This is a genomic window from Chthoniobacter sp. (assembly GCF_040003245.1).
Taxonomy (GTDB): Bacteria; Verrucomicrobiota; Verrucomicrobiia; order Chthoniobacterales; family Chthoniobacteraceae; genus Chthoniobacter.
In genome coordinates, this window is record NZ_JBDUCX010000010.1 from 1 (window position 1) to 45,368 (window position 45,368).

The window sequence follows — 45,368 nt, forward strand, 5'->3', positions numbered from 1 at the left end:
GGTCACAGACCGCCGCTACAGCAGACGATTCTGGCTCTCACGTCGCAGCGCGCAAAAGATTTCCCCCTCGCAGAAGGCTCTCTGCTTTGGTGGAGTCTAGTTTTTTGCTGCCGGTGCGGCACCGACGGCCATCTCCTCTCCCCCTGCGAAACTATGAAATCGACTCTGCTCTTCGCCCTTGTGGCTCTGGTCATGGTGCCCTGGTCTTGTCAGGCGGCGGATCAGGATGTGGCGTCGTTGCAGGGGACGTGGCGGGCGATTGAGGCGACCTCCAACGGCGAACCCCCGCCGCCGGGGATGCTGGAAAAGATCACGCTGATCTTCACCGGGGACACCGTGTCGATCATGGGCGCGCCGCTCATTCGTTTTCGCGTCGACCCGACCGCGAAGCCGGCCCAGATCGACTTCCTGAACAGCCACAATCAGGTCGGCATTTACGTGCTCACCGGCGACACCCTGAAGCTCTGCACCGGCGAGCGCGGAGATCGTCCGGCGGCCTTCAAGACCGAGAAGAACACGGATCACACCTACCTGCTGCTCCAGCGCGCCAGGCCATAAGCGCCCCGGCGCCGGTCGATGTTGGTGCTAGACGGGCGATGGCAAATTCCGCTTCCAAGAACATTATCATGAAATCCCCTCTAGCTCTTCTTTTTGTCTTTTACTGCATCAGGTTGGTTCGCTTGCCGGCGGCGGAGGTGGCTCCGCGGCCGAACATTGTTTTTGTGCTCGTGGATGATCTGGGGTGGGGGGATCTCGGGGTGTTTTATCAAAACCAGCGGCGGGCGGCGAATGACCGCAGCCAGCCTTGGCATTCCACGCCGCATCTGGATGCGATGGCGGCGCAGGGGTTGCAGTTGCGCGACCATTATTGCTCGGCGCCGGTGTGTGCGCCGTCGCGGGCGTCGTTGCTGCTCGGGGTGCACCAGGGGCATGCCAACGTGCGGGACAATCAATTCGACAAAGCGCTGGAGAATAATCACACGCTGGCCACGGTACTGAAAGGCGCGGGCTATGCGACGGCGGCGATCGGCAAGTGGGGTTTGCAAGGTGGGCCGGCGGAAAAGGATCCGGCGGCGGCGAAAGCCGGGCCGGCGCAATGGGCGGGATTTCCGACGAAGCGCGGTTTCGACTATTACTACGGCTATATCCGACATGGGGATGGCCATGCGCATTATCCGAAAGAGGATGGCAAACAGGTCTGGGACATGGAACGCGAAGTCTCCGCGGATCTTGCGGGCTGTTACACGGCGGATCTCTTCACGGCGCGGGCCAAGAAATGGATTACGGACCAGCACGCGACGCATCCCGGGCAGCCTTTCATGTGCTATCTCGCGCTCGATACGCCGCACGCGAAGATCCAGTATCCGCCGGGCCCCTATCCGGCGGGGGGCGGGGTGAAGGGCGGCGTGCAGTGGCTCGGCACGGCGGGGCGGATGATCAACACGGCGGACGGCAAGCCCGATTCGTGGTGCCATCCCGAGTACGCGAATGCTACCTGGGACGACGATCACGACGCGGCGACGCCGGAGAAACCGTGGCCCGATGTGGATCGCCGCTACGCGACCGCCGTGCGGCGGATCGACGACTGCGTGGGCGATGTCCTGCAACTGCTCAAGGACCTCGGCATCGATGACCACACGCTCGTCGTCTTCACCTCGGACAATGGGGTGAGCATGGAGTCGTATTTGCCCGAGCCCTTCACGCCGCAATTCTTTCGCAGCTTCGGGCCGTTCGATGGGATCAAGCGCGATTGCTGGGAGGGCGGCGTGCACGTGGGTGCGCTCGCCCGTTGGCCCGGCTTCATACCCGCGGGCAGCCTGAGTCGCGAGCCTTCGGCGCATTATGACTGGCTGGCGACTTTCGCCGAGCTGGCGGGCGTGCCGATTCCGGCGCGAGCGGATGGGGTTTCGCTCGTCCCGACGCTCCGAGGGCAGGAGCAAAAGCGGACGGCGCCGATCTATGTCGAATACTTCGTGAAGGGCAAGACGCCGGGTTACCCCGAGTTTTTGCCCGGCCATCGCAGCCGCCAGCGCAATCAAATGCAGGCGATCCGCGTGGGCGATTTCATGGGCGTACGTTATGACATCCGCACGGCGGCTGATCCCTTTGAAATCTATAACGTGGTGACCGACCCGCAGGAGGCCACGAACCTCGCCGACAGCAGCAGCGAATACGCCGCGCTCCAGCGGCAGTTGCACGACATCGTGCCTTCGATCCGCCGCCCGAACGCGTCCGCCGCGCGACCGTACGACTCGGAGTTGCAGCCGGCGGTGAAGCCGGCTTCGACCACGCCCGGCGTCGAATGGCGGGCCTTCGCGCAAGCCTCACCGTGGGTGCCGCGAGTCGATGGGATGACGCCCACCGCGCAGGGCACCAGCCCGCGGCCCGATCTCGACGTGAGCCCGCGCGCCAATGATGTCGCGCTGCTCTTCACCGGCTACATCGAAGTGCCGGAGGATGGCGAATACCGCTTTCACGTGACGGCCGACACCGGTGCGCTCCTGCGCATCCACGACGCCACGGTGATCGACGCGGACTTCGGCTATCCGCCGGGAGCGGAAGTCACCGGAGCCGTGCGCCTGCAAGCGGGCCGGCACCCATTCCGGTTCTACTACGCGCGCCGGCAGGCGGGTGTGCCGGGCCTCACTTGGCAATGGAGCCGCAATGACGGGCCGAAGCAGGACGTGCCGGCGACGGCGTTTTCCCACGCCACAAATTGAACTGCGGCCTTGCGGTTGAGAGCGGCACCATCACCTGGCGACGTCCTCATTCTGACTACGGTTTTGCGTGCAACTTCAGCCACTCGGAAACGAGCGTGGTGAAATCGTTGAAAATCAACTCGCTCTTCTTCATCCCGAGTTTTCGGCAAAGCAAAGGCAACGCGTTTTGAAAGGCGATGTAACGACGGAAGATTTTTGCTCCACCGGGAATCATGACACCGCGCCGGCTGCTGCGCAGAAAGTCGCGTACTTCGGAAATGGCCCGCTCAATTTTCCCGCCGTGCGCACCAATGTCCTGTCCGGCGATGTCTGAGCAAAACTTTTGATATCGATATGGCTCGCGGTCGAGAATCAGGCACAACTTCTCACGCTGCTTTTCGCTCCCAGAAATATCCCGAGTTCCAGCGGCATGTTGAAACGCGGCAGGCGGGACTTTCTGTCGAGTTGGGTCCGGGAAATATCGTGAATGCCGATGCGGCATTCCGAAATGATCTGGTAGATCTTGCTGACCCGAATTTGGCTGGCATCGTTGATTTCCCGGGCGCAACGAGCGATGAATCCGCAATCGTGAACGGTGAACACGATGGCATTGAACAGCTTCAAGTACTGCCGATCAAATGGGCAGTTGATGAAGACGCTCAAGTCATATTCGCCGGGAGGGAGCGCCATGGCCCACTCCGCTTATCGCTTTGTCCCGGTGCGAACGCCATGGCGGTCGCGCTTGACGGTGATTTCTCCCGTTTTCGCATTCCGGCTGATCGTACGCACGGCATCCGCCACCGTGCGGCGAGGCAGCGTCCCCACATGTTTTGAATCCTGGATTACGCGGAAAGCAGCTTTGCTCATGACCGGGAGAATCCTACTTCAAATCATTCCTTTTGTCACGCCTTCAATCGGGCTCGCTGTGTTGCGCGGACTGATTTCACAACCTACCCCGCGGGCGACCAACTGAACATGCTGGTGATGGCCTGCTCGCGGATGTGCTCGAAGTTTTTCTCCAGCGCGCGGACGCGGATGACCAGAAGCTCCTTGGCGCTAAGATCGACGGCGGAGATGGAGATCGTGGCGCGCACGCCGCTCATCGTGAAATTGAAAATGCATTCGGTGCTTTGGCTCGCGCCGATGGTCCAGGGCGCGGGTACCATCCTGACGAACTCTACGTTCCCCACGCCGGGCGGGAGGAATTTCGCTGCCCAGGCTTGCATATTCTCCGCTGGCAGGGAGGCGTCACCGGACGATAACGGGCCGGACTTGGCGACGATTTCCAGTTTCATCCAGGAGGTGGGATCGGCGGTGAAGAAAGTGACGAGTTTACCGCTCCCGCTGGGTCTCCAGTCGGGAGGTGGCACGTAGGAGACCAGACCATTGCCGTCGGCGAATTGGATGACGGGGGTGGATGGCCCTTCGTTTCCCTGGCGAAAGCCGTGTCGCGGGGTGAGGTCGAGCGCGTACGTCGTGGAGAGTGCGAAGCCGAGAATGGAGAGGCTGCAGGCGACAAGGCGGAGGGTGGAGGAAGGAGAGAGATTCATTTGAGGGTCCAGGCGGCCATGCTGTAGGCGTAAGCCACGGGAAAGCCGGGTGGGTTTTTGTCCTGCAACGTGGTGTCGAAGAACCAACGGCGGCTGGGCGCGTTGTAGTAGTTGCCAGTGTTCTGCCACACGCCGGTGGCCTGCTCGCTGTCGTAGAGCAGGCTGAAGGAGCCGTGGATGGTGAGGTAAAGACTGGAGGTCCAGTTCTCGAGGAGGCGTGGAAAATTCTCGAGGCCGCCGCTATAGGCGCTGGTGGTGGTGGGCACATTGCCGGCGACGATGGCGGTGTTGACGGTGGTGTTGGAGGGGTTGCGGGAACCGGAAGTAAGGCCGGCGGTGGAATTGCCGTCGCTCCATTTGTTGGAAAGAATGGTTACGGCGTCGGCCGCGATCGCGGCCACTTTCTTGACGTAGGTGCCGGAGGTTTCGTCGGGCGCGGAGGTGCCGGAGGGATAGGCGCCGCTGGCATCGGAGGCGGGCAGGTTGGTGACGGTGAGGGCGCTGGCGGTGGAAGTGCCACCGGTGGTGGAGGAATAGTTCGTCGTGGCCCCGCTGTTGTACTCGCCCTGGATGTAAACCGGGTTGGGAGTGGCGACGGCGAAGCCCACGGTGGGCAGCGAACCTCCATTGACGAGTCGAATGGCGCGTTTGCTGGTGCTGGTCCGGGCGGTCCCGCCGGTGGTGGTGAGATTGCCATTGCCCGTGGCAGTCGTCGTGTAGCCCGAATAGCCGCGGGTCGTCACACTCGTGCCGGCGCTGGTGTCATCGATATAGAGCAGCAGGCCATCGTTGTTGCCCACCGTATCGTAGGTGTCGGAGGCGGCGTTGACGGCGTTGGTGATCCGGCCGACGTCGACGTTCACGAGGCGGACGTTATCGTTCTCACGGCCATCGCTGAGGGTGGTGTTGGTAGTGATCGCGCCCATAATGGCCGTGTAGTCCGCGCCGCTGGTCATCGCGGTGGCGGAAGCACCCTTGTAGATGGTGACGTCGTTGCTGGCATCGATGTAGATGCGGTAGTCGGCATTGCTGGAGAGGCGTTCGCTGCTGCCGGAAGAGTCGATTTGCAATGGGTCCGTGCCGGAGCCCGATTTGAGATCCTCGATCATTTCGTGATAGCCGTCGTTATTCAGGTTGGAGTCGGAATCGGCGTCGTTGCTGCTGATGCCATCGATGAAGTTGGGATCGAGGCTGGAGAGCGGGGTATCGAGGAGCTTCTGCTGCGCACCCGCATGCGGAGCGTCGCCGGAAGGCCATTTAGGCGTGCTCGGCGAGCTGGCGTGAGGGTCGCCAGGGGCGTATCCGATGGTCCAATTGCCGGTGTAGGACACATCCTGCTGCAGGTTGAGACTGTTCGTGCCGGTATAAAGATCCCCACCGGCGTAGATCGTGCCGTTAATGTACATCGACGCACCGGGATTGATCTCGGTGACGGGCTGCGTGCTGAAGAGAAAGTTATCGAAGATATTGCGACCCGAACGGACGAAGGGTCGCTCCACCGTGACCTTGCCTCCTCGAAAACTCACCGTGGCGCTGGCGATATAAAAGGTCCGGACGCGCATGCGGGAATTGGTACCGTTCTCCGGCGTCGGCCGGGTGGCGGAGTCGGCGATGAGGTTCAAGTAAGGATCGGCCGGCCGCACGCTCCAGGCGGTGAGAGCCAGGCCCGCAGGAATGGGAATCTGGCTCGAGGTGGGTGCCTTCAAGGGCAAAGGCGAGGGGACAGACGTGGCGGGAGAGGTCGCGGTGCCGCTCATCAACTCGTTGTAAGTGAGGCCGCTGGCGTGCTGGGTGGGATCCTGGGTGTTGGACAAGGCCAGGCGCCATTGGTCGAACAGGTTTTGAATGACTCCATCCCCATAGGCGATGGCTCGCGTGCGGTCGACGGTCCGTTTCATGAGGCGGCCCTCCGCGGTCGTGACCGTGTAAATCACCGCGACCGCCGACGCCATGATCGCAATGACGAACAGGACCGCCAGGAGAGCGGCGGCAGATTCGGAATGGGTATTTGGGACAGGCCCCGGTTTCATGATGGCTAGTTCCCGCTCACGACGGGGGGCTGGTTGCGGGAGGGGATGGTGACCTGCAAAGTGGTGGTGGCGTTCTGGTAAAGGCGCGCGCTGTAGGCCAGGTCGTAGGCCTCGAGAGAAACGCGCAGATTCGTGGCGTCGGTGAGCGTGGAGGTCGAAGTCGGAAAGAGCAGGCCGAACGGCTTCGGAGAAGTGATGTTGCTCTTGATGACGACGGGCACGTCGTTCGCTGCGGCAGTCGCGGGATAGGGGGGATCGGTGAGATTCGGGTGAAACCGCAACTGATTGTTCACGACCGTGTAGCCGCAACGCTGATAGAAATACCCGCTGGAGATGGGATTCGTGAGGGTGAGTCCGGAGGTCGTGGTGCCGCTGGCGGTGAGGATCGAAAAACCGATGGCGCTGCTGAGGGTGACTTTCCACTTGTTACCCGATGTTTTCACCGGCGCGGGCGCGATGATATTGAACTCGTGGGAGATGAGCGGAATCTGCAACTTATCGCCCACACTCGGCGTGTAGGTGCCGCCGGTGACATCGAGTTCCAGGGTGGTGTCGGTCGCGGCGACGGTGGAGGCGGAGCCGTTGCCGGTGATCTTGCAAGGTCCGGCGGCCAGTCGCATGAACCGTACGCCGTTGGCGCGATTGCTGACGTACTGCTGGGTGTAGGCGTCCTTGTCACTGGAGGCCACGGCGGCGACGTCGGTGTAAGTGATGCCATTGAAGTTGATCAACTGAAACCGGCTCGCCGAATTGTGCACCTCGGAGAACAGCCTCTCCAGTGATCCCCGCGCGGATTCGTGGCTGTGATTGGTCGCCAGATTGCGCGTGACCATGCGAATGGCCGAGGACGAGTAGATCATGACTCCCGCGCTGAGGATGCCGGTGATGGCGCCGGCGACGATCATCTCGACGAGGGTAAAGGCGTGGGCCTGCAGGCGGGAGTTCTTCATGGCCTAGAAGTCATCGGTGCCGCGCAGGGTGTTGAGAGTCACGGTGTGCGGCTTGCCGCGATAGGTGAAGGCCACGACGACGTCTGCACGGAGCAGGCGGGAACTGGTCCCCGAGTTTCCCGAGCAGTCCGTGAGCTTCGTGATGGTCGTGGTGCGGGAATCGAGGACCTGGGTGTCGTAACTGGTGAAGGCACTGCTCAGGCCAGTCCCGGCATTGAGAGCATCGTTGTTCAGCGGGAGGTTATTCTCGGTGGTGGTGACGGGGGTGGAGTTGGCCGCGAGCACCGCGGGAGCTGTGCTCCCCACGCTCCAGGGCGTGGTCATGATCTGATCGATCTTCTGCTGCGCAGCCGCGAGGGCCAGCGTCTCGTAGCGCGAGGTGCTGGCAAACTGGTTGGCGAGGGTCAGTGCATAAATGGAGCTGACGGCGAACAGGGAGAAGACCGCGACCGCGAAGCTGACCTCAATCAAGGTGAAGGCCTGTCGATGTGAGTTTGTGAACACGACCTATGGTCAGCACTAAGCGAGCCGGTGAAGGGGTTTCGGCCGGGGGAAAACCCTGAGGACAGGGAGGGTATTTACCACGAAGACACGAAGGGCAATGAGGTGATGCCTGCCGCGTCGTACTGACCTTCGTGCCTTGGTGTCTTCGTGGTTCACCTTAGCCCGCGATGCGTGACCGCCATCTGCGCCTCCCGCCACTTCCCCGGTGTCGTGCCATGGGTTTCCTTGAAGGCGGCCTGCAGGTAATGGCTGTGGGAGAAGCCGGTTTGCGTGGCGATCGTGTCGATGGTGAGATCGGTCTCGCGGAGGAGGCGTTCGACCTCGCGGAAGCGCACCCGAAGGATCTCCTCTTTCGGCGTGCGATGGAGCGCGGCTTTCATGCGGCGATCGAGGGTGCTGCGGGAGGCGTTCAGTTTGCGGCAAAGTTGGTCGACGTTCAGGCCGGTGAGCGCGTCTTCGCGGATGAGGCGGGCCGCGTGGGCGACGAAAGGATCGTTGATCACCAGGCTATCGGAGGAATTCCGCACCACGATGCCGCGCGGCGGCACGAGCACGGACCGGCGTCGCAGGCGTTGCCCGCGCATGAGGCGATCGAGCATCTCGGCGGCGACGTAGCCGACGGCTTGTCCATCGTAGCGTACGCTGGACAGCGGCGGCGTGGCGAAGGTGCAGAGCGTTTCTTCATTTTCGGCACCGACGACGGCGACTTCCTCGGGCACCGCGATGCCGGCGCGCTGGCAGGCTTCGAGCAGGCGCACGCCGAGTTGGTCATTGGCGGCGAAGATGCCGACGGGCTTGGGCAGTTCTTTCAGCCAGGCAACGAGTCGGGCCTGGCTCTTTTCCCAATCGGCGGCGCTGTCGGAGGTGGTCTCCGGCAAGAGCGAACAGCGACCGCCGAACGCTTCGACAGTGCTGACGAAATTTCGCATACGCTCGATGAAGAAGCTCTCGGTGTGCAGGCTGTAAGCGGCAAATTGCCGGTAGCCGCGCTCGTGGAAATGCGCCGCGACGGAGGCGCCGATGAGGCGGTTGTCCATGCCGACGTAGGGGCGGTCGCCGCCGAAGGTGGTGGTGCGCAACTCCACGGCGGGCAGGCCGGTGGCCTCGATGAGACGTCCCATCTGCGGGGTGAAAGTGCGGGTGAGAATGCCGTCGCCATCCCAGTCGCGCAGCCACGAGGGCGGCGAGGAATCGAGCGCGCGCAACTCGAGAAAAGTGGACCAAGGCCCGTGCGCGGCGAGGTAGCGGCGCACGCCGGCGAGGAGTTCGCGGGTGTAGGTGCGCGTGGTCTCGACGAGCAGGGCGACGCGGGGAATACGGCGGCGTTTGGTCATGAAAGGGGTGAAATCGGGGTGACGAAAAACCTGAGGACGCCTGCACCATAGTTGCAGTGACATCGGCGGCCAAGCCGTTAGAGTGCGCGTCATGAACCCCAGAGTCCTTGTCATTGTCGGCGACGCCACGGAAACCGTAGACACGCTTTACCCCTACTACCGCTTGATCGAGGGTGGCTATCAGCCGGTGGTCGCCGCGCCGGAGAAACGCAAATACCAGATGGTGCTGCACGAGGTCAAACCGGGCTGGACGATCACCAAGGAATGGGAAGGCTACAGCATCGATGCGGAAATCGCCTTCAAGGATATCAAGCCCGAGGAATACGCGGGCATCTTCTTCAGCGGCGGCCGGGCGCCGGAATACATTCGCGAGGACGAGGACCTGCTCCGCATCACGCGCTGGTTCTGGGAAAACAAGAAGCCGATGGCCAGCGTGTGTCACGGCGTGGAAATTCCGGCGCGGGCCGGCATCGTGAAAGGCCTGCGCATGGCGACGGTGGCCAAGTGCAAATTCGATCTCGAGGTCTGCGGCGGCATTTACGTGAACGAACCGTGTGTCATCGACCGGCACATGTTCAGCGGGCGCACCTATCACGACAGCGGCCACTTTGTGGCGCCGTGGATCAAGATGATGGATGCGCAGCGCGGCGCTTAAGCGATCGCCACCGTTCTTCCCCATGATCACGCGCAGGACGTTCCTTCACACGCTTGGTGCTGCCGCCGCTGGCTCCGCTTTGGCCGCACCCGAACCATTTCGGCTTCGCTACGTTCTTTCGTCCGCGCTGTATGGCGAGACGCCGCTCGACGTCATTCTGCCGGAAGTCTCGAAGGCCGGATGTGAGTCGATCGACATCTGGTGCAAGGCGCATGGTAACCAGCGCGAACAGATCGCCGAAATGGGCGACGACGCGTTTGCCGCTTTGCTGGAGAAAAATCACACGAAGCTGGGTGTGAGCACACGCTATCCGCTCGGGCCGATGAAGCTGCAGGACGAGATGGCGTGGTTGAAAAAGCTCGGCGGGAAGATCGTGCTTTGCGGCAGTTCCGGGCCGAAGAATCCCGAGGGCGCGGAGGCCAAGGCGGCGCTGCAAAAATTCATGGAAGACATGAAGCCGCACGTCGCGAAGGCGGAGGAGTTGGGCGTGACGATCGCTATCGAGAATCACGCCAACACCGCGCTCTATCATCCGGATTCGTTGCGCTATTTCGCGGAGTTTAATCGCTCGCCGGCGCTGGGCGTCGCTTTCGCGTTTCATCATCTGCACGAGTGGCAGGACCAGATCCCGGCGCTCATTCGCGATCTCGGCGCGGCGCAATTGCCGTTTGTCTATTTCCAGGAATACTCCGAGGGCATCAGCAAAAAGGTCTCCAAGGAAATCGAGATGCAGCAGATGCCCGGCTTCGGCGGCCCGCTCGACTATCGGCTGGTGGTGGAGGCGCTGCGGGGCATCCGCTTTGCGGGCGTGGTTTCGTGCTTCATGCACCCAACTCCACGCGGGGTGCCCATTCTGCCGACGACCGCAGAAGTCACGGCGGCGGTGAATAAATCGCGGGCCTACGTGGAAAACTGCTTGAAAGAAACCGCGTGATGAAGCGCCCGGTGGCGATTCTTTTGGCGTCGTTGCTGACGGCGCTGACGCTGCACGCGGAGCCGCTGGTGGTGGGTTTCGAGCGTTTCCATAAAGACGCGCCGACCGCGGAGGGTGGGCGACTGCTCTTTAACGAACTCGGCTGTGCGAACTGCCACGGTGGGGACACCGGCTTGCCCGCGCGACGCGGCCCGGAACTGAGTGGCGTCACGCGACGGGTGCAGGCCGCGTGGCTGCGCAAATTTCTCGCGAGTCCTTCCGCTGCGCACACCGGCTCGGCGATGCCGCAATTGCTCGCGACGGACAAGCCGGGTGACATCGATGCGGTGTTGAATTACCTCGGCTCGCTCAAGCCGGAGTCGACCGCGAAAGCGAAGGCGATGGGGGACGTGAATGCGCCCCGTGGCGGCGAACTTTTTCACAGCCTCGGCTGTGTGGCTTGTCATGCACCGCAAGCGGATTTCACCCCGCCGGAAGGGGGGGCGCCCAAGGATTCGGATTTCACCTATCGCGCGGCAGGCTTTCCGAACCTCGGAGAAAAATGGGTGCTTTCTTCGCTGGCGGCGTTCATTGCCGATCCGCTCAAGGTGCGTCCCGACGGGCGCATGCCGCGCACGGCGATGGAGGTGGCGGATGCGGTGGATATTGCCGCTTACCTCCTGCATTACGAATCGAGCGTGGGGAAAGCCGCTCCGGGCGTCGAAGTATTTCAGGCGGACAAAGCGCAGGCGGAACGCGGACGGACCATCGTCGCGGCGGCGCGCTGCAGTGCATGTCATCAGTTGCCGTCGGAAGTAGCGGCGCAGCCCGTAGCCTTGAAACGCCAGGAGGGCGGCTGCCTGGATGCGAAGACGACAGCGGGCGTGCCGCATTATGAACTGGCCGAAAACCAGCGAGCCGCGTTGAAACTTTTCCTCGCGCAGCGAGAGAAGGCGGCGACGCCCGCACAACTCACGATGCTCACGCTGGAAGCGCTCAACTGTGTTGCCTGTCACGAGCGTGACGGACGCGGCGGACCCGGTGCGGCGCGCCAGGCTTATTTTCTCGGTGATCCCAGTCTCGGCGACACGGGACGCTATCCGCCCCCGCTCACCGGCGTGGGTCGCAAGTTGCAGCCTGAGTGGCTGGTGAAAGTGCTGACCGGCGAATATCGCGTGCGCCCCTATTTGCATACGAAGATGCCGGTTTATGGCACGGCGACGGCGGGGCTCGGAGCGATGCTTTCCGCGACCGACGCGAAGAAAGAATCGGCGCTCACGGGTGGCGATGACACCGCGGGGCGGAAGCTGATGGGGACGCAAGGCGGCATCGGTTGCATTACCTGCCATCGCTGGGGGCAGCATCCTTCGATCGGCATTCAAGCGCTCGATCTTAGCAACCTTGGGCAACGCATTCAGCCCGGCTGGCTGCGCGAATACTTGATCAATCCCGCGGGCTACCGGCCGGGCACGCTGATGCCGTCTTTCTGGCCCGAAGGGAAAGCAGCGAATGGCGAAATCCTCGGCGGCAATACTGATCGGCAGATCGCCTCGATCTATTCCTTCGCCGCGAGTGCGAACGGGGAGCCGGAGGGCTTTCCTGCATTGGGGAGCAGCGAGTTTGAACTCGTCCCGAAAGATCGCCCCATCGTGCAACGCACCTTCATGGAAGGCGCCGGCACGCACGCGATTCTCGTCGGCTTTCCGACGGGCGTGCACCTGGCCTACGACGGCAAGAACGCACGGCCCGCGCTCGCATGGAAGGGTAAATTCTTCGACGCCTACAACACGTGGTTCTCGCGCTTCGCACCCTTCGAGAAGCCGCCGGGCGAGGCCATCGTGGCGTGGCAACCCGCGCCTCCGAGCGAAGCGAAGCGCCGCTTCGCGGGCTATCGTCTCGATTCGCAGGGCGTGCCGACCTTCCTCTTTTCCATCGATGGCGTGGCGGTGGAGGAACGCATCGAGGGCATCGAAAATGGCTTGCGACGGACGGTTACCTGGAATGCCTCCGCGCCGGAGTCGCCGGCCATCACGCATCCCGCCGGCGTGAGTGTCGCGGAAGGTCCCGGCAGCGCGGCGGGTCATCGCGTCTTTACCTATTTGTGGAAATGAAAGCCTCGCTCATTGCCCTCGCGTTCCTCACTTCTGCCGCCGTTGCGAGTGCGGCGGAGCCGTACGAGATCGTCGATATCCTCACAGCCAATTCGCCCTCTGCTTCGCGCAGCAAGGAATGGAAACCCAGCGCCGGTCTGGCCTTGGAAGTCAGCGGGATGGATTGGACGCCGCAGGGCAAGCTCGCCGTGGCGATTCGCAAAGGTGAAGTGTGGATGCTCGATGGCGTACTCGGCGCGCCCGATCAGGTGAAGTATCAGCTTTTCGCTTCCGGGCTGCACGAACCCCTCGGCGCTTTGTGGGACAGCGACAGCCTGCTCGTGACCCAGCGCACGGAAATGACCCGGTTGCGCGACACGAATGGCGACGGCGTGGCGGACGAATATCTGACCGCGGGGAACGGCTGGAATGTCTCGGGCGCTTATCACGGTTACGCCTACGGGCCGCGCCGCGATGGCCACGGCAATCTGTGGGTCACGCTGAATGTCGACATGGGCGAGCACGCGAATAATAAAGCGCCGTGGCGCGGTTGGGGCGGCACGATCACTTCCTATGGAGAATTCCACCCGATGGCCGCGGGCATGCGCTCGCCCTGCGGGCTGGGGGCAAATCTCGCGGGCGATATGTTTTGTGTGGACCAGCAGGGGACGTGGGTCCCGGCCACGCCGATCTATCATCTGCGCGAAGGCGCCTTCTTCCTGAACCCGGAAGGCATCGCTTCGCAGGACCTGCCCGCTTCGCCGCTGAAGCTTTCCGCCAAAGTGCCGGAAAAGGTGCCGTATCCCGACGCGCTCCACGCCTTGCCGGAGATGCGTCCGCCCGCCGTGTGGCTGCCCTACGTGAAGATGGGCCGCAGCGGCACTGATCTCGCGACCTGCAATGCAGGCGGGAAGTTCGGACCCTTCGATGGCCAGATGATGGTCGCGGAGTTCACCGATGCGAAAGTGAGCCGCGTCTTCATGGAGAAAGTCGACGGCGATTACCAAGGCGCCGCATTTCCGTTTCTCAGCGGATTTGCCTCCGGCATCGTGCGGCTGCTCTTCGCGCCGGATGGCAGTCTCATGGTGGGCATGACCAGCCGCGGTTGGTCCTCACTCGGAACGAAATCGTACGGCCTCCAGCGCGTGCGCTGGAATGGCACGACGCCTTTTGCCATCCGCGAGATGCACGCGTTGCCCGATGGCTTTGAACTCGTCTTCACCACGCCGGTGGATCCTGCGACGGCCGCGAAACCGGCGTCGTACACGATGAAGAATTACACCTACTTTTACTCCGGCGCCTACGGGAGCGATGAGATCCAAAATGAAGCGAATCCCATCACCGCCGCGACCGTCAGCGCCGACCATCTGCGCGTGCGGCTGAAGGTCGACGGCCGGCGGGAGCTCTACGTCCACGAGCTGCGTTGCGAAGGCGTGCGCTCCGCCGCGGGCGCGCCGCTCGATCATCCCGACGCCTACTACACGCTCAATCGGATCCCGAAGCGGTAGGGAGAATGGGGCACGGACGCCGAAGGCGCCCAGCCTACCCGCCGTCATCCTGAGCTTGCGAAGGACCTCTGATCTCTGCCTTTCCTCACTCGTACGGCAAAAGATGGCGCTGACCTGTCTCTGAAAACGGCGTGCAAGATGCCCGAGCGAAATCAGAGGTCGTCGTCCCCACGGCACCACGGACGTCTCGCAAAGCCTCGGCTCGCAAGCTCAGGATGACGGCGGGTTTTTGGGACGCTCCGCTGCGGAATCTACGTGCGTCGATCTTAGATCTCAGATAAACTCGTTGATCAAGTTCTCCAGGAACTCCTGGCGCCCACTCGCCGCACCGCCGGCTTCGCCCTTCTCGAGCGCGAATTTCTCCAGCGTCGCGAAGGATTCTTTCCCCGCTTCGATATTGGCACCGAGCCCACTGTCCCACGAAGCATAGCGGTCCTTGACGAACTTCGCGAGGCGGCCGTCCGCGCGGATCGCGGCGGCGATTTTGAGGCCGCGGGCGAAGGCGTCCATGCCGCCGACGTGCGCGTGGAAGAGATCCTCGGGGTCGATGCTCTCACGGCGCACCTTGGAGTCGAAATTCACGCCGCCGGTGGTGAGACCGCCGTACTTCAAGATGCTGAGCATGCACTGCGTGGTGAGATAGATGTCGGTCGGGAATTGATCCGTGTCCCAGCCGAGGAGCAGGTCGCCCGTGTTCGCGTCGATCGAGCCGAGCGCGCCGGCGGCGCCGGCCACTTCCATTTCGTGCTGCATGGAGTGGCCCGCGAGCGTGGCGTGATTCGTCTCGAGGTTCAGCTTGAGATAGGGGAGCAGGTCGTATTCGCGCAGGAAATTCAGGCACGCCGCGGCGTCGCTGTCGTACTGGTGCTTGGTCGGCTCTTTCGGCTTCGGCTCGATGTAAAACTGGCCCTTGAAACCGATCTGCTTCGCGTAGTCCACCGCCATGTGCAGGAACTTCGCGAGGTGATCGAGCTCCCGCTTCATGTCCGTATTCCACAGCGTGGAATAGCCCTCGCGACCACCCCAGAAAGTGTAGCCCTCGCCGCCCAGTTCCTTCGTCACTTCCAGCGCCTTCTTCACCTGCGCCGCGGCAAAGGCAAACGCCTCCGCATTCGGGCTCGTCGCCGCACCCTGCGCATAGCGGGCGTGGGCGAAAAGCTGCGAGGTGCCCCAGAGCAGCTTGATGCCCGTGCGCTGCTGCTGTTCCTTGAGCAGGGCGACGATGGTGTCCAGCCACTGGTTCGATTCCTTCAGCGTCGCCGCGAGCGGCGCCACGTCGCGATCATGAAACGCGTAATAAGGTGCGCCGAGCTTCTCCACGATCTCGAAAAACGCCGGCACGCGCGCCTTGGCCAGGTCGAGCCCCGTCTTGCCCGCTTCCCATGGGCGAATCGCCGTCGGCCCGCCAAACATATCCGCGCCCTGCCCACACATCGTGTGCCAGTAGACCACCGAGAAGCGCAGGTGATCGTGCATCGACTTGCCCTCGACCACTTCCGTGGCGTTGTAGTGCTTGAACGCGAGGGGATTCTTCGACTTCGAGCCTTCGTAGGCGATCTTGCTGATATTCGGGAAATGAGCGGACATGGAGATGGAGGCTTGAGGGTTGCCACTGCCGTCGTCGGCAGCGGGGAGGGGAGAGTGAATAATTGGGCGCGGGGTTGTCAGCAAAGAAATGGTGGAGTCACTCAGGAGTCGAGGCACTAGACGGGCTAGGGAGGAATGGCCACAATAAGGCACAGAGGGGCACAAAAGCGGGTGGGAGAAGTCGTTCTATTTTTGGTGAGTGGGATCAGGTGGGATCGGTGGGATGTTGCTGGCGGCCGCCGCCGCCATCCCTTCGGGACAACCTGCGGTTGGCCTCTCGCTCCGCTTGAGTCTCTGTAAATGCGGTGGGATCGGAGTGAGATTGAGGTGGGATTGGGGTAGGAGGTTGGGCGCGACGCACATCGTGGACGACCGCGTTCCGGCGAGCCCGTGCCGGAGCGGAAAAATTTGGAGGCACGATCAGGCACGATTGGACACGATTACACTGGACTGATGGCTGCGCGCGGGGTGGAGGGCGCGTGTCCCCACGCGCCGGTGGGCGTTTGATTCGCAGCCTCAACCCGGCGGGTGGGGACACCCGCCCTCCACCTTCAGGCGGGACGATTTTGCGGTTCGGAGCGGGATCATTCATGGGTGCGATTGCTGGCAGCCGCCGCTGCCACCCTTCGGGCACGCTGCGCGTGGCTTTTGTGCCGCCCACCTCCGCCCACGGCACCATCTTCGGTTTGCTCCGCTCGGATGGGTGCGATTCGGTGTGATTGAAGGAAGCGCCAGGAGCCAAGAGCCGAGAACCAAGTGGCGTCCCAAGCTGCGTTGGGCAGCGAGCTGGATTCGCGGCTTCTGGCGGTGATTTGATTCATGACTGCGATTGAGTGCGATTCGGTGCGAGCGCCTCTGTAAGTGAGAGCGGAGTGCCGGCGTGGAATGGTTCGTTTGGCTGGATTTCCGAATTGGGCAGCAGCGACGGCGGGCCGGTCGCCTGGCGGCGACGGTCGTGCCGTGCATTAAAAATAGGTTCATCTCGCATTGCATGTGTTTCGTCTCCCTTCCTCCGTTCCTCAGCCATCTCGGTCGGCAAAATCCCTGCCCAACGTCCATTCTATGTTTGCGAGCGAAAGTGTCGCATGTCTGGGTCGAAAAGTCAAGGAAAAAATGAGATGGAGGAGGCTGTCGTTGCCGCTCATCCTGCCCCGCCGCGCAACGCAGTTGCTACCGGACGGGTGCGTTACCAAAGCCTCACTTTGGTAACGAGGAAAAGCTGGCACATAAACGACTATGGGATCCCCGCCCGCGAGAGCACGTGCCAAGATGTGTTGACGGATCGGTTGCTGGCCCGTCAAACGTGGGTGCTGCCGATTTCCGGGTATTATGGCCACCCCCAAAACGATTCAGATATTCCTGCCAGATGGAGATCCCCGGGGGATCCGCGTGGCCGAAATCACCACCCGGATCGTCCAGGTAATCGAGGTTCCGCGAAGTTTGCTGCAAAGCTTCCTAAAGATGCCGGAGAGCGGACAGGTTGCGCTCTACTTCCTGATTGGCGAGTCGGATGACGGCACCGATTTGAAGGTCTACATCGGCCAGACCGGCGATCTGCGCGCGCGCCTTCTCAAGCACAACAAGGACAAGGAGTTTTGGGAGCGTGCATTGGTGATGATCTCCCGAACGAACAGCTTGATCAAGACGCACGCGGAATTTCTGGAGTGGCATTGTCTGCAAGAGTCCCGAAGGGCGGGGCGCTATGCGGACGAAAACGGCACGAAAGGCACGAGGCCACACACGCCTGCGCCCCTCGAAGCGGACTGTTTGGAAATCTTTGAGACCGGTCAAATCCTGCTGGCTACACTCGGTCACCCAATTTTCGACCCCGTAGCCGCGCCTGTCGCGACCGCCAAGACGGAGGAACTGTTTTTCTGCAAAGGCTCCGACACGAATGGACGTGGCCTGTACACGCCGGAGGGTTTCGTCGTGCTCAAGGGTTCCGTGGGGCGCAAAGAGAACGTGCCCTCCATCATCGACACCGCACACCATCGATTGCGGCTGCGGCTCCTGGAATCAGGCGTGATGCGGGAGGAAGGCGAGAAGGTAGTTTTCGCGAAGGATCATTTGTTTCGTTCCCCCAGCATGGCTGCGGTTGCTCTCTTGGGTCGAAACGCCAATGGATGGCTGGAATGGAAAAGTGCGGCCGGCAAGACCCTCCATGCCGTAAAGCGTGCGTAAACCGACTGGCTACCATAGACTAGGCTTTACCAACCAATGCGGGTCGGCACATGTCTCTTTACCACGCAGGACGTGCTGGGCGGTGGGGCGGTGGGGCGGTGGCGCCAGATGGAGAGGTAGAGTTCTTCGCTGGCGGTGAGGCAGCGTTTCTGAATGGTGCAGATGCCTTGGACGGCTGCGCGATCGCAGAGTGGGTGGGGCCTGCGAAGCAGTTCGCGTCGCCACTCCGGCAACGTGCGGCTGGGGGGTGCGGAAATCGCCGTTTTGCGGTCCACCGCCGAACTCCTGAGGCGATAATTTGATACCCAGTCGGCATCATTTGGTATATCTTCCACCCTATGCTCACCGAGTACATCCAGGCGGCGATGCGGCAGGCCCACTACGAGATCATGGAAGACGGGCGTTTCTTCGGGAAGATCCCGGCATGCCCCGGTTGCTGGGCGGACGGGGATACGGTGGAAGCGTGCCGGAGCGAATTGCAGGATGCGTTGGAAAGTTGGATCGTCGTCGGTCTGCGGCACGGGGATTCTTTTGCGGTCATCGAGGGGATCGATCTGAATCCGCAGCCGATCTATGCCGAAGCCGATTAAGCGTCGGGAGTTGATCCGCCGCTTGCGTCTCTGTGGCTGGCAAGGACCGGAACCGGGCGGAAAACACGAAGTCATGCGCCATACGAATGGAAACAAGATTCCGATTCCGAATCCGCATCGAGGTGACTTGGATTGGACGGTGGTGAAACGGGTGATCCGCGAAGCGGGAATCTCAGCGCAGCACTGGGACGGACTTGGGCAGGAGTAAAATGGACGCAGGAATGCCTCTCGGTTTTGGATTCAAGGCAAAGCGGGTCTAGGGGAGGGTCGATGGGAGATGGAAAATGGAAATGGGAGAGGGGAATATCCTCCGAAGCCATTCAGAGCACCGAGTCCGCGAGGCGGGCGAGGTTTTGCAGGACGCGCTGGGAAGGGGGGCGGCTGCGCCAGGTGGCGAGGTCGAGTTCGTCGCTGGCGGCGAGGCAGCGGTCCTGGACGGCGCGGAGGCGCTGGACGGCTTCGCGGTCGTAGAGGATGAGGCTGACTTCGGCGTTCAGGGCGAAGGAGCGGATGTCGATATTGGTCGAGCCGAGGAGGGCGATGGAGTCGTCGACGGTGAGGTGTTTGGCGTGCAGGAAGTGCGGGCGGTAGAGATGGATGTGCACGCCGGCGGCGAGCAGGTCTTCGTAATAGGAACGCTGGGCGAACTGGGTGAGCCGCTGGTTGCCGTGGCCGGAGACGATGAGGCGCACTTCCACCCCGCGGCGCGTGGCGGATCGCAGCGCGGCGAGGAAGGGTTCGTCGGGCACGAAATAGGGGGTGGTGAGGACGACGCGCTGCCGGGCGGCATAGAGCAGGGCGATGAAGAGTTCCGCGCCATTCTCGCGCTGGTAGCCGGGGCCGCTGGGCAGGATCTGGGCGGCGATCTGGCCGGTGGGAGGGATGTCCGGGAAGAAGCGGTCGGTGTCCAGCGCGCCGTCGGTCTCGATGTAGTAGTCGGCGAGGAGGACGGCTTGAATCTGCGCGACGACCGGGCCGGTGACGCGGGCGACCAGTTCCTCGTTCGGATGTCCGGGGACGAAATTCGGGTCGACGATATTCTGCGAGCCGGCGTAGCCGATGTGGCCGTCGATGACGGCGAGCTTGCGATGGTTGCGCAGGTCGAAGCGCGCGGCGTTGTGGCGGAAGAAGCCCACCGGCAGCATGGCGACGACCTCGACGCCCGCCTGCCGCAGGCGCGGGGCGAGGCGGGCCAGGCCGGGGCGGGAGCCCACGGCGTCGGCCATCACCCGGGTGTGGACGCCGCGTTTCGCCGCGCGGATCAGCGCTTCGGCCACCCGTTCGGCCGTGGCGTCCGCCGCGAAGATATAGGTGAGGAGGTGGACGTGATTCCGGGCGGCGTCGATGTCGCTCACCAGCCGATCGATCGACCCTTGGTAATCGGGGAGAAGCTCGACGGCATTGCCTTCAAAGACCTCGAAATCACCGAGTTTGGCCGCGAGATGGGGCAGGTGGGCGAGATGATCCGGAAGCGGCGGCTGACAGACGACGTGCGGCAGGAGATGGGTCTGCGCATCCATGATCCGTTGCGAAGCCCGTTTCTGCTGTTCGATACGCTCGCGGGGCACGCGGATGCGGCCAAAGAGCGCGTAAAGCGCCAGACCGGGCCAAGGGAGGAGAAAGATGAGCAGCAGCCAGGTCCGCGAGGCGGCGGCGCTGCGTTGCTGGGGCACGTAGAAGAGCATCGCGAGACGGATCGTCCACGCGCTCACCAGATAGAGAAGGCTCCAGGACGGCATGAAGGGGTGAGGATGGGGGATGGCGGGGAAAGAGCCAAGAGCCAAGGGGTGAGTGCTCAGTGCTCAGTGCTCAGTGCTCAGTGCTCAGTGCTCAGTGCTCAGTGCTCAGTGCCGAGGGCCAGGAGCCAAGAGGCGCGTACGTTTCGGGTGTAGGGCGGGTGTCCTCACCCGCCGGGGGCCAGGTTCGCGGCGCCAGCCGGCGCGTGGGGACACGCGCCCTACACTGTCGAGGTCGCTATTTTTCCCTGTTTTCAGGGCCGGGGCGCTTTCCCCGATACAGGTATTATTTCAATTTCCGGGTTGAAGACGATTGCCAATTCGAGACTTACGCGTATATCACTCGCCCATCGCATGAGATTTCCGCTCGCGCTTACGGCTAAAATTGCCGCTTACATCATCGGCAAGAAATTGAAGGGCGTAGCGAAGTTCGCGACGGTCCTTCAACTCGAACCGCTCCACACTTGCAACCTGACCTGCACCGGCTGCGGGCGCATTCGCGAGTACTCGACCTCTCTCAAGAACGTCATGCCACTGGCCGATTGCCTCGGCGCGGCCGAGGAATGCGGCGCGCCCATGGTGTCGATCTGCGGCGGCGAACCGCTGATCTATCCCGAGATCGAGGCGCTCGTCGGCGGCCTGCTGGCCCAGAAGCGCATCGTTTACGTCTGCACGAACGCCATGTTCATGCGGAAGAAGATGCGCGCGTATCTCGCGGCGCTCTTTGCCCGCGATCCGCAGCGCGCGGAGGACAAGCTCCAGGTTTTGCTCAGCGAAGAGCTCATTACGGCCAAGGACGCCGAGGAAATCCGCAAGGGCCCCAAGGATCCCGCCGCACCGGTCATCGCCCCGACGCAGTGGATGTATTGGAACGTGCACCTCGACGGCCTCGAGCGGACGCATGACCTCATCGTGGAGCGCGAAGGTGTCTTCAAGGAAGCCGTGCTCGCCATGCGCATGGCGAAGATCATCGGCTATCAGGTGGCCACGAATACGACCGTTTACAAGGAAACCGAAGTCCGCGAGATCGAGGACCTGTTCGCCTACCTGTCCACGCTCGGTCTCGATGGCCACACCATCGCGCCCGGCTACGAATACGACGCGGCCAAGGCCGACATGGTGAAACGTCTCGGCATCGCGCCGGAGAATTTCTTTCTCACCCGCAAGATGACGATCGAGAAGTTCGCCAAGATCGAGGAGTGGGGCGAAAAATTCCCCATCTTCGGGACGCCGGTGTATCTCGAATTCCTCGCCGGCAAGCGCGACCTCACATGCTCCGCCTGGGCCATCCCCACGCGCAATGTCCGCGGCTGGAAAGGCCCGTGCTACCTGATGACGGATGGCCACTACACGAGCTACAACGAGCTGCTCGCGAAGACCAATTGGGACAAGATCGGCGTCGTCGACGGCGTCGCCCGCGACCCGCGCTGCGAGAATTGCATGATGAACTGCGGCTACGAGCCCACCGCCGCGCTCGGCATCAACGGTAAGTCCGGCGACACGTGGAAGAACATCAAGTTCAACTTCGGCAAGAAGCCCCTCGGCACTCCGAATGCGGATGTGCAGGCCTTCGACGGCGTGACCGCCGGCGACGGGCATCTTACCGGGAAGAACGCCGCCCCCGCGCGCAAGCCGGCGGAAGCGGTTTCCTGATCCGCCCGCTTCGGACTCCGCGATCCAGCGTGATCGCACCGCCAGGCGGAACATCCGCCGCAGTGCCGCTGCGTGGATTGCTTTGGGCTCGCTTCCCATCTCGATTGGGCATTACCTCGCGCCATGTCCGCTCCTCCCTTTCCCCCGCCTGACGCCCCAAAAAAGAAGCCCGGCCTGGCGTGGCCGGTGCGCGTGATTGTAGGGATAGTGGGCTTGATCGCCGTCGTGTCGGGTGTGAACCAGGTCCGGCACGGGATCGGTGAAATCAAGGGTTCGTCTTTGGATTGGCAGCGCCGTGCGGTGGCGGGGCTGAGCGTGGAATTGCCCGGCGCTCCCGTGAAGGAGGATATCCAGCCGGCGGCGGAAGCTGCCCCCCGGGTGAAGCTCATGGAAATGCACGGCGTGAAGACCAACGGCGCGCTGATCAAGATCACCCATGTGGCTTACACCGATGCGGCGAAGGTGAGCATGGATGCCGAATTGGAAGGCGGAAAGGAAGCGCTGAGCGCCTCGCCGGGGATCGACAAGTTGAAGATGTCGGTCGTCGAAACGCAGGTCCAAAACGGCCCCGCCAAAACCATGTCGGCCGATTACACGCTCCCCAATTTTGGCGAGCAGCACTCCGAGAGCCTTTATTTCAGTCGCGGGCAGGAATCATGGGTTGTGGTGGTGATGGGCGTGCCGGCCGTGGTCAAGGAAATCGCCCAGCGCTTGCTGCCGAGCGTGCAGATCGCTCCGTAGCGATGTGCGTCTCGCCGGGACGACGCTGAGCCCAACCATCCTGCGGCGCACTTCCCGCGCAGTCGATTCGATGCACATCCGCCCGCTCGCCTTTCTCTTTTTCTCGATCGTTCTGGTTCTGGCTGGCTTCTGCGGCGACGTCGCGGGAGCGGTGCCGGTCGAAAATCTCGAAGCCTTCCGCTCGTTCGTTCGGACGGAAAGCTGGTCGGAGAACTGGCGGGAGGCGGACGGCAAAGTGCAGGTCCGCGAAGTTCGCGGCGAGCTTTGGAACGACGCGATTCAGGCTGCGCTGCTCAAAGACGGCACGGTGCACATTCCAGCGCGAGCGGAGCCTTACTGTCTGGATGCTCCGATCATCCTCAAGTCGGGCCAGTCGCTCCTCGCGGACGCGACCGCCGAGCTGCGGCTCAAGCCCGGCACCAATACCTGCCTGGTGCGCAATGAGCACGTCGTGGGATTCAATGACCGGCCGGTGCCCGCGGGTGTCGAGCCCGATACGGATATTCGGATCGAAGGCGGCATCTGGACGACGCTGGCGAATGGCGTGCCGGGCGCGAATGGCAACCTCCGCGGAGCGTCGGCAAAGCAGAACCCCGTGGCCGGAACCCACGGGGTCATCCTTTTGCACAACGTCCGAAAAGTGACGGTGCAGAACGTCACCGTGCGGCAGAGCAAACCCTTCGGCGTGCACTTGGGCAATGCGCAGGACTTCGTGGTCGACGGCGTGCGGCTCGACCGGCACGAGCGCGATGGGGTGCACGTGGACGGCCCTTCCGGCAATGGTGTCATCCGTAACGTGAGCGGCGATTCCCATGATGATCCGGTGGCGCTCACGGCGTGGGATTGGGTGAATTACATCGTCACCTACGGGCCTATTCACCACATCACCATCGAGCACATCACGGGCGTGCCGGTGAGCCAGCATGGCACCGATGCCATTCGACTGCTGCCGGGCGTGAAGCGTTTCGCCGATGGCTCCACGCTCGATTGCGACATCCACGACATCGTCTTGCGCGACATCACCGACATCCGCGAGTTCAAGTTCTACGACCAGCCGAATCTCGAAAAGGGCCGCGACCAGGATGCCAGCGCCGGGCTGGGAAAGCTCCGCAACATCCTGTTGCAACGCCTCCACTTTACGCGTCCCGGCGTGATCCAGATCGCCGCCGAAGTCGATGGTCTGCGCGTGGAAGAGGTGAATCTCAACTTCACCCTGCCGCCCACCTTCAAGCTCGTCGAAATCGGCCCCATGTCGGCCACCTATCGTCTCGGAAAAGATCCCGCGCACTGGGTCGAGCTCTTTTCGCCGGATCTCGATGTCACCGTGCGCAACTTCCATCTCGTCAAAGTCAGCATCGACGGCCAGCCCGTGGCAGATGCTGAAGCGAGATTCGTCGCCGTCAAAGACCAGCAACTCAACCTCGACTATCCACACACCTCGCCGCGCGGCGGCACCGGCAAGGCGAAAGTCCTGCCGTGACGTTAGGTCGCTTTAACGGCGACCACGCCGTAGCGGGCGCACAACTTCGCGGCGACGCCGAATTGGAGCGGAGCGTTGATGGTGGCGAAGACATTCAATTCCATGAGCGAGCCAATGAGTTGAAATGGCTTGAGATGCAACGTGGCCGCCAGTTCGCGGACGGTGATAGGATCCGGGATGGTGACGCTGGGCGGCTGCTTCTCCCGCTGACGCAGCACGTCGATCAGATCCTTGCAGCCGTCGGGCAGCAAAAAGCGCGGCTTCTCAGGTTCTGGTTGAGGATCGTCCTCTGGTGGAGCCGGGTTGTCTTCCATAGACATGCGGAATTTCCGGAGGATACACCCCGTGTCCAGAGGGGATTTGCCTTTACCGTCCGCGCAATTCCGACGTACTGCACCGCCGCTTCCCATGAACCGCGAATACCATAAATGGCACAGCCCGGCCCTCGGGCGCGAGATGGAGTTGCTGGTCTTCGGGACCGGTGGCCCGCGGTTGCTCGTCTTCCCGTCGCGCAAGGCGCGCTTTTTCGAGTACGAAGACCGGGGGATGATTCACTCGCTCCGGCATCGGCTCGAGGCGGGCCAGATTCAGCTCTTTTGCGTGGATGGTCTCGATGAGGAGAGCCTCTACTGCTTTGAAAAGACGCCCGAGGAACGCGTCGAGCGGCATCTGCAGTACGAACGCTATATCATCGAGGAGGTGCTGCCGTTTTCGGCGAAAGTGAATCCCAAGACACCGCTCATTGCCCACGGATGCAGTCTGGGCGCTTACCACGCGGTGACCATGGCCCTGCGGCACCCGCAGCACTTCCAGCGCGCGCTGGCCTTCAGTGGGCGCTACGATCTCACGCTCCACACTTCACACTATCACTCGCTCTTTCACGGGTTCTATAGCGAGGCCGTCCGCGAGATTGTGCCGAGCCACTTTGTTCCTCCGCTGACCGATCGCTGGCGGCTCAAGGCCATCCGCCGGGTGCGCTTTACCTTCGTCGTCGGTGATGAAGATCCGTTTTACGAAAACAATGTTGAACTCTGTGGAGCCCTAGCCAAAAAGAAGGTCGGGCATGAACTGCACTTCTGGTGTGGCCAAGCGCATCGTTTCCGCTACTGGCGGCAGATGATCCGCATCTATCTGTAAGAGGGAAAATTTCCCTGCCGCCGTCGAAATTCCGCATTTGCCTTCCCACGCCCAATCAGGACAGACTGCGCCCGTGATATTTACCGATACCCCGACGGGTTCGACACAGAATAAACTGGATGTGACGATCCGCCGGGCGCAGCAGAACCTGCTGCGTTTGCAACATCCCGAGGGCTACTGGTGTGGCGAACTCTTCGTCGATAGTACGCTCTGTTCCGATTACGTCCTGTTCATGCACTGGGCCGATGAAATCGACCCGGTCATCGAGGAGAAATGCGTCGCCCATATCCGCCGCCGCCAGCTCGAGGACGGCGGCTGGAACATCTACGAAGGCGGCCCGAGCGACGTAAACGCCACGGTGAAGGCCTACTTCGCCCTAAAGCTCGCGGGGCACGCGCCGACGCAGCCCTGGATGCAGGAGGCCCGCGCATGCATTTTGCGCCTCGGCGGCATCCCGAAGATGAACACCTACGCGAAGCTGTATCTCGCGTTGCTCGGGCAATTTCCCTGGCAGTATCTGCCCACCGTGCCGGTGGAGATCATGCTCATGCCGCGCTGGTTTTTCTTCGACGTCTACGAGGTGTCTTCGTGGAGCCGCGCCATGCTCATGCCGCTGGCGATTCTCAATCACTACAAGCCCACCAAGCATCTGCCCTGCGACCAGCAGTTGCACGAGTTGTATCCCATCGGGTCCGAGGAGAGCGACTTGGGTCTCGGCTGGCAAAAGCCCACGCTCTCGTGGCCGAATTTCTTCCTCATCTGCGACCGCTTGATCAAGGTGCTGCACAGTCTGCCGTGGAAGCCTTGGAAACGCGTGGCTCTGGCGCGGGCGGAAGCCTGGATGACCAAGCGCATGGGCGAGGGGAGCGACGGCCTCGCGGCGATTTTCCCCGCAATGCTCAATTCGCTCATCACCTTGCGGACCTTGCGCTATTCGCGTGAGCACCCGCTCTATGTGAAAGCGAAACAGGATTTCGCCGGGCTCTTCGTCGACGATCCGCAGGATTTCCGCATCCAGCCGTGTCTCTCGCCGGTGTGGGACACCGCGATCAGTCTGGTGGCGATGCTCGAGAGTGAGATCGATCCTCAAGATCCGCGGATCAAGCAGGCCGTGGCCTGGCTGGCGTCCAAGGAAGTGCGCACGCCGGGCGACTGGAGCGTGAAGAATCACCACGTGCCGCCGAGCGGCTGGGCATTCGAGTTCAACAACGTCTATTATCCGGACACCGACGACACGATGATGGTGCTGGCCGCGCTGGCCCGGGCCGGGGTGCGCGAGAAGACGGCGCCCAAGGAGATGAACGAGATGTTCGACCGCGCGCTGCTCTGGCTGCTGAGCTTCCAGTGCAAGGACGGCGGTTGGGCGGCCTTTGACAAGGACGTCATGCAAGGCTGGCTCGAGGACGTGCCTTTCGCCGATCACAACGCCATTCTCGATCCCACCTGTAGCGATCTCACCGGTCGCGTGCTGGAGTTGCTCGGCTACATCCGTTACGACCGCGAAAGCATCATCGTCCGGCGCGCGCTGAAGTTTCTGCGCGAGACGCAGGAGGACGACGGCTCGTGGTACGGCCGCTGGGGCGTCAATTATATCTACGGCACGTGGCAGGTGCTCCGCGGGCTGCGCGCCATCGGCGAAGACATGCGCCAGCAGTGGATCGTCCGCGCGCGCGACTGGCTCGAAAGCTGTCAGAACGAGGACGGCGGCTGGGGCGAGACTTGCGCCAGCTACGATGATCCGACGCTCAAGGGCAAAGGCCCCAGCACCGCCTCGCAAACCGCGTGGGCTCTGATGGGACTGATCGCCGCCGCCGATCCCACCGAACCCGCCGCCCTCGATCGCAAATCCATCCGCCTCGGCGTCGAGTACCTGCTCGGCACACAAACGGCCGATGGCAGTTGGATCGAACCCGAGGTCACCGGCACGGGATTCCCGCGCGTCTTCTACCTGCGCTACGACATGTATCGGAACAACTTCCCGCTCATGGCGCTGGCGACGTTCCGCAAGCAGCGCGCCGGTGGGATGCCGGGCTCAAGTTCGGCTGCACCGCGCGGGTAGAGGAAGACATCCACCCCGGTGTCATCCTGAGCGGAGTGTAACGCAGTCGAAGGACCCCGTGGCTCGACGAACGATGATCGCTGGTTATTCGACGGGGTTTGCCCCGCCGTCCCATAGGCGTCTCGCGGACTCGGCTTTCGACTTCGCTCAGGATGACACCGTGATGGGAGCTATAGACGATTACTTAGCGAAACCCGGGGATACCCAGCTTGTCCGCCACGCGCCGCGGACGTCGGAGCGCATCTTCCATGCGGACGGCTTCATCATCGCCGCGCAAGTCTTTGCAGGCAGGATGCGCCTCGGGTGAAGCGATCAAGCCCAGCGCGTGCAACACGTGCGCGGTGCTGTGCTTGTAAGCCGAAGCACTCATGCGCGCGTCGAGGCGGAAGACCTGGTCTTCTAGCGATTGAAAGGCCTCGAAGAGCTTGTAGACGCGCGTGTCGAAGCGCCCCGTGCCAGTCGGGAACTTCTTCCCCGCAACACCATCGAGCAGCCACATGTCTTTGGCCGCACAGATCAGCGGCGCCCCGCTGACCGCCGCGCCGATGAGCAAGGGCAGCCCGAGCTTGATCGCCGTGGCGATGCCGAAGTCATCCCCGCTGTGCGGGGCGAAATCGAGGCCGAGGTCCCGGCACATTGCGGCCCAGTAAAGAAAATGCGGTTCATCGAGCGTGGAGATCTTTCCGCCGACGAATTTCGGATGCTGTGCGAGTTGCCAGAGCAGCCACGGCTCATACGGCGTCGCCCAGGGAACGAACGCCGGCTCCAGGGCGTGGACGATGCCTGGCCGAATAAGCCACTCCGCGATCTGGAAATAGGCGTCGCGCCGGGGTTCGGGGGCGAGCGCATTGAGCCCGCGTGAAGTCATCAGCATCACTTCGCAGTTCTCGTGCTGCTGAACGATGTCGATCAGCGGGCGGTAACGCTCGGCTTTGAAAGTGGTGTCATCCTCCGCGCCGCGCGCGGTCACACCGGCGATGAACTTGGCCCGCGGAAACTCCGCGCGAAAACGGCGCAACACCTCGGCATAGAGCGCATCGTCGAGATCGAAGATGTAGCCGGTGTCGGCATTCAGGACGGTGACGAGCTCGACGCCGTAATGGTCCGCCGCCGTTTGCATCCAGCGAATGCTCGCGGTGAAGCCGGCCCAGTCGGGCTGCCCGTCGCGGAAAGGCAGCAGGGCGGCGGCGCAGAGACGGGCTTTGGTCGTGTGATCGACGAGTTCCTCCTCGCCCACCCAGGCCCATTTCGTTTGCTGCCAGGTGGTTTGGGGCGTGAGATCGCGTGGGTGGGAGATGAGATCGTGCATGAAATTCCTTACTGGCGTTCGGCGACGTAGAGCTGGGTCCACTGGCCGCTGCTGACGTTGAAATAGATGCGCTTTCCATCCGGGCTGAAGACCGGGTGCGGATGCGAGACGCGCCACGAGCGGGCGCCGTGCGAGTTGTCGAATTGATCGATGACGACGTGACTGTTGCCGCGCGCATCGGCGACGAAGATGCCCCAGTCCGTGGCTTTGCCCTCAAACTTGTCCATCGTGGAGTCGGTGATGAGCAGCTTGCCGTCGGGGCTGGCGGAAGGATGATCGCCGCGGCAGACGGGCAGACCGGGGACGCGGTTCTCCTTGCCAGTGTTGCTGTCGATGAGGGTGAACGCGGTGTTGACGATCGTGGTGCCATCGGGACACCACGCCGGATGGCCCCAACTGGAGCGCAGGAAGAGAAAGCGCTTTTCGGCAATGTTGTAGCAAATGAGCCCTTCGCGCGCGCTCGCGCCCTTGCTGCGCGGATTGCCGTTGGTGTGGCCGTTGCTGGCCAGCTTGAAGAAGACCTTGGAGGCATCCGGGCTCAAGATCGGGAAGAAGATCGAGACGGGCTGGTCGCCGTATTGCTTCGCAAACCAATCGGGATACGCGGCGCGCGCGGCGTCGGCAGTCAGCACGGTCTGGATTTCGCCGGTGGCGGCGTTGAGCAACTCCAGGTCGCGATGCGGGCCCGGATTCCAGTGCGGGCCATAGAGCGGCACGAGGTCGCCGTTCGGCTGTCCCCAGCAGGAGAGCCGACCCGGGATGTGTATGCGCTCCTTGCCGGTGTCGAGATCGGTTACACCGACAAACCACTCGCCATTGCGCTCGCCGTGATAAGCGATGCTTTTGCCCTTGCAGATCCATTGCTGGCAGGCCGCGCGATGCGCGTCTTCCACGTCGAGATTCTCCACCAGCACGCGTTCTTCGCCGCTGGCGCGATTGCGGATGCGCACTTCGCCGTGCTGCCCATCGACCGCCGTGGAGGTGTAGAAGAGCACCCATTTCCCATCGGGGCTTTCCGGGGAGAGATTGAAGTAGGTGTGGATGGAGTGGCGCTGCTGATCGGGAGCGACCGGCTTGATCGTGACGCCGCTGCGCCACGGGGCGAGGGGATCTTCCGGGGTTTCGGCGCGGAGCGGGAGCGCGGTGCTGAGCAGCGCGAGGAGGAGGGGGATCGTTTTGGGAGGCATGGGAGGGAGGCGATTTATCCGCCGATCGACTTTTTGATTTCCTTGAGCTTCTGGAACTCGGGCTTCTGCGTGTAGTATTTATCCAGCGGATAGCAGCCGCTGATCAAGCCATTGCGCGGGGCGGTGGTGCACTCGCTGAAGGTGCGGCAGATGAATTTCTTCTCCATTACTTTGCCGACAATCGCATCCGTCAGCATGGCGGGATAGGAGAGCACGGCGCGCCCGAGACCGATCGCGTCGGCCCAGCCTTCGCGGACGATAGCCTGCGCCACATTCGGCAGGTACTCCTGCAAATAGGTGTATCCGGAGCCGATGATGTAGAGATCGCGCGGCGCCCGGGCCTTGATCTGGCGTACGGCTTGTATCTGCCGTTCGACGTCGATCAGCGGGTCGTAGGCGGGTTGGTAGCCATCGCTCGGCGGGAACGCTGCGGGGCGCTGCAAATGCGGCGTGTAGTAGGGCGAGCCGGCGGAGGTGTTGAGCACCTTGATGCCGAGCTCACCGCACAGGGCGACGAAGGCGAAGGTCTCGGCGAGGTCGATTTGCGTGGGATCCTCGGCGTTGACGCCAAAGCCGTAGCGGTAGGGGAGGCACGCGGAGAAATCCTCGGGGATGCCGGGGCCGAGCTTGCCCGGCTGCGAGAGCTCGGGATCGGGGCGGTGCGGCACTTTGTCGAAGCAGCTCAGGCGGACACCGAAGTCGATGGGATTCCCTTCGGCGCGGATACCGGCGACAATCTCCCGTAGGATGCGAGTGCGGTTTTCGAAGCTGCCGCCGTATTTTCCCGGTCGCGTATGGGCGCCGAGGAATTCGTGGAGCAGGTAGCCGTGGCAGTGCTTGAGATCGACGAAATCCGCGCCGATCTCCCAAGCGAGGCGCGCGGCCCGGATATAATCGCGGATCAGTTCTTCGATCTGCGCATCCGTGAAGACCTGATCATCACTGGTGACGTTGAACTTGCGATCGAGGATCGGGTGGCGAAAGGCGATGCGCGATTCCCAGCGCTTGTCGTGCGGGCGGCAGAAGCGTCCGGAGTGGGTGAGCTGGAAACCGATCACGAGATCATCGACGGTGCCGTAGAGTTCCTGGTGGGCGGCTTTCAAGATGCCGAGCAACTCGGCGATGCCGGCCTTGTTTTGCTCGATGAGGATGAGCTGGTTGGGATTGGCGCGACCGTCGGGCCGCACGGCCATGGCCTCGGCGCCGCAGATCATCTTCGCCCCGCTCTCGCCGAAGCGATGCCAGCGCCGCCGCATCTCGTCGGTCACGCCGCCGCTGGTCGTGCCGTCCCAGCCTTCCATCGGGTGGATGACGATGCGGTTGCCCGGGCGCTTGTCGTTGATGGCGACTTCCGCGGGTCGGCCGATCGGTGAATCGGTAGTCGTCAGTGCATCGTCACACGGGATATCGATACCCAGCGTGGTGCAGTAGGCGCGGAAATCGGCAGGGGACTTGAGGGTGGGGAGGCGGGTGAGCCGGAGGGCGGGCGAAGTCATCAGAGCAGCATTGAATCTTCCGGTGAGCCATTGGTAAAACAGTGCTTTCCGATCAATACGAAAGGTTTTTCCGATGGAACTCTACCAGCTCCGATACTTCCTCGAAGTCGCCCGCCAGCGAAACTTCACCCGCGCTGCGGCGCGGCTGCATCTCGCCCAGGCGGCCTTGAGCGAACAAATTCGCAAACTGGAGGACGAACTGGGGACGCCCCTCTTCCAACGCGGCCGTCGCGAGAGCACACTCACCGCCGCAGGGGAGACGCTGCGCGGGCATGCCGAGGGGCTGCTCGACCGTGCGGCGGCGGCGCGCCACGCAGTGCAGGAATTGGTCGGCTTGTGCGGGGGCAAGCTGGTCATCGGCGCCATCCCATCGGTCAGCGCCGGTCTTCTGCCGGCGGCGGTGACCGCTTTTCGCCAGCGTCACCCGCAGGTGGAACTGGTCATTGTCGAGGGCACATCCGAGTCGGTGGCGGAAGGCGTGGAGGCCGGTCGCGTCGAGATGGGCATCATCCAGCATCCCACGCCCGCCGGACCCTTCACCGAACGGGCCCTCTTGACGGAGCCGTTCGTCATCGTCGCGTCTGCCAATCACCCCATCGCCCGGCGGCGCCGGATCGGTCTCGCTTCCTTGGCGGAGGAGCCGTTCGTCTTCTTCAAGGGCCGGGCGCGGGATAGTGCGCTGGCCGCGTGCCGGGCGGCGGGGTTCGAGCCGCGGCTGGCTTGTGAGAGCGGGGAGTTGGAAACTGTCCGGGCGCTGGTGGCGGCGGGGCTCGGACTGGCTCTTTTGCCGGAACTGGCGGCGCAACGGGCCAGGCCGGCTTGCGCACTGGTTCGGCTCAGTGGCCCCAAGGTCGAGCGTCAGTTGTTAGTCATTGCGCGCCGGGGACATGCGACCTCACCCGCGGCGGCGGAATTCGAGACGCTGCTCAGGCGGGGCCGGCGTCGATGAGAGTTTTCTGCAAAATTATTCCCACTCAATCGTCGCTGGCGGTTTGCTGCTGATGTCGTAGCAAACGCGGTTCACGCCTTTGACTTCGTTGCTGATACGGGTCGAGATCTTGGCCAGCAATTCGTAGGGCAGTTTCACCCAGTCGGCCGTCATGCCGTCCTGGCTCTCGACGATGCGCACGGCAATGGTCTGCGCGTAAGTGCGCTCGTCGCCCATCACGCCCACGCTGCGCACCGGCAGCAGCACCGCGAAGCTCTGCCAGACGCGATAGTACCAGTCGCTGGCCTTCATCTCGGCGACGACGATGGCATCCGCTTCGCGCAGGATGCGGAGGCGTTCGCGCGTGATATCGCCGAGGATGCGCACCGCGAGGCCGGGCCCGGGGAAGGGCTGGCGCTGGACGATTTCCTTGGGCAGGCCGAGTTGCGCACCGACTTCGCGGACCTCGTCCTTGAAGAGCTGGCGCAGCGGCTCGACGAGCTTGAACTTCATGTTCTTCGGCAGGCCGCCGACGTTGTGGTGCGACTTGATGAGCGCCGCGGGATTGCCGCCGATGGCGACGCTCTCGATCACATCGGGGTAGAGCGTGCCCTGCGCGAGGAACTTGAACTTGGATTTCTTCCCGCGGGTGAGCGACTTCGTCGCATCCTCGAAGACCCGCACGAATTCGTTGCCGATAATCTTCCGCTTGCCCTCGGGATCGGTGACGCCCTTGAGCCTTTTTAGAAAGCGAGTGGAGGCATCGACGTATTTCAGCTTCACATGGAAATTGTCGCCGAAGACACGCTGCACAGTCTCGGCTTCGTTCGAGCGCAGCAGGCCGTTGTTGACGAAGACGCAGGTGAGTTGATCGCCGATCGCCTTGTGGAGCAGGGCCGCAGCGACGCTGGAATCGACTCCGCCGGAGAGGCCGAGGATCACATGATCAGAGCCCACCTGACGACGCACTTCCTCGCATGTCTGGTCGATGAAAGAGCCCATCGTCCAATCCATTTTGCAGCCGCAAATCTGGTAAACGAAATTGGCGAGGATGTCCTTGCCGCGCGGGGTGTGGACGACTTCGGGGTGAAATTGCAGGCCGTAGAATTTCTTCTTCGGCTGTTCGATCACGGCGTAGGGCGAGTTGTCCGTCTTGCCGATGGCTTGGAAGCCACGGGGCATCTTGGTGATTTTGTCCCCGTGGCTGTTCCAGATATCGAGGACTTTGGGGAGGTTGTGGAAGAGCGGCGAGGAACTGCGGGTGAGGCGCAGCAGCCCGGGGCCATACTCGCGGCGGGTGCTGTGCTCGACCTTGCCACCGAGGTGGTGAGCCATGAGTTGCACGCCATAGCAGATGCCGAGAATAGGCACGCCAAGGTCAAAGATGCCCTTGTCGGGGTGCGGGGCGTCCTTTCCATATACACTCGCGGGCCCGCCGCTGAGGATCAGCCCGTCGGGTTGGAGGGCGGCAATTTCCTTGGCGGACGCGTCGAAGCGGAGGATTTGCGAGAAGACCTGGCACTCCCGGATCCGCCGGGCGATGACCTGAGTGTACTGCGAACCGAAGTCGAGGATGACGATACGAGAGACGGCGGGCTCGGCCATGCTAATACCCGGCGCGCGTATTTTCCTTGATGATCGGATCGTCGGACTTGTCGGGCTGCGTCAGCGCGCCTTGTCCGGAAATACCGCGTTCGAGTTTATTGACGCCGTTATTTTGGGTCGGCGGCAATTCGCTCTCGCAGCCAGCCAGGGCGAGGCAGGCACCAGTGAGGAAAATCAAAGCAAGAATGGCTCTCATGCAGGGGTTTGATAGCGGGTGGCGGGGTAAAAAGGAAAGGGAAAGTATAAGACCAGACGTGGGATTGCGTCCAGCGACGGCGTACGGCATAAACCGCCCCCGCATGATCCCGGTCGAATTGCTGCTCCACGCCTACCGCCACGCGGTCTTCCCGATGGCGATGGAGAATGGCGAAATTGCGTGGTTTTCACCCGATCCGCGGGCGATCATCCCGCTGGACACCTTTCACGTTCCCCATGGATTGAAGCGGGCGTTGAAAAGGGGCCGCTTCGAGATTCGGATCAATACCGCGTTTGAAGCGGTGATGCAGGCTTGTGCGCTGCGGGAGGAAACCTGGATCAGCGACGTGATCGTGGCGAGCTACGTGAATCTGCACCTCGAGGGCCATGCGCATTCCGTGGAAGCCTGGCTGGATGGGAAACTGGCTGGAGGGCTGTACGGGGTGGCCATTGGGGGCGCATTCTTTGGCGAGTCGATGTTTCATGAGGTGACCGATGCCTCGAAAGTAGCCTTGCACGCACTGGTTGAGCGCCTCCGGCATAGGAACTTTACCCTGCTCGATACGCAATGGCTGACCCCGCACTTGGTCACGTTTGGCGCGACTGAAATCCCCCGTCTGGAGTATCAGCGACAACTGGGCAGATCGGTTGATAAACCGTGTCAGTTCGTTGATCTCCCGAACGACTCCTGAAATTCTCAATTCTCAAATCAGTCGTCTCTGATCTGAGAAAAACGGGACATCGGCGACCGTTACATTGTATAACGCCAGAGGGAAAACCCTGATAGATGCACCCTTTTGCGGTTCACGGCACAAGCAATGATTATAGGAACTGGAAAGAACCCGTTCTCTGAGCGCCCACTTTTCAAAGATGAAATCTTCCCGCCGTTTCCATGCCGCTGCGTTTACCATCGTGGAAGTGACGGTGGCGATCGGCTTGTTTGGGATCACCGCTGCCGCCGCCATCGGCGCGATGATCCGGATGAATACGAACGCGGCGCTCTGCCGCCTCCAGACCGGGGCCAGCACGGTCGCGCAAAACCAAATCGACCTGATCCTTTCCGACGCCCCGTTCAATCCCCAGTACAGTCAGGTTCCGCCGGAGTTGACACCCGGCACCACCTCCACAGGGACCAGTAGCGCCCCCACAGTGGCCGTGTACACGGATCCCAGCAGCGGTGCAAAAGTGCTGGGGTGGATGACGACGGTGGTGACGGACACCAGTTCGGCGCTGAATGGCAATACCCTTTACGTCTATCGGGCCACGGTGACCGTTTCCTATTTCTACAAAGGCCGCCAATACAACGTCTCGATGTGCACGATGCGCTGCGCTGATACATGAAACACACCACTCGACATCTTCTCGGCCAGCGCGCCTACACGCTCATCGAACTGATGATCTGCACGGCGATCATCGGTGTCACCGGTCCGATTCTCTACTATATCCTCAACACGGGGATGGTTCTCTTCGCCAAGAATACGGCGATCAATATTGCTCACCAGGAGGCGCGTGTAGCCGTGCTGCAAATGGAGCAGGATTTGCACTCCGCCATTTCCATTCCCCAACTCACCGACGCAACGAAGACCCCGATTGCCGGTAATGGTCCAGCCGCCGGGATCACCTTTCAACTTTTCGCCGCCGGGCCATTCCAGATCACGCCGAGCACTACAGGATATCCCACCGGGCAAAGCCAGGTTTCGGTGCGGGTGAATGGCTACCTTCCCTCGGTTGGTCAGAGGCTTATCATTCCCACCCATCAAATCGAACTCGACATTTCGGCCGTGGGGGCGGGTTCCACGGACCGCAGCCTGACTCTGGCCAGTAATCTTCCGGTCGCGGTCTATACGAAGCTCGGAGTGCCTGTGCAGGACGTGAATGTCGTTTGCTTTATCACTGACCGCGTGACCTATGTCGTCAATGGAAGTCAGCTGCTTTATTACGGACGCAAGAATAACAATACCTACAAGGTCATGGCTAATGACCTGACAGCGGCCATTCCATTCAGTATTCCGGTGACCCCGCTGGGTGCACCGTACAACCGCTTCGTGGCGGCGATCAATTTGTCCACCGCCGATACGTCCACGAGCAACCGGCACTTCAAGGCGGCGAACATGTTTCTTAACGCGATGGAGCCCTACCGGGCACGGCTCTGTATCTACCAGTAACTGTTGAATCCGATGAAGAAAAACTCCGCTTCTACCATGCTGGCCGTCCTGGCCATGCTGTCCATGCTATCCGCCTGCGTGATCGCGTCGCTGAATTACACCGCCACCGTGAGCCGCAACGTGGTGGCGAGCAACGCCCAGCGCCGGGCCACCGAGGTGGGCGACGGTGCGCTGGACTACGCCTTCGCTTACTGGCGCGAGCTCTGCAAGGAATCGCCGAATACGCTGAGGCCGACGGCGGACTTCGCCGCCATCCCGTTGCCCACGTCGACATTGTTCCCAACCATCTCGGGCTTTACCGCCAATCGAGGGGCGAATCCCGGCACCGGCACGCCGTACACGATTGCCAACTATGTAGTGCAGGCGGTGGATCCGCAGATGAATGCACTCGCCTCGAGCACGACGACGCCGCCAGTCGGCACAGGTATGCAAACAGGCACCAACACCGCCTACTATCTTGCTTCGGCCGACGTGACGATCCCCGCTTTTGCCAGTCGCATGCTGACCATGAAAATGCGGCGCGTCTTCACCAAGGAGCTGAAATCGCCTTGGGAATACGCTATTTTCTACAACGATCTGCTGGAGATTCATCCGGGCGCGACCCAAACGATTGCCGGTTGGGTGCATACGAACGGCAGCTTGTACACGGCGCACAACACGCTCACTTTCGCCAGCAAGGTGGACTACGGCAATGATTGGGGCATTGCCTTCGCCCCCGGCGACAACGATCACTCGGAAACGCCGGCTTCGCCCAATTATCCCAGCAATTTGCCGCCGGCGCGCGGCCAGATTCAGCTGCCATTCGGCATGGATCCGACTCAGGTTTTCACCAATAGCACCTCCAATAATTCCGGCTATCACGAGTTGATCGAACCGCCGACCAGTGGGACGCCGGATCCGATCGCCAATGCGCGTTACTACAACCAGGCCGATATTCGCATCCTGGTGGACGCGAGCAATACCGTGACAATGACCAACAACGCGGGCACTACACTGAATAGCTCGAGCACGGGGACCAATCTGGCTCTCTATAACACCTTCACCAGCGCTCTGAAAACGAACGATTCCCTACAGGATAATCGAGAGGCCGCCACGATGCGAATTGTGACGCTGGATATGAGCAAGGTCACGGCGGCCCTGACGGGGGCGGGCGCGCTCGTCGGCACTGGCTTTAAAGGGGTCGTCTATGTGGCGGACACGAGCGGAAGTTCGACCGTCAAGCGCGGCGTGCGTTTGAAGAATGGCGCCAAGATGCCCGCCGGCGGCCTGACGGTGGTCAGCATGAACCCGGTTTATATTCAAGGCGACTATAACACGGGACGCACGGTCAACGGCTCTGGCACGGTGACGGCGGAAACCCCCACCAACACGGCCAACAACGGCACGGGCAGCAACATCGTTTCCGGCTATCTAGAGCAGCCCTGCGCGGTCTTGGGCGACGCTGTGAACATCCTCTCGAATGCGTGGACGGATGCGAGTTCCAGCGGCAGCCTCAGCGGGCGAATCGCCTCGCCGACGACCGTCAATGCCGCGATCGTTTCCGGGATTGTGCCGACAGGGACGGCGAGCTCGGGCGCGAACAGCTACAGCGGCGGCGCGGAGAACTTCCCGCGGTTCCTGGAGGATTGGGGCAGCAAGACATTCACCTACTACGGCTCCATGGTGGAGTTATTCAAGAGCCAGCAGAACACCGGCTACTGGGGCAACGCCAATGTTTACGGTCCGCCGAACCGAAACTGGAATTTCGACACGCTCTTCTATACGCAGCCGCCTCCCGGCACCTTGCTCATCGTCACCTACAGCAAAGCGAGATGGTACGTTCAATAGTCTTCGCCGCGGCGTTCATTTGCGTCGCTCCACGCGTCTTCGGGGAGGTTGATTTTACCCCGAAGGACTCCTTTTACCTGGCGGAAGCGACCAGGGTGCCGGATGTCGCGTTTCAAAATGGGTCGCGAAAAATCACCTATTCACCGCCTGGTGGATGGACCTTGAGCGGCGGAGGAAGGAAGCTCTCGTTGACGCCTCCGGACACCGTTCAGGCAGGAGCGGTGATGCAGACGGATCCCATCGCGGCCGTAGTCCCCGCCACTGAGGAGAACGTCAAGGCCTACAGTGATGTCGCAGTCGGGCTGCTGCCGAGGGAGGCCTCCAAGGTGACGGTAGTGGATGCCGCGATTTGCAGCATGCGCATTGCGCAGCGATCCATGGTGGAAGTGACCCTGACCTACGTCCTCTTCGGCCAGCATTTCACCTCGAACATCTTGTTTCTTCCTTACGACAAGGAGCAAATCATCTTTCAGGTGACCGCGCGAAATGCCGACTATACGCCGCTGGCCAAGGCTTTCCGGGCGAGCCTCTTTTCACTTCAGGGGCTGTAAGGCGGCAGCCCGCGTGAATCGGGATTACGGGTTGTAGATCGGCTTCCAGCCCTTCTTGTCGTCGTCCGTGGTCGCGGCGGTGAAGGCCTTGTATTGGACCGAAGCCACGTGACCATCTGCATAGAGGGCATTGATCTGTCCCCGGTTATTGTGGGTGCCACGATAGTCCGCGCGACTGACCGCCGGACTGGGAACGGGAATCGCGACGGCCGCGCTCGCGTCCACGGGGAGAAAAGTCACATCATTCACCTTGGCGACATCGACGTTCGGCGCCATGTAAACCAATTGCGAGGCGGCCGTAAGTTTCGTCCAATTGCCGTCAAAATCAGTGGGACCAGGTTGAGCGGGGCGATTGATGATATTGGTATTCACTCCATAGCTCATGATGGGGGCCCCCGTCGTTTTGTCCGCCCGCTTGTCAAAAGGAGAATGGAAAACCTTTGGGTTCGGCACGTATTGGACGACCAGCAACCCCGGGGCCATCAGCGCATTGCCGCCGGTGTCCTGCAATGTGGTCGTGGTCGAGAAAATGGTATCATTATTGTCATTCAGGTAGGCTACCGTGCCGATCCCGATCTGGCGCATGTTGCTGGCGTCATTGGTGGCGTGGGCCTTTTCCAGGACCTTCTGAAAAACGGGCAGCGCGATTCCGGCAAGAATCGCGATGATGGCGATGACGACGAGCAGTTCGATGAGCGTGAAAGCAGCGGATTTTTTCATGGGTGGAAAAGTGGGAGGTGAGGGATAATAAAGCTGTTATCTGCCGATGTCGAGGGGCGCAAATGAGAAAGTGCCAGAGCACGGAAGATTCGCTGCAAGAGGGTGCTGTGGCTGTGCTGTCGCACGATTGTCACTTGCCATACCTCCCGCCATCGCCTTCCACTCCGCGGATGTCGAAAGTTCTGCTTCTGACCGCCGGCTACGGCGAGGGACACAATGCCGCCGCCCGCGGGCTCCATGCTGCGCTGATCGAGGCGGGTGCCGAGGCAGAGATTGTGGACCTCTTTGCGCTGACGGGCGGCGCCTTCTATGAAAAAACGCGACGCGGCTATATCGACCTCATCAACCGTGCGCCCAAAATCTGGGCGGCCGCCTATGCGTTGATCGATAAGGTGCCGGTCGGTGCGCTTTCCATGCCCTTCCTCGGCAAGATGAGGCGGGCACTCGCGGCGATGATTGCGGAAAAGAAGCCGTCGGCCGTCGTCTCGGTGTATCCGAGTTACGGCTACCTGGTGGAGAGGCTTTACCCCGATCCTGCGTCGCGGCCCTTTGCTTTCCACACCATCGTGACCGATTCCATCACCATCAACAGCATCTGGCATCGCTGCTGGAGCGACACGTTTTTGGTGCCGAATGACGAAACGGCCGCGGTCATGATGCGGGTCGGTGTGCCGGAAAAGCGGGTCCGTGTCCTCGGCTTTCCAGTGCCACCGCGCTTTGCCCGGGATCGGCCCGCGCGGCCGGATTGCCCGCCACCCCGGGTGCTTTACATGATCAATGCCGGCAAGGAGCAGGCGCCCAGCATCGTCGAGCGACTGCTCCGGGTCGATCCGTTGCATCTCACCGTGACGGTGGGGCGTGATGAAGAACTGCGCGCCCGCGTGGAGGAAGCTGCCGCGCGCGCCGGGCGCCCGGTGGAGATCCATGGCTGGACCAAGCAGATGCCTGAATTGTTGATGACGCACCACGTCCTGATCGGCAAGGCCGGCGGCGCGACGGTGCAGGAGTGCACCGCCGCGTGCACGCCCATGCTCATGACGCAGGTCGTGCCCGGCCAGGAGGAAGGCAACGCGGAACTGCTTTTCCAAAACAAATGCGGTGCATTGTGTCCGACGCCGGACGCGCTGGCCCGGAAGATCGAGCAACTTTTCGCCGATGGCGCCGCGGAGTGGCGCGTGTGGGAGCAGAACATCACGCGCCTGAGCCGGCCCGACGCTGCCTCGCAGATCGCGCGCTTTATCCTCAGCGCAGAGTCGCAGAATCGCTGAGCGGCAGGAATGCCCAACAAACCCGGTGCCGCCGGGTTTTTTACTTGGCCGCACCGGCCTTCGCCTTCAGCCTCGACCTCCCATGCACGCCCCCTCCGATACCCCGAATCTCCCTTGGTGGAAGAACCTCACCGGCTACCACTGGTTTGTCTTCATCATGGCCAGCATGGCGTGGGTTTTTGACTGCCTCGATCAGCAGATCTTCATCCTCGCCCGCAATTCCGCCATGACGAATCTGCTGCCTCCGGGCACGGACACGAATGTCTACGGCGGCTACGCCACGGCGATCTTCATCGCCGGGTGGGCCACCGGCGGCTTGATCTTCGGCGCGGTTGGCGACCGGATCGGGCGGGCGCGCACGCTGACCATCACCGTGCTCATGTATTCCGTTTTTACCGGACTTTCGGCGCTATCCACGGGCTGGCTGGATTTTGCGATTTACCGCTTTATCACCGGCCTGGGAGTCGGTGGCGTGGTCGGGTTGGCCGTGGCGTTGATCGCGGATACGTTGCCCGACCGCTCGCGAGTCGGCGCGCTGGGAGCGTTTCAGGCGCTGTCCGCGATTGGCAATGTGACGGCGGGTCTCATCAGCATCTGGATGGGCAGCCTCATCGCCGGGAAGACGGTTTCCGCCGCCTGGTCGTGGAAAGCGATGTTCCTCATCGGTGCGGCGCCGGCCTTTCTCTGCGTGCTGGTGCAGTTGCGCATGAAGGAACCGGAGAAATGGGTGCTCGCGCGGGCGGAAGGCCGCCGCACTGGCGTGGCGTTTGGTTCCTATGCGTCGCTCTTCGGTGAGGCGCGGTGGCGTCACAATGCGATCTTCGGCATGTTGCTCTGCGTGGTCGGGGTCATCGGCTTGTGGGGCATCGGCTTTTTTGCCCCGGAATTAGTGGGTCCGGTGATCGAGCGTTCGCTGCGCGAAATGCATATCTCCGCTGACAACATCGCCGCGGCCAAAGCCCGGTGGATCGGCTGGAACTCCATCTTCCAAAACCTCGGGGCATTCTGCGGTATGCTGTTCATGGCCAAGATCGCGCAGAGCCACGGCCGCAAGCCGGCTTTTGTCATTGCCTTCATTGCCGCCATGGTCGCGACGATCGGCTATTTCCAGTTCTTCAATAGCTGGACCCACGTCTTTTGGATGAGCCCGATCATGGGCGCCTGCCAGCTTTCGCTCTTCGCGGGATTTGCGATCTATTTACCGGAACTGTTCCCGACCCGGCTGCGCAGCACGGGCACGAGCTTTTGCTACAATGTCGGCCGCTTCATCGCGGCCAGCGGACCGATCACCATTGGCAAACTTCAGGCGGCGCTCAAGGCTGGGGCGACGACTCCGGACGCGCGGATCGACGCTTTTCGCAACGCCGCCAGCTACATGAGTGCGGTCTTCCTCCTCGGTCTCGTCGTGTTGATCTTCCTGCCGGAAACCAAAGGCCAGCCGCTGCCGGAAGACGTTTTGCCCGCAAAATAATCCCGGCCAGCAAAACGGCGGGCGCCTCGCGACGCCCGCCGTGGGTTGATTTGAAGTTATTCGACGGCGCTTACTTCTTCGCGCCTTGGGTGCGGATGTAATCGATGCACTCCTTGGCTTCGGCGAGGTTGTCCTCCTGGTGGTATTCGTATTCCACGGAGATCGGACCGACGAAGCCCTGCGCCTTGTACTCCTCGAGGATGCCGGGGACATCGCTCACTCCCTGGCCCCAAGGCACGTCATGGCCGCTGGGCAGCGGGACGTTGAGATCCTTGAGGTGGCTCGAAACGATGTGGCCCTTGAGAATGCGGAGGCAATCGACGGGCTTCAATCCGCTGCGCACCCAGTGGCCGGTATCGGCGCAGGAGCCGATGCGCGGGTCGCGGTCTTTCACCACGGACAGGATGTATTCGGGGTCCCACATCTTGTATTCCGGGTGATCGGGGCGCTTCGGGTGATCGTGGAAGCCGACCTTGATGTCGTATTCCTTGACCAGTGGCTCGAAGATGTCGATGGCGTCCACGGATTCCGTATTGATGACGCGGATGCCGAAATACTTGGCGAACTCGAAGATCTTGCGCGCACCGGCTTCATCCTTCGGGATGCCCACCACGCCGTAGGCCACCGGGGTGATGCCTTTTTCCGCGAGCTTGGCTTTCACCTTTTCCCACACGGCCTTGGCGGCATCGCCGTCCAGCTTTTCCGAAGGCTTCTTGCGATCGGCGCCGCGGGCTGGCTCGTGGCTGAACTGGATGTCCGCCTGGTCGGGCGAGAGTTTCTGGCCGGGGAAGAATTCGATGACCTTGGCCCCCGTTTCGGCGGTCTTGTCGATCGCTTCCATGACCGTGAAACGGTTGAAGGTCCAGGCCTGGCAGCCGACTACGAAGCCACCAATCTTGAGATCATCGGGGAAAGAACCGGCCATCGCGCCGGTCACTGTAAGGAGCGCCGCGAGGGCGGCAGGGAGGAGGAATTTCATAGGTGCCATTGGCGAAGATGCCGGGCGGCAAGTCAAGTCTGCGACGCACCCGTGGTTCCACGGCTCCCGCAGAGGGTGAGGTGTAAAAAAATCGCCACTTCAGCAATCCCACGTAAATTATCCTCTGCTGGTGACTTAGGTACGACGAAAAGCCCGATGGGAGCCGTGGGAACACGCGGGAGAAACCCAATGGCAGCGATCCTGCTTTCGCATGATTGACAAATCTCCGGCCACCAGCCGGGGGAGCCCTATCCAAATACCTGTGCACGCAACAGCTACATCCCATGAATCCGAGTGTGTGACTGACGCCACGTACCGGAGCATCGTTGAACACGCCATTGAAGGCATCTTTCAGACTACTCCCGACGGGCAGTATCTGCTGGCCAACCCCGCGCTCGCCCACATTTACGGCTACGAGTCGACGGATGAACTGAAGGGGAACGTGCAGGAGATTGCACGGCAACTTTACGTGGATGTCGGGCGGCGCCCGGAGTTCATCCGGCTGATGAATGAGAATGACTCCGTGTGGGGCTTTGAGTCGCAGATCTACCGCAAGGATGGCACCGTGATCTGGATCTCGGAAAACGTCCGCGTGATCCGCGGAGAAGACGGAACGGTGCTTTACTACGAGGGGACGGTCGAGGACATCACAGCGCGCAAGCGGGCGGAGGCAGAGTTGCGCCGCGCCAAGGAATCGGCGGAGGAAGCGAGCCGGTCGAAGAGCCAGTTCCTGGCGAACATGAGCCACGAGCTGCGCACGCCGCTCAATGCGATCATCGGCTACAGCGAACTCATGCGCGAAGAGGCCGAGGACCTCGAGCTGAAGAGCTTCATTCGTGACCTTTCGAAGATCGAATCCGCCGGCAAGCACCTGCTGGCGCTGATCAACGGCGTGCTCGACATCGCCAAGATCGAGGCCGGCAAGATGGATCTGCACGCCGAGACCTTCGAGGTGGCGAAGATGATCGAGGAAGTGTCGGCGACCGTGGCGCCGGTGGTGGAAAAAAACAGCAATTATTTCGAGATCGTGGCGTCGCCCAACCTCGGCACCATGCACACCGACGTGACCAAGGTGCGGCAGAGCCTTTTCAACCTTCTCGGCAATGCGGGCAAGTTCACCAGGGAAGGCAAGGTCCGGCTCGAGGCCGAACGCGTGACCGATGGCGGCCGGGACTGGCTCGTCTTTCACGTCCGCGATACCGGGGTGGGCATGACGCCGGAACAGACGCAGAAAGTTTTCGAGGCCTTCACGCAAGCCGATGCGTCCACGACGCGGAAGTTTGGGGGTACCGGACTGGGCCTCGCGATCACCCGCGAGTTCAGCCGTTTGATTGGCGGCGACGTGGCCGTCAAAAGCGCCCTGGGACAAGGTTCGGTTTTCACTTTGCGCGTGCCGGCGGTCCTGCCGTCGAGCAGCACGGAAGAAACGGCGGCGCCGAGCGATGCGCTCAACGCGCCGCCGGACACGATCGACGTGGTGGCAGGCCAGCCGCAAGTTTTGTTGATCGACGACGACCCGACCGTCCACGATCTCGTGCGGCGCTTTCTCCAAAAGGAAGGCATCGCGGTCATCGGCGCCCAGAACGGCCCGGAGGGCCTGGAATTGGCGCGCAAGCTTCGCCCCGCGATGATCGTCCTCGATGTCATGATGCCCACGATGGACGGCTGGTCCGTGCTCACCCGGCTCAAGGGTGACCCCGAACTTTCGGATATCCCCGTCGTCATGCTGACCATGGTGAACAACCGCGAGATGGGTTTCTCGCTCGGTGTGGACGATTACATGCTCAAGCCGATCGACCGCAGCGATTTCGTGGCGACCTTGCGCAAGTATTGCAACCGGCAGGACAAGCCCACCGTGCTCGTGGTGGAGGACGACGAGGTCACCCGGGAAATGCTGCGGGCGTCGCTCGAAAAGGAAGAGTTTGTCGTGGTCGAGGCGACCAACGGCGTCGAAGCGTTGAAGAAGCTGGCCACCATTCGGCCCGCCCTCATCCTGCTCGACCTGATGATGCCGGAGATGGATGGCTTCCAATTTACCAAGGAAGTCCGCGCCCATGCCGAGTGGCACGACATTCCCATCCTCGTCATGACCGCCAAGGACATCGCCGCCGAGGATCGCGCACTGCTCGATGGTCAGGTCAGTCGCATCCTGCAGAAAGGTGCGTGTGCCCGGGAGGAACTGCTTTCGGAAATCAGCCATCGGGTCGCGCGCTGCGCCCGTCCGTTGGAAACCGTTGCCGTTTGAATTTGCCATGAAGAAACTTTTGCTC

At 62.0% G+C, this 45,368-nt stretch carries 40 protein-coding genes; 24 read left to right on the top strand and 16 right to left on the bottom strand.

Annotated features, from left to right (window positions below):
• The first annotated feature begins 153 nt into the window (after positions 1–153).
• Together ABJF10_RS02390 and ABJF10_RS02395 are read left to right on the top strand one after the other, a co-directional pair.
• Positions 154–558, top strand: coding sequence for a TIGR03067 domain-containing protein (locus ABJF10_RS02390; RefSeq protein WP_348542914.1), 405 nt, complete (start codon positions 154–156; stop codon positions 556–558).
• A gap of 68 nt (positions 559–626) precedes the next feature.
• Positions 627–2,720 (top strand): sulfatase-like hydrolase/transferase, encoded by a 2,094-nt coding sequence (locus ABJF10_RS02395; RefSeq protein ID WP_348542915.1) that lies wholly within the window; start codon positions 627–629, stop codon positions 2,718–2,720.
• 55 nt (positions 2,721–2,775) lie between these two features.
• Here ABJF10_RS02395 and ABJF10_RS02400 read toward each other — a convergent pair whose 3' ends face one another.
• Positions 2,776–3,201: a hypothetical protein gene (locus tag ABJF10_RS02400; protein WP_348542916.1), complete on the bottom strand. Its 426-nt coding sequence runs from the start codon at positions 3,199–3,201 to the stop codon at positions 2,776–2,778.
• On the opposite strand from ABJF10_RS02400, the gene ABJF10_RS02405 reads away from it, so the two are divergent.
• Positions 3,183–3,533 (top strand): hypothetical protein, encoded by a 351-nt coding sequence (locus tag ABJF10_RS02405; protein ID WP_348542917.1) that lies wholly within the window; start codon positions 3,183–3,185, stop codon positions 3,531–3,533. The two genes, ABJF10_RS02400 and ABJF10_RS02405, sit on opposite strands and share 19 nt — an antisense overlap.
• A 116-nt stretch (positions 3,534–3,649) precedes the next feature.
• Here ABJF10_RS02405 and ABJF10_RS02410 read toward each other — a convergent pair whose 3' ends face one another.
• The 5 genes from ABJF10_RS02410 to ABJF10_RS02430 all read right to left on the bottom strand — a co-directional run bounded on the left by ABJF10_RS02410 (position 3,650) and on the right by ABJF10_RS02430 (position 9,067).
• Positions 3,650–4,249 carry a hypothetical protein gene (locus tag ABJF10_RS02410; RefSeq protein ID WP_348542918.1) on the bottom strand — a complete coding sequence of 200 codons (600 nt, stop codon included), beginning with the start codon at positions 4,247–4,249 and terminating at the stop codon, positions 3,650–3,652.
• Positions 4,246–6,279 (bottom strand): hypothetical protein, encoded by a 2,034-nt coding sequence (locus ABJF10_RS02415; RefSeq protein ID WP_348542919.1) that lies wholly within the window; start codon positions 6,277–6,279, stop codon positions 4,246–4,248. The genes ABJF10_RS02410 and ABJF10_RS02415 overlap by 4 nt, the downstream gene beginning before the upstream one ends.
• A 5-nt stretch (positions 6,280–6,284) precedes the next feature.
• Positions 6,285–7,229: a type II secretion system protein gene (locus tag ABJF10_RS02420; protein ID WP_348542920.1), complete on the bottom strand. Its 945-nt coding sequence runs from the start codon at positions 7,227–7,229 to the stop codon at positions 6,285–6,287.
• Between the two features lie 3 nt (positions 7,230–7,232).
• Positions 7,233–7,733: a prepilin-type N-terminal cleavage/methylation domain-containing protein gene (locus tag ABJF10_RS02425; protein WP_348542921.1), complete on the bottom strand. Its 501-nt coding sequence runs from the start codon at positions 7,731–7,733 to the stop codon at positions 7,233–7,235.
• 152 nt (positions 7,734–7,885) lie between these two features.
• Positions 7,886–9,067, bottom strand: coding sequence for a DNA-binding transcriptional regulator (locus ABJF10_RS02430; protein ID WP_348542922.1), 1,182 nt, complete (start codon positions 9,065–9,067; stop codon positions 7,886–7,888).
• A gap of 91 nt (positions 9,068–9,158) precedes the next feature.
• Between ABJF10_RS02430 and ABJF10_RS02435 the strand changes: the two genes are divergently transcribed.
• The 4 genes from ABJF10_RS02435 to ABJF10_RS02450 are packed head-to-tail and all read left to right on the top strand — an operon-like array spanning position 9,159 to position 14,233.
• Positions 9,159–9,722 (top strand): DJ-1/PfpI family protein, encoded by a 564-nt coding sequence (locus ABJF10_RS02435; protein ID WP_348542923.1) that lies wholly within the window; start codon positions 9,159–9,161, stop codon positions 9,720–9,722.
• Positions 9,723–9,744: 22 nt separating this feature from the next.
• On the top strand, positions 9,745–10,656 hold the full coding sequence (locus ABJF10_RS02440) for a TIM barrel protein (RefSeq protein WP_348542924.1): 912 nt from the start codon (positions 9,745–9,747) through the stop codon (positions 10,654–10,656).
• Positions 10,656–12,746 carry a c-type cytochrome gene (locus tag ABJF10_RS02445; RefSeq protein WP_348542925.1) on the top strand — a complete coding sequence of 697 codons (2,091 nt, stop codon included), beginning with the start codon at positions 10,656–10,658 and terminating at the stop codon, positions 12,744–12,746. The genes ABJF10_RS02440 and ABJF10_RS02445 overlap by 1 nt, the downstream gene beginning before the upstream one ends.
• Positions 12,743–14,233 carry a hypothetical protein gene (locus tag ABJF10_RS02450; RefSeq protein WP_348542926.1) on the top strand — a complete coding sequence of 497 codons (1,491 nt, stop codon included), beginning with the start codon at positions 12,743–12,745 and terminating at the stop codon, positions 14,231–14,233. The genes ABJF10_RS02445 and ABJF10_RS02450 overlap by 4 nt, the downstream gene beginning before the upstream one ends.
• A 273-nt stretch (positions 14,234–14,506) precedes the next feature.
• On the opposite strand, the gene xylA is transcribed toward ABJF10_RS02450, so the two are convergent.
• Positions 14,507–15,820 carry a xylose isomerase gene (gene xylA, locus ABJF10_RS02455; protein WP_348542927.1) on the bottom strand — a complete coding sequence of 438 codons (1,314 nt, stop codon included), beginning with the start codon at positions 15,818–15,820 and terminating at the stop codon, positions 14,507–14,509.
• 1,329 nt (positions 15,821–17,149) lie between these two features.
• Between xylA and ABJF10_RS02460 the strand changes: the two genes are divergently transcribed.
• The 3 genes from ABJF10_RS02460 (at position 17,150) to ABJF10_RS02470 (ending at position 18,799) form a co-directional block, all read left to right on the top strand.
• Positions 17,150–18,001: a GIY-YIG nuclease family protein gene (locus tag ABJF10_RS02460; protein ID WP_348542928.1), complete on the top strand. Its 852-nt coding sequence runs from the start codon at positions 17,150–17,152 to the stop codon at positions 17,999–18,001.
• A 338-nt stretch (positions 18,002–18,339) separates the two neighbouring features.
• On the top strand, positions 18,340–18,591 hold the full coding sequence (locus ABJF10_RS02465) for a type II toxin-antitoxin system HicB family antitoxin (protein WP_348542929.1): 252 nt from the start codon (positions 18,340–18,342) through the stop codon (positions 18,589–18,591).
• On the top strand, positions 18,575–18,799 hold the full coding sequence (locus ABJF10_RS02470; RefSeq protein WP_348542930.1) for a type II toxin-antitoxin system HicA family toxin: 225 nt from the start codon (positions 18,575–18,577) through the stop codon (positions 18,797–18,799). The genes ABJF10_RS02465 and ABJF10_RS02470 overlap by 17 nt, the downstream gene beginning before the upstream one ends.
• Before the next feature lie 112 nt (positions 18,800–18,911).
• Here the strand turns inward: ABJF10_RS02470 and cls are convergent, their stop codons facing one another.
• The gene (gene cls, locus ABJF10_RS02475; RefSeq protein WP_348542931.1) at positions 18,912–20,330 is read right to left on the bottom strand and encodes a cardiolipin synthase; all 1,419 of its coding nucleotides are present in this window, start codon (positions 20,328–20,330) and stop codon (positions 18,912–18,914) included.
• A 351-nt stretch (positions 20,331–20,681) separates the two neighbouring features.
• Between cls and ABJF10_RS02480 the strand changes: the two genes are divergently transcribed.
• The 3 genes from ABJF10_RS02480 (at position 20,682) to ABJF10_RS02490 (ending at position 24,201) form a co-directional block, all read left to right on the top strand.
• Positions 20,682–21,980 carry a DUF3463 domain-containing protein gene (locus ABJF10_RS02480; RefSeq protein ID WP_348542932.1) on the top strand — a complete coding sequence of 433 codons (1,299 nt, stop codon included), beginning with the start codon at positions 20,682–20,684 and terminating at the stop codon, positions 21,978–21,980.
• A gap of 123 nt (positions 21,981–22,103) precedes the next feature.
• Positions 22,104–22,721, top strand: coding sequence for a hypothetical protein (locus ABJF10_RS02485; RefSeq protein WP_348542933.1), 618 nt, complete (start codon positions 22,104–22,106; stop codon positions 22,719–22,721).
• Positions 22,722–22,791: 70 nt separating this feature from the next.
• Complete coding sequence (locus tag ABJF10_RS02490) at positions 22,792–24,201, top strand: hypothetical protein (RefSeq protein WP_348542934.1); 1,410 nt, start codon at positions 22,792–22,794, stop codon at positions 24,199–24,201.
• A 2-nt stretch (positions 24,202–24,203) separates the two neighbouring features.
• On the opposite strand, the gene ABJF10_RS02495 is transcribed toward ABJF10_RS02490, so the two are convergent.
• On the bottom strand, positions 24,204–24,521 hold the full coding sequence (locus tag ABJF10_RS02495; RefSeq protein ID WP_348542935.1) for a hypothetical protein: 318 nt from the start codon (positions 24,519–24,521) through the stop codon (positions 24,204–24,206).
• 88 nt (positions 24,522–24,609) lie between these two features.
• On the opposite strand from ABJF10_RS02495, the gene ABJF10_RS02500 reads away from it, so the two are divergent.
• Both ABJF10_RS02500 and shc read left to right on the top strand, forming a co-directional pair.
• Complete coding sequence (locus tag ABJF10_RS02500) at positions 24,610–25,338, top strand: alpha/beta hydrolase-fold protein (RefSeq protein WP_348542936.1); 729 nt, start codon at positions 24,610–24,612, stop codon at positions 25,336–25,338.
• Positions 25,339–25,411: 73 nt separating this feature from the next.
• Positions 25,412–27,397 (top strand): squalene--hopene cyclase, encoded by a 1,986-nt coding sequence (gene shc, locus ABJF10_RS02505; protein ID WP_348542937.1) that lies wholly within the window; start codon positions 25,412–25,414, stop codon positions 27,395–27,397.
• Between the two features lie 184 nt (positions 27,398–27,581).
• On the opposite strand, the gene ABJF10_RS02510 is transcribed toward shc, so the two are convergent.
• From ABJF10_RS02510 to ABJF10_RS02520, 3 genes are read right to left on the bottom strand one after another with little or no spacing between them, the layout of a single operon-like run.
• Entirely contained in the window at positions 27,582–28,706 is a 1,125-nt protein-coding gene (locus ABJF10_RS02510) for a hypothetical protein (RefSeq protein WP_348542938.1), read from the bottom strand.
• 8 nt (positions 28,707–28,714) lie between these two features.
• Positions 28,715–29,893, bottom strand: a complete 1,179-nt coding sequence (locus tag ABJF10_RS02515) for a hypothetical protein (protein ID WP_348542939.1) — start codon at positions 29,891–29,893, stop codon at positions 28,715–28,717.
• A 14-nt stretch (positions 29,894–29,907) separates the two neighbouring features.
• On the bottom strand, positions 29,908–31,389 hold the full coding sequence (locus ABJF10_RS02520; RefSeq protein WP_348542940.1) for an NADH:flavin oxidoreductase: 1,482 nt from the start codon (positions 31,387–31,389) through the stop codon (positions 29,908–29,910).
• A gap of 73 nt (positions 31,390–31,462) precedes the next feature.
• Here ABJF10_RS02520 and ABJF10_RS02525 point away from each other — a divergent pair, with 73 nt between their 5' ends.
• Positions 31,463–32,338 carry a LysR family transcriptional regulator gene (locus ABJF10_RS02525; RefSeq protein WP_348542941.1) on the top strand — a complete coding sequence of 292 codons (876 nt, stop codon included), beginning with the start codon at positions 31,463–31,465 and terminating at the stop codon, positions 32,336–32,338.
• A gap of 15 nt (positions 32,339–32,353) precedes the next feature.
• Here ABJF10_RS02525 and guaA read toward each other — a convergent pair whose 3' ends face one another.
• On the bottom strand, positions 32,354–33,922 hold the full coding sequence (gene guaA, locus ABJF10_RS02530) for a glutamine-hydrolyzing GMP synthase (protein ID WP_348542942.1): 1,569 nt from the start codon (positions 33,920–33,922) through the stop codon (positions 32,354–32,356).
• Position 33,923: 1 nt separating this feature from the next.
• Positions 33,924–34,118, bottom strand: a complete 195-nt coding sequence (locus ABJF10_RS02535; RefSeq protein WP_348542943.1) for a hypothetical protein — start codon at positions 34,116–34,118, stop codon at positions 33,924–33,926.
• Between the two features lie 103 nt (positions 34,119–34,221).
• Between ABJF10_RS02535 and aat the strand changes: the two genes are divergently transcribed.
• From aat to ABJF10_RS02560, 5 genes are all read left to right on the top strand, one after another.
• Entirely contained in the window at positions 34,222–34,809 is a 588-nt protein-coding gene (aat, locus tag ABJF10_RS02540) for a leucyl/phenylalanyl-tRNA--protein transferase (protein WP_348542944.1), read from the top strand.
• A 178-nt stretch (positions 34,810–34,987) separates the two neighbouring features.
• A complete protein-coding gene (locus ABJF10_RS02545) occupies positions 34,988–35,458 on the top strand; it encodes a hypothetical protein (protein ID WP_348542945.1) in 471 nt (156 codons plus the stop codon).
• Positions 35,455–36,282: a prepilin-type N-terminal cleavage/methylation domain-containing protein gene (locus tag ABJF10_RS02550; protein ID WP_348542946.1), complete on the top strand. Its 828-nt coding sequence runs from the start codon at positions 35,455–35,457 to the stop codon at positions 36,280–36,282. The genes ABJF10_RS02545 and ABJF10_RS02550 overlap by 4 nt, the downstream gene beginning before the upstream one ends.
• A gap of 12 nt (positions 36,283–36,294) precedes the next feature.
• Complete coding sequence (locus ABJF10_RS02555; RefSeq protein ID WP_348542947.1) at positions 36,295–38,109, top strand: hypothetical protein; 1,815 nt, start codon at positions 36,295–36,297, stop codon at positions 38,107–38,109.
• Entirely contained in the window at positions 38,094–38,660 is a 567-nt protein-coding gene (locus ABJF10_RS02560) for a hypothetical protein (protein WP_348542948.1), read from the top strand. The genes ABJF10_RS02555 and ABJF10_RS02560 overlap by 16 nt, the downstream gene beginning before the upstream one ends.
• Positions 38,661–38,684: 24 nt before the next feature.
• Here ABJF10_RS02560 and ABJF10_RS02565 read toward each other — a convergent pair whose 3' ends face one another.
• A complete protein-coding gene (locus tag ABJF10_RS02565; RefSeq protein ID WP_348542949.1) occupies positions 38,685–39,380 on the bottom strand; it encodes a prepilin-type N-terminal cleavage/methylation domain-containing protein in 696 nt (231 codons plus the stop codon).
• Positions 39,381–39,550: 170 nt separating this feature from the next.
• Between ABJF10_RS02565 and ABJF10_RS02570 the strand changes: the two genes are divergently transcribed.
• Together ABJF10_RS02570 and ABJF10_RS02575 are read left to right on the top strand one after the other, a co-directional pair.
• Complete coding sequence (locus ABJF10_RS02570) at positions 39,551–40,648, top strand: galactosyldiacylglycerol synthase (RefSeq protein ID WP_348542950.1); 1,098 nt, start codon at positions 39,551–39,553, stop codon at positions 40,646–40,648.
• Positions 40,649–40,730: 82 nt separating this feature from the next.
• Complete coding sequence (locus ABJF10_RS02575; protein ID WP_348542951.1) at positions 40,731–42,119, top strand: MFS transporter; 1,389 nt, start codon at positions 40,731–40,733, stop codon at positions 42,117–42,119.
• Between the two features lie 70 nt (positions 42,120–42,189).
• Here ABJF10_RS02575 and ABJF10_RS02580 read toward each other — a convergent pair whose 3' ends face one another.
• Positions 42,190–43,098 carry a sugar phosphate isomerase/epimerase gene (locus ABJF10_RS02580; protein WP_348542952.1) on the bottom strand — a complete coding sequence of 303 codons (909 nt, stop codon included), beginning with the start codon at positions 43,096–43,098 and terminating at the stop codon, positions 42,190–42,192.
• Between the two features lie 298 nt (positions 43,099–43,396).
• Here ABJF10_RS02580 and ABJF10_RS02585 point away from each other — a divergent pair, with 298 nt between their 5' ends.
• Positions 43,397–45,343, top strand: coding sequence for a response regulator (locus ABJF10_RS02585; protein ID WP_348542953.1), 1,947 nt, complete (start codon positions 43,397–43,399; stop codon positions 45,341–45,343).
• The last annotated feature ends 25 nt before the right edge of the window (positions 45,344–45,368 follow it).

What these genes read in the sequence shown, in the direction of transcription:
- ABJF10_RS02445 (WP_348542925.1), top strand. Translation starts at nt 10,656, where the DNA reads ATGAAGCGCCCGGTGGCGATTCTTTTGGCGTCGTTGCTGACGGCGCTG.
- ABJF10_RS02550 (WP_348542946.1), top strand. Translation starts at nt 35,455, where the DNA reads ATGAAACACACCACTCGACATCTTCTCGGCCAGCGCGCCTACACGCTC.
- ABJF10_RS02430 (WP_348542922.1), bottom strand. Translation starts at nt 9,067, where the DNA reads ATGACCAAACGCCGCCGTATTCCCCGCGTCGCCCTGCTCGTCGAGACC.
- ABJF10_RS02520 (WP_348542940.1), bottom strand. Translation starts at nt 31,389, where the DNA reads ATGACTTCGCCCGCCCTCCGGCTCACCCGCCTCCCCACCCTCAAGTCC.
- ABJF10_RS02490 (WP_348542934.1), top strand. Translation starts at nt 22,792, where the DNA reads ATGCACATCCGCCCGCTCGCCTTTCTCTTTTTCTCGATCGTTCTGGTT.
- ABJF10_RS02555 (WP_348542947.1), top strand. Translation starts at nt 36,295, where the DNA reads ATGAAGAAAAACTCCGCTTCTACCATGCTGGCCGTCCTGGCCATGCTG.
- ABJF10_RS02525 (WP_348542941.1), top strand. Translation starts at nt 31,463, where the DNA reads ATGGAACTCTACCAGCTCCGATACTTCCTCGAAGTCGCCCGCCAGCGA.
- ABJF10_RS02400 (WP_348542916.1), bottom strand. Translation starts at nt 3,201, where the DNA reads ATGCCGCATCGGCATTCACGATATTTCCCGGACCCAACTCGACAGAAA.
- ABJF10_RS02545 (WP_348542945.1), top strand. Translation starts at nt 34,988, where the DNA reads ATGAAATCTTCCCGCCGTTTCCATGCCGCTGCGTTTACCATCGTGGAA.
- ABJF10_RS02435 (WP_348542923.1), top strand. Translation starts at nt 9,159, where the DNA reads ATGAACCCCAGAGTCCTTGTCATTGTCGGCGACGCCACGGAAACCGTA.
- ABJF10_RS02420 (WP_348542920.1), bottom strand. Translation starts at nt 7,229, where the DNA reads ATGAAGAACTCCCGCCTGCAGGCCCACGCCTTTACCCTCGTCGAGATG.
- ABJF10_RS02485 (WP_348542933.1), top strand. Translation starts at nt 22,104, where the DNA reads ATGTCCGCTCCTCCCTTTCCCCCGCCTGACGCCCCAAAAAAGAAGCCC.
- ABJF10_RS02565 (WP_348542949.1), bottom strand. Translation starts at nt 39,380, where the DNA reads ATGAAAAAATCCGCTGCTTTCACGCTCATCGAACTGCTCGTCGTCATC.
- ABJF10_RS02560 (WP_348542948.1), top strand. Translation starts at nt 38,094, where the DNA reads ATGGTACGTTCAATAGTCTTCGCCGCGGCGTTCATTTGCGTCGCTCCA.
- ABJF10_RS02510 (WP_348542938.1), bottom strand. Translation starts at nt 28,706, where the DNA reads ATGCACGATCTCATCTCCCACCCACGCGATCTCACGCCCCAAACCACC.
- xylA (WP_348542927.1), bottom strand. Translation starts at nt 15,820, where the DNA reads ATGTCCGCTCATTTCCCGAATATCAGCAAGATCGCCTACGAAGGCTCG.
- ABJF10_RS02410 (WP_348542918.1), bottom strand. Translation starts at nt 4,249, where the DNA reads ATGAATCTCTCTCCTTCCTCCACCCTCCGCCTTGTCGCCTGCAGCCTC.
- ABJF10_RS02395 (WP_348542915.1), top strand. Translation starts at nt 627, where the DNA reads ATGAAATCCCCTCTAGCTCTTCTTTTTGTCTTTTACTGCATCAGGTTG.
- ABJF10_RS02460 (WP_348542928.1), top strand. Translation starts at nt 17,150, where the DNA reads ATGGCCACCCCCAAAACGATTCAGATATTCCTGCCAGATGGAGATCCC.
- ABJF10_RS02580 (WP_348542952.1), bottom strand. Translation starts at nt 43,098, where the DNA reads ATGAAATTCCTCCTCCCTGCCGCCCTCGCGGCGCTCCTTACAGTGACC.
- ABJF10_RS02390 (WP_348542914.1), top strand. Translation starts at nt 154, where the DNA reads ATGAAATCGACTCTGCTCTTCGCCCTTGTGGCTCTGGTCATGGTGCCC.
- ABJF10_RS02470 (WP_348542930.1), top strand. Translation starts at nt 18,575, where the DNA reads ATGCCGAAGCCGATTAAGCGTCGGGAGTTGATCCGCCGCTTGCGTCTC.
- ABJF10_RS02570 (WP_348542950.1), top strand. Translation starts at nt 39,551, where the DNA reads ATGTCGAAAGTTCTGCTTCTGACCGCCGGCTACGGCGAGGGACACAAT.
- ABJF10_RS02415 (WP_348542919.1), bottom strand. Translation starts at nt 6,279, where the DNA reads ATGAAACCGGGGCCTGTCCCAAATACCCATTCCGAATCTGCCGCCGCT.
- ABJF10_RS02515 (WP_348542939.1), bottom strand. Translation starts at nt 29,893, where the DNA reads ATGCCTCCCAAAACGATCCCCCTCCTCCTCGCGCTGCTCAGCACCGCG.
- ABJF10_RS02495 (WP_348542935.1), bottom strand. Translation starts at nt 24,521, where the DNA reads ATGTCTATGGAAGACAACCCGGCTCCACCAGAGGACGATCCTCAACCA.
- ABJF10_RS02480 (WP_348542932.1), top strand. Translation starts at nt 20,682, where the DNA reads ATGAGATTTCCGCTCGCGCTTACGGCTAAAATTGCCGCTTACATCATC.
- ABJF10_RS02575 (WP_348542951.1), top strand. Translation starts at nt 40,731, where the DNA reads ATGCACGCCCCCTCCGATACCCCGAATCTCCCTTGGTGGAAGAACCTC.
- cls (WP_348542931.1), bottom strand. Translation starts at nt 20,330, where the DNA reads ATGCCGTCCTGGAGCCTTCTCTATCTGGTGAGCGCGTGGACGATCCGT.
- aat (WP_348542944.1), top strand. Translation starts at nt 34,222, where the DNA reads ATGATCCCGGTCGAATTGCTGCTCCACGCCTACCGCCACGCGGTCTTC.
- ABJF10_RS02465 (WP_348542929.1), top strand. Translation starts at nt 18,340, where the DNA reads ATGCTCACCGAGTACATCCAGGCGGCGATGCGGCAGGCCCACTACGAG.
- ABJF10_RS02450 (WP_348542926.1), top strand. Translation starts at nt 12,743, where the DNA reads ATGAAAGCCTCGCTCATTGCCCTCGCGTTCCTCACTTCTGCCGCCGTT.
- ABJF10_RS02440 (WP_348542924.1), top strand. Translation starts at nt 9,745, where the DNA reads ATGATCACGCGCAGGACGTTCCTTCACACGCTTGGTGCTGCCGCCGCT.
- ABJF10_RS02535 (WP_348542943.1), bottom strand. Translation starts at nt 34,118, where the DNA reads ATGAGAGCCATTCTTGCTTTGATTTTCCTCACTGGTGCCTGCCTCGCC.
- guaA (WP_348542942.1), bottom strand. Translation starts at nt 33,922, where the DNA reads ATGGCCGAGCCCGCCGTCTCTCGTATCGTCATCCTCGACTTCGGTTCG.
- ABJF10_RS02500 (WP_348542936.1), top strand. Translation starts at nt 24,610, where the DNA reads ATGAACCGCGAATACCATAAATGGCACAGCCCGGCCCTCGGGCGCGAG.